Origin of the sequence: Herbidospora galbida, from assembly GCF_005233835.1 — a bacterium.
Taxonomy (GTDB): Bacteria; Actinomycetota; Actinomycetes; order Streptosporangiales; family Streptosporangiaceae; genus Herbidospora; species Herbidospora galbida.
The window spans coordinates 1-54,055 of the sequence record NZ_SZQA01000044.1 but is presented as its reverse complement, the minus strand read 5'-3'; the positions used below and the strand labels follow the sequence as shown (position 1 = coordinate 54,055).

The following is a 54,055-nucleotide window of genomic DNA, read 5'->3' as shown; positions in this document are numbered from 1 at the left end:
ACTCTCCAAAAGATGTCTTCAGAGAATTTTCCCGGCTGACATAATGTCAACCAAAGGAATCCGTCTAATAGACGGGGTTGTGCATCATGCACTGGCTTTTAGCACACTGTTGAGTTCTCAAGAAACGCACACGTCTGCCCACAGATACTTGCTGGGCGGTGATTCAACTTTACCGCAGTTCCCGATCAGATCTGACCGGAGCGGACCGCGCCGTTTCTGGCGCAACCCTTCAAGCTTACTTCATCATCTCGCCCGTGTCCACTCGCCGTTTCCGGCGGGATGTTCTCGGTGGGATGTCCCTGGGTTCCGGCGCTGCCGTGTTCCCGGGGCGAAGAGAACATTAGGCAACCCGGAACCCCGCGTCAAATCAGCGTCCACACGGCGTTTCCCCAGGTCAGGGTGGCCATTTAAGGCTCTCATGACTGTCGGGTCACACGACTGTTACCCGCGTCACATTTCAGGCGGCCCTCAGTTCGGCGGCTTTGGCCAGGTCGGCGGAGGCGTCCCCCACGGAATCGGCCGCCTGGTAGGCCTCGGCGCGCACCTCGTACACCTCGGGGGAATGCGGCGACAGCGCGGCGGCGAGGAAGCAGTCGGCCAGGGCCGCGATCGGGTCGCCGAGGGCCAGGTTGGCGCGAGCGCGCAGCAGGTGGACGCGATGCGGCTCGCCGGGCCAGAAGAAGCCGGCGGCGACGACCTCGTCGCAGGCGGCCACCGCGCGGGCCGGTTCGCCCAGGATGAGCAGGCACTCGGCGCGGTCGATCCGGGCATCGCCGTCGTAGGCCTCGGCCTTCGTGGAGATGTCGAAGTCGGCCAGCGCGTCGGCGGGGCGGCCCAGCGCGAGGAAGACCCGGCCGCGCACGGCGTGCACGCCCGTGTAGGACGGGTCGAGCAGCAGCGCGCGCTCGGTGTCGGCCCACGCGCCCTGCAGGTCGCCGCCGAGGCAGCGGGGCATCGCGCGGGCGGTGTATCCGGCCGCCGTGAGGCGGGCGGCCAGCGACTCCGTGGCGGCGATCTCCGCCTGGGCGTACTCGCCGAGGCGGCAGAGCAGGACGGCGCGGCGGCAGTGCGCGGCGGCCAGGTCCTCCTCGGAGAGGTCTCCCATGACCGCCACGGTGAGTTCCGCCAACGCGGTGCGGTGATCGCGGGCGGCTCCGTAGGCGATGCCGCGCCGCAGCCGCAGCGCCGGAGACGGGTCGCCGCCGGCGAGCAGGCGGTTACATTCGACGAGCTCGGCCATCACCGGGCCGAGCGCCGTCGCATCACGGTCGAACATGCGCTCACCTATCGTCGCTGGTGGGGAGGGGTGCAGCAACGATAGGACGGAGCACGGAGAAGTTCTGTGTACGAATTCACACAGAACTAGCCGATCTCGACGCCCCCCAGCGTCTTCTTGCCGCGCCGCAGCACCAGGAAGCGGCCGTGCAGGAGGTCGTCGGACGTCGGGACGTACTCCTCGTCGGTGACCTTGACGTTGTTGAGGTAGGCGCCGCCCTCCTTGATGGCGCGCCGGGCCTCCGACTTCGACTTGGCCAGGCCGCTCTCGGCCAGCAGGTCGACGTAGGTCGTACCGAGAGAGGCGGTCGCCTTGGGGACCTCGGCCAGTGCGGCGGCGAGCGTCGCGGCGTCGAGATCCTGGATCGAGCCCTGCCCGAACAGGGCCTTGGACGCCTCGATGGCGCGGGTCACCTCGTCGGCCCCGTGGACCATCGTGGTCAGCTCTTCGGCCAGGGCGCGCTGCGCCTCCCGGGCGAACGGGCGCTCGGCGACGGCCTGCTCCAGCTCCTCGATGCGCCCCCGCTCCAGGAAGGTGAAGACCTTGAGGAAGCGGACCACGTCGCGGTCGTCGGCGTTCAGCCAGTACTGGTAGAACGCGTAGGGCGAGGTCAGCGCCGGGTCGAGCCAGACCGCGCCGCCGGCGGTCTTGCCGAACTTGGTGCCGTCGGCCTTGGTGATCAGCTTGCCGGTGTAGGCGTGGGTGTGGACCCCCTCGACGCGCCGGATCAGGTCGACACCGGCGGTGATGTTGCCCCACTGGTCGCTGCCGCCGACCTGGAGGGTGCAGCCGTTGCGGCGGTAGAGCTCCAGGTAGTCGTTGGCCTGCAGGATCTGGTAGCTGAACTCGGTGTAGCTGAGCCCCTCACCGGCCAGGCGCGCGGAGACCGACTCGCGGGCCAGCATGCGGTTGACCGGGAAGTGCTTGCCGACGTCACGCAGGAACGTGATGGCCGACATCCCGGCGGTCCAGTCGAGGTTGGAGATCATCGTCGCCGGGTTGGGGCCCTCGAAGTCGAGGAACCGCTCCACCTGGCCCCGGATCCTGGAGACCCAGTCGGCCACGACCTCGTCGCTGTTGAGTGAGCGTTCGGTGCTCCGGCCGGAGGGGTCGCCGATCAGGCCAGTGGCACCGCCGACCAGACCGATCGCCCGGTGACCCGCCCGCTGGAAGCGGGTCAGGATGAGCAGGGTCGCCAGGTTGCCGACGTGGATCGAGGGAGCCGTCGGGTCGAACCCCGCATAGACCGTGACCGGACCGTCGGCCAGCGCCTTGCGGAGCGCTTCGATGTCGGTGGTCTGCGCGGTCACATCGCGCCATTCGAGCTCATCGAGGATGTCGGTCACGATTCCTGGCTTTCGGTGAATATCCGGTACGGAGTCGCAAGAAACCCTATCGGCCGGGGCGGGGCCTCGTCGCCACGATAAGCCGCGCGTGGCCTGTCGCCGCAGGTCAGCGTCTCGGCGTGTGGGCCCGGTAGGGCGAGACCGTGGGGTCGCCGTCGATCCAGAACCGCCACGGTACGTCGGCTCCGGTGGAAACGCCGGTCCTCGGCCCTTCCATCACCTTCTCCGGCGGGACTCGCGAACCCTCGTACACGCGGATGTTTCCGGAGACGGCGTCTTCGCCGTTGTGGTCCCGGCCGAAGCCCATGGCCACCGCCAGCCGGGCGGGACCCCGGGCCAGGTCGCGCGGCTTCGTGGCGGGGCCGCGCCGTTCCAGGGCCACGTCGGCCCCCTCGACGATCTCCCCCGCCCGCAACAGCACCCCCGAGCCCGTCCCCGGCGGCAGGCAGGTGAAGTTGGCGCAGTAGTGCATCCCGTACGTGAAGTAGACGTAGAGATGCCCCGGAGGCCCGAACATGACCGCGTTGCGGGGGGTCAGGCCCCGGTAGGTGTGCGACGCGGGGTCCTGGCCGGGCAGCCCGTAGGCCTCGGTCTCGGTGAGACGCACCGCGACCGGCCCATGGACGACCACCTTCCCCAGCAGGGAAGGGGCCACCTCATGGGCCGGCCGGTCGAAGAAGGACCGGTCGAGCGTCAGGCCCCGGTCGCCCATGCGGCCTGGGCGTCGACGAGTTCCCGGAGCGCGGCGAGCTGGTCGCGGACCCGGTCGGGCGCGGTCCCGCCGTGGGCCTTGCGGGCGGCGAGCGCGCCCGGAACGCTGAGCACGTCGCGGACGTCGGGCGTGAAGTGCGGCGAGACCTTCAGCAGCTCCTCGTCGGTCAGGTCGCCGAGGTCCTTGTCGTTGACCTGGCACCACACGACGAGATGGCCGACGGCCTCGTGCGCGTCGCGGAAGGCGACGCCCTTGCGGACCAGCAGCTCGGCCAGGTCGGTCGCCAGGGCGAAGCCGTCGGGCGCGCTCGACTCCAGCCGCGAGGTGTTGACCCGCATGGTGGAGACCAGGCCCGCCATCGCGGGCAGCACCAGATTGAGGGTGTCGACCGCGTCGAACACGGGCTCCTTGTCTTCCTGGAGGTCCCGGTTGTAGGTGAGCGGCAGGCCCTTGAGCGTGGTCAGCATCGTCATCAGCGCGCCGATGAGACGGCCCGACTTGCCGCGCGCCAGCTCGGCGACGTCGGGGTTCTTCTTCTGGGGCATGATCGACGAGCCGGTCGAGTAGGCGTCGTCCATCTCGATCCAGCGGAACTCCTGCGAGGCCCACAGGACGATCTCCTCGCCCAGCCGCGACAGGTGGATGCCGATCATCGCCGCGTCGAAGAGGAACTCGGCGGCGAAGTCGCGGTCGGCAACGGCGTCCATCGAGTTGGGGGCGGCGGAGTCGAAGCCCAGTTCGGCCGCGACGGCGACCGGGTCGAGCGGCAGCGACGAGCCGGCCAGCGCGCCCGAGCCCAGCGGGGAGACGGCGGCGCGCTTGTCCCAGTCGCGCAGCCGGTCGATGTCGCGGGTCAGTGGGTGGACGTGGGCCAGCAGCTGGTGGCCGAACGAGACCGGCTGGGCGTGCTGGAGGTGGGTCATGCCGGGGGCGGCCGTGTCGGCGTGCTCCTCGGCCTGGCTCATCAGCGCGGTCTCCAGCTCGACGACGCGCGACACGATGGTGCGCACGTGGTCGCGCAGGTAGAGGCGCAGGTCGGTGGCGATCTGGTCGTTGCGCGACCGGCCGGCGCGCAGCTTGCCGCCGAGGGTGCCGAGGCGTTCGAGCAGACCGCGTTCGAGGGCCGTGTGGACGTCTTCGTCGGCGACCGTCGGCCGGAACTCGCCGGCCTTGCAGGCGGCCTCCAGGTCGTCGATCGCGGCCAGCATCCGGCCGAGTTCGTCGTTGGTGAGCAGACCGGCCCGGTTCAGCACGCGGGCGTGGGCGCGAGACGCCATCAGGTCATAGGGCACCAAGCGCCAGTCGAAGTGAACGCTCACCGACAGGCGGGTCAGCGCGTCGGCCGGCCCCCCTTCGAAACGGCCACCCCACAGCCGCATCGGCTTCCGTTCCGAGCTCACCGCAAACGCCCACCCTTCGAATACGTGCGTGTCCAATCGGCGACCTTAGCCGATGCAGATGGTCACTGGTCTTTGTTGCGGGCGGTCAGGCGCAAGAACGCCGCCGCCAGGGCGTCGCCGCCCAGGGGATCCCGGCTGATCACCAGGATCGTGTCGTCTCCGGCGACCGTGCCGAGGACGGAGTGCCATCCGGCGTGGTCGATCGCCGAGGCGAGGAACTGCGCCGCGCCGGGGGGCGTCCGCAGGATCACCAGGTTGGCCGACGCCTCGGCCGACACCAGGAGTTCCTCGGCGTGCCGGCGCAGCCGGACCTCCGGCTGCTCGGCGGGGGTGGCGGTCCGGTAGATCGGGACCCGCTCCCCGCCTTCGCCGGGCACCGCGTAGACGAGCGTGCCGTCGTCGGTGCGCAGTTTCAGGGCGCCCAGCTCGTCGAGGTCGCGCGAGAGGGTCGCCTGGGTCACCTCGACCCCGCTCTCGGCCAGCAGGCGGGCCAGTTCGGGCTGTGACCTGACCTTGTTGCGGGTCAGCAGCTCGACGATCTTGGCGTGCCGGGCGGCCTTGGTGAGCGGAATCGTCATCGGGTTACCAGCCAGTGGAGCAGCGCCTTCTGGGCGTGCAGACGGTTCTCGGCCTCGTCCCAGACGGCGCTGCGGGGCCCGTCGAGGACGTCGGCCGAGATTTCCAGGCCACGATACGCGGGCAGGCAGTGCAGCACGATCGCCCCGGGCGCCGCGAGGGCGAGCAGGTTGGCGTTGAGCTGGTAGGGCGACAGGGCGGCGACGCGGGCGTCCTTCCCGTCGTGGCCCATGCTGATCCAGGTGTCGGTGGCCAGCACGTCGGCCGACGCGGCGGCGGCGAGCGGGTCGGTGAGGACCTCGACCGACCCTCCGGTCCCGGCGGCGATCCGCCCGGCCTTCTCGACGACCTCCGGTGCGGGGGTGTACGCCTCCGGCGTCGCGATCCGCACGTGCATCCCGGCCGTGGCCCCGCCCAGCAGGTAGGAGTGGGCCATGTTGTTGGCGCCGTCGCCGAAGTAGGCGAGCGTGACCCCCGGCAGGCCACCCCGGCGCTCCCTGACGGTCAGCAGGTCGGCGAGGACCTGGCACGGGTGGAACTCGTCGGTCAGCGCGTTCACGACGGGGACCCGGCTGGCCGAGGCCATCGCCTCGACCCGCTCCTGGCCGGCGGTCCGCCACACGATCGCCGAGCACTGCCGGTCGAGCACCCGGGCGGTGTCCTCGATCGGTTCGCCCCGGCCCATCTGGGAGGTGCCCAGGTCCATGATCAGCGGGTTGCCGCCGAGTTCGGCGACGCCGACCGCGAAGGAGATGCGGGTGCGGGTGGACGGCTTGTCGAACAGGACCGCGACGGTCTGGGGGCCCTCGAAGGGGCGGTAGCCGTACCGGTCCTTCTTCATGGCCTCGGCGAGGTCGAGGACCTCGGCCTGCTCGGCCGGCGACAGGTCGTCGTCGCGCAGGAAGTGTCTAGCCATCGGCGGCCTCATCCAGGATCGGCGGGAACGCGGCCAGGAAGGTCCGCACCTGCGCTGAGGTGATCACCAGCGGCGGTGCGAGCCGGATCGCGTCGGGTTGTACGGCGTTGACCAGGAAGCCGGCGCGCTGGGCGGCGGCCTGGACCTGGGCGGCCCTGTCTTCGGTGAGAACGGCGGCGAGCCACAGTCCCCTTCCCCGGACCCCCTTCAGCAGGGGGTGGGAGATCGCCTCGATGCCGTCGCGCAGCTCGGCGGCGACGGCCTGGACGTGGGCGAGGTCGACGTTGCCGAGCACGGCCAGCGCGGCGGCGCACGACACGGGGTTGCCGCCGAAGGTGGAGCCGTGGTCGCCCTTCTCGAAGACGGTGGCGGCCGGGCCGAAGCCGACGCAGGCGCCGATCGGGAGGCCGCCGCCCAGGCCCTTCGCCAGGGTGAGGACGTCGGGCAGGTAGCCGTCGGCCTGGTGGGCGAACCAGTGGCCGGTCCGGCCGATGGCCGACTGGATCTCGTCGGCGACCAGCAGCGCGCCGGCGGCCTTGGTGATCTCGCGGGCCCTGGCCATGTAGCCGTCGGGGGGCGGGACCACTCCGGCCTCGCCCTGGGTCGGCTCCAGGAACACGGCCGCGCAGTCGCCGTCGACGGCGTCGGCCAGGGCTTCGGCGTCGCCGTACGGGACGAACCGGACGTCGAGCGGGAACGGGCCGAACTGGTCGCGGATCGACGGCTTGCCGGTCAGCGAGAGCGCGCCCAGAGTCCGGCCGTGGAAGCCCATCTCGGCGGCCACGAAGTAGCTGCGGCCCGTGGTCTTGCCGTATTTGATGGCCAGCTTCAGCGCGGCCTCGTTGGCCTCGGTGCCCGAGTTGGCCAGGAAGACCCTGCCGGGAGCGCCCAGCAGCGAGAGCAGCTTCTCGGCGAGTTCGACCTCGCGCTCGTGCAGGAGCAGGTTCGAGGTGTGCGCCAGGGTCGCGACCTGCTTGGACACCGCCTCGACGAGCGCCGGGTGGGCGTGGCCGAGGGAGCTGACCGCGATGCCGCCGAACATGTCGAGGTATTCGGTCCCGTCGATCCCCCAGACCACCGAGCCCTCGCCGCGCGCCAGGGCGACCGGGGGCACGCCGTAGTTCGGCATGAACGCCGCCTCGAAGCGGTCGAACAGGCTGGTCATGGGGTGACTCCTTCGTCGGGCAGGACCATGGTGCCGATGCCCTCGTCGGTGAAGATCTCGCTCAGCAGGACGTGGGGCTGCCGGCCGTCGACCACGTGGGCCTGGGGCACTCCCCCCTGGACGGCGTGCAGGCAGGCCTCCATCTTCGGGACCATGCCGCTCGACAGCGTGGGCAGCATCGCCGCCAGGTCGCCCGCGGAGATGCGCCGGATGACCTTGTCGCTGGCGGGCCAGTCGGCGTACAGGCCCTCGACGTCGGTGAGGACCACGAGCTTGGCCGCGCCGAGAGCGGTCGCGAGCGCGGCGGCCGCGGTGTCGGCATTTACGTTGTAGATCTGCCCGTCGTGACCCCGGGCGATCGACGACACCACCGGTATCCGCCCGTCGGCCAGCAGGGCCCGCACCGCGCCCGGGTTGACCTCGACGATCTCGCCGACCTGGCCGATGTCGACCGGGACGCCGTCGACGATCGCGTGCTTGCGGGCGGCGGTGAACAGGTGCGCGTCCTCCCCCGACAGGCCGACCGCGAACGGGCCGTGCCGGTTGACCAGCCCGACGACGTCGCGGTTGACCTGGCCGACCAGCACCATGCGGACCACCTGCATGGCCTCGGGCGTGGTGACCCGGAGCCCGGCGGTGAAGTGGGAGGCGATGCCGTGCAGGTCGAGGGCGGCGTTGATCTGCGGGCCGCCGCCGTGCACGATCACCGGGCGCAGCCCGGCGTAGCGCAGGAACACGACGTCGTCGGCGAACTTCTCGCGCAGGTGCTCCTCGGTCATGGCGTTGCCGCCGTACTTGATCACGACGACCGCGCCCTGGAACCGGGCCAGCCACGGCAGCGCCTCGATCAGCGCCTCGGACTTCTGCAACGGGGTCATGAGCTGTACGCCGAGTTCTCGTGCACGTATTCGGCCGTCAGGTCGGTCGTGTGGATGGTGGCCGAGTGGGGCCCGGCCGACAGGTCGGCGGTGACGTGGATGTCGCGCGGGCGCAGGTCGACCTTGGAGCGGTCGTCGCCGGCCGCGCCGCCCCGGCAGATCCAGATGCCGTTGATCGCGACGTTGAGCCGGTCGGGCTCGAACTCGGCCTGGGTGGTGCCGATGGCCGACAGGACGCGGCCCCAGTTGGGGTCTTCGCCGTGCATGGCGCACTTGAACAGGTTGCTGCGGGCGATCGCCCGGCCGACCTCGACCGCGTCGGCGACGGAGGCGGCCCCGACGACCTCGATCGCGATGGCCTTGGAGGCGCCCTCGGCGTCGACGAGGAGCTGGCGGGCCAGGTCGGCGCAGACCTCGGTGAGGCGCTTGGTGAACTCGGCCAGGTCGGGTTTGACGCCGGCGGCGCCGCTGGCCAGCAGCAGGACGGTGTCGTTGGTCGACATGCAGCCGTCGGAGTCGAGGCGGTCGAAGGTGACCTCGGTGGCGGCCCGCAGCGCGGTGTCGCACTCCTCGGAGGTCAGGTCGGCGTCGGTGGTCAGCACCGACAGCATCGTGGCCAGGGCGGGGGCGAGCATGCCGGCGCCCTTGGCCATGCCGCCGACCATGTAGCCCTCGCCCCGGCGGAAGGAGATCTTGCTGACCGTGTCGGTGGTGCGGATCGCGTCGGCCGCGGCCACCCCGCCGTCGCGGGACAGTTGCCTGGCCGCGTCGGCGACGCCGCCGAGCAGCGCGTCCATGGGGAGGCGCTCGCCGATGAGGCCGGTCGAGCAGACCACGATCTCGCCGGCCGAGTCGCCGATGACCTCGGCGACCTTCTCGGCGGTGGCGTGAGTGTCCTGGAACCCGGCGGGGCCGGTGCAGGCGTTGGCGCCGCCGGAGTTGAGCACCACGGCCTTGACCCGGCCACCGCTGACGACCTGCTCCGACCAGATCACCGGGGCGGCCTTCACGCGGTTGCGGGTGAAGACGGCGGCCGCCGCGCGCGAGGGGCCGTCGTTGACGACGAGGGCGAGGTCACGGTGCTCGCCGGGCTTGATCCCGGCGTTGATCCCGGTGGCCCGGAAGCCCAGGGGGGCGGTCACGCTCATGGCGAGGTCTCCTCATCTCCAGAACCGGACATCACGGGCTCACCCCGGCGACGGGGAGGCCGAGCTCTTCGGGCAGGCCGAGCGCGAGGTTGGCGCTCTGGATCGCGCCGCCCGCGGTGCCCTTCGTGAGGTTGTCGATCGCCGCGAGCGCCACGATCCTGCCCGCCCGCCGATCGAGGGTGACCTGCAGGGCGGCGGTGTTGGCGCCCAGGGTCATCGCGGTGGACGGCCAGACGCCTTCGGGCAGCAGCGTCAGGAACGGCTCGTCCTTGACGGCCTCCTCGTAGGCCTCGCGCAGCGACTCGGCCGTGGTGCCCGGCGCGGCCGGGACGACGCAGGTGGCCAGGATGCCGCGCGGCATGGGCGCGAGGGTGGGCGTGAAGGAGACGGTCACCGGCTGCCCCGAGACGGCCGAGAGGTTCTGCTCGATCTCCGGGGTGTGCCGGTGGACGCCGCCGACGCCGTAGGCGCTGACCGCGCCCATGACCTCGCTGCCCAGCAGGTGGGACTTGGGCGACTTGCCGGCGCCGGAGGTGCCGCTCGCGGCGACCACGACGACGTCGGGCCCGGCGAGCCCGGCCGCGAAGGCGGGGAACAGGGCCAGCGTGGCGGTGGTCGGGTAGCAGCCGGGGACGGCCACCCGCTTGGTCTTGGCCAGGAGTTCGCGCTGTCCCGGCAGCTCGGGCAGGCCGTAGGGCCAGGTGCCCGCGTGGACGCCGCCGTAGAATTCGCCCCAGGCCGCCGGGTCGGTGAGCCGGAAGTCGGCGCCGCAGTCGACGATCAGGGTGTCGTCTCCGAGCTGGGCCGCCAGGGCGGCCGACTCGCCGTGGGGCAGGGCCAGGAAGACGACGTCGTGACCGGCCAGGGTCTCGCGGGTGGTCTGCTCGATGACGCGCCCGGCCAGCGGCGTGAGATGGGGCTGGTGGGCCCCGAGCCGGGTGCCCGCGCTCGACGCCGCGGTGACCGCGCCGATCTCGATCTCCGGATGCCCGAGCAGCAGCCGGAGCAGCTCGCCCCCGGCGTATCCGCTGGCGCCGGCGATGGCCGCCTTCATCCCGCCCCCCGATGGTTTTGCATGTTCATGCAGTGGTTCACATTTTCTTGCTTCCTGAAGATTATGCATCGGCCGACATGATCATGCAAGCCGGGGTTCATTGTGCGAGATGACACCGAAGGCGCCCCAACGTTGTGAGGTGGTCACTTGGATCCGTACCTACCGGTCGGTATCGTGACGTCTCGTGACGATCTCGCATGACCAGGCGCAGGCGGCGCTCACCGCCCCGGGGCAGCTGTTCGAGATGACGCGGACGCCGGACGGCGTCCGGGTCTGGAAACACGCGCCGGCGACGTTCCGGGCCATGCTGGAGACCACGGCCTTCCACGGCGACAAGACCTTCGTCGTGTACGAGGACGAGCGCCTCACCTACGCCGAGTTCTTCCGCGCCGCCGCGACGCTGGCCCACGAGCTGCGCGACTCGGGGATCGCCAAGGGCGACCGGGTGGCCATCGCGATGCGCAACTACCCCGAGTGGATCGTCGCCTTCGCGGCCACGCTGGCCATCGGGGCCATCGCGGTGCCGCTGAACGCGTGGTGGACCGCCGCCGAGCTGGAGTTCGCCCTCGGCGACTCGGGCGCCCGGCTGGCGATCACCGACGGGGAGCGCGCCGAGCGGCTGGCCGGCGTACCGCTGATCGTCACGCGGCGGGGCTCCTTCGAGGGCGGCCGCGACTGGGCCGACGTCCTCGCCGACGAGAAGACCACGCTGCCCCCGGTCGAGCTCTCCCCCGACGACCCGGCGACCATCTTCTACACCTCCGGCACCACGGGCCGGCCGAAGGGCGCCCTGGGCAGTCACCGCAACCTCGGGCAGGCGCCGATGACGGTGGCGTACGCGATGATGCGCGGCGTCGCCATGGCCGGCAAGGACCCGGCCGAGAGCGCCGGCCAGCGCCGCAACACCCTGCTCACCGTGCCGCTGTTCCACGCGACCGGCTGTTTCGCCGTGCTCATGACGACGATGTTCACCGGCGCCGGGCTGGTGCTCATGTACAAGTGGGACCCGGGACGCGCCCTGGAGCTCATCGAGCGGGAGCGCGCGACGGTGCTGAGCGGGGTGCCCACCAACGCCTGGCAGCTGCTCTCCCACCCCGCTCTCGACAAGCACGACATCTCGTCGCTGACGGCGATCTCCTACGGCGGCGCGCCCGCTCCCCCGAAGCTGCTGGAGCGCGTCACCGCGCTGCTGCCCGACCGCACCCCGTCCAACGGCTACGGCATGACCGAGACGACGGCCCTGGCGATCTACAACAGCGGCCGCGAGTACGCGGCGCACCCCGACAGCATCGGCCGCCCCCTGGCGGTGATGGACGTCAAGATCTGCGACCCCTCCGGCCGCGAACTGCCCCGGGGCGAGGTCGGCGAGCTGTGCATGCGCGGCCCGGTGGTGATCATGGGCTACTGGAACCGGCCCGACGCGACCGCCGAGGCGATCGTGGACGGCTGGCTGCACACCGGCGACCTGGCGCGGATCGACGAGGAGGGCTTCGTCTACATCGTCGACCGGGCCAAGGACATGGTCATCAGGGGCGGCGAGAACGTCTACTGCGCCGAGGTCGAGGCGGCCCTGTTCGAACACCCGGCGATCGACGACGCGGCCGTGATCGGGATCCCCGACGACGAGCTCGGCGAGCAGGTCGGCGCGGTGGTGCGGATCACCAGCCCGGTGACGGCCGGGGACCTGCGGGCGTTCCTGCGGACGCGGCTGGCCGAGTTCAAGATCCCGGTGCGGTTCTGGTTCCACGAGGAGGAACTGCCGCGCAACCCGGGCGGGAAGATCCTCAAGACGGTGCTGCGCCGGCAGGTCCTGGGCGACTGAATATGGAGTTGCGGACTACCCGCTGATTCGGCCAACCTGGCCGTTCGTGGTCAAAAGTTCCCTCGCCCTGCTGCGACGCCTGAAGATGGACGTCAGCCCGCTGCGCGCCTCCCGCGACTTCCGCCTGTTGCTGGGGTCGGCCGCGATCACCATGTTCGGGTCGTTCATCACGCTGGTCGCGGTGCCCTACCAGATGAAGGAGCTCACGGGCTCCTACGTCGCGGTGGGCCTGGTGAGCGTGGCCGAGTTCGTCCCGATGGTCGTCTGCGGCCTGTGGGGCGGCGCCATCGCCGACTCGATGGACCGCCGCAAGATCATCATTTCCACGGAGATCGGCCTCTGCCTGGCCGCCCTGATGCTGATGGTCAACGCCCTCCTCCCGAACCCCCAGGTCTGGGTTCTGTACGTCGTGGGCGCCCTCACCGCCGGGTTGTACAGCGTGCGGGGCCCCAGTGAGCAGGCCGTGATCAACCAGGTGCTCAAGCTCGACCAGATGGGCGCCGCCTTCGCCATCCAGGGCCTGGTCAGAAGCGCGGGAGGGGTCGCCGGCCCGGCCCTCGGCGGCCTGATCGTCGTCTCGTTCGGCGTGGCGCCGTCGTACGGGATCAACGTGCTGACGTTCCTGGTCTCGCTGGTCCTGCTGTTCCGGGTGGCCCCGATGGCCCGCCGCGCGGCCGTCACCCAGCCGGCGTCCCTGGCCTCGCTCGTCGAGGGGGTCAGGTACGCCGTCCGCCGCCCCGACCTGATGGGCACCTACGTCGTCGACATCGCGGCCATGTTCTTCGCCATGTCGAACGCGCTCTACCCCTTCATGGCCGAGCAGTTCGGCGGCGAACACGAGCAGATCGCCCTCGGCCTGCTCTACGCCTCGGCGGGGATCGGCTCGGTGCTGGCCTCGGTGACCTCGGGGTGGACGGCCCACGTCCACCGCCACGGCCTGGCGGTCATCGTCGCGGCCCTTCTGTGGGGCGCGGCCGTCGCGGTGGCGTCGGTGATGCCGAACATCTGGCTGATGATCGTCTTCCTGACCCTGGCGGGCGGCGCGGACATGATCAGCGGCATCTTCCGGGGCACGATCTGGAACCAGACCATCCCCGACGAGTACCGGGGCCGCCTGGCCGGCATCGAACTGCTCTCCTATTCGACCGGCCCGATGCTGGGCAACGCCCGCGCCAGCGCCATGGCCGAACTCGGCGGGACGCGCTTCTCCCTGGGCGCGGGCGGCCTGCTGTGCATGGGCGGCGTCCTGGCGATGGCCGCGACCCTGCCGAAGTTCCGCAGGTACGACGCCCGCACCGACGAACACGCCGAAGCCCAACGCGTCGCGCGGGCGACGGCGTGATTTCTTGGCCAAGATGGATGGATGCCGGACCTCCTGAGCGAGACGACCGTCGACGACCTGGCCCGCGCCGTCCACGCCCACTACCTGCGCGCCCGCCGCGCCGCCGGTGACGAGGAGACGACCAACGCGTCTCTGGTGACCTGGGACCGGCTGCCCCGCCTGCTGCGCGCCGACAGCCGCAACCACGCGCGCGACGTCCCGCGCAAACTGGCGGCCATCGGCTGCCGGCTGGCCCGGCGACGCGACGCGGCGCCCGCCGTGCTGACCGACAGGGAGGTCGAACGGCTGGCCCGGATGGAACACGTGCGCTGGATGCTGGTCCGCGTCGCGGCGGGCTGGCGCCCCGGCGCGGTCCACGACCCCCGGGCGCGGCGGCACCCCGACCTCGTGCCGTGGGAGCACCTGACCGAGGACGCCCGCGACAAGGACCGCTCGACGCTGCGCACCCTTCCGGCGGTGCTGGCGGTGGCGGACCTGCGCATCGTCCGGAGCTGACCCGCCGTCAACGGGCCGTCAGCGGGCCGTCAGACCGGCGGCCACCTCGGCCCGGAGCCCGTCGGCCACCGGGTGGCCCGGCCAGCGGCGCAGGTCCTGGCCGAACAGGCGGAGTTCCGCGAGCGTGGAGGCCGAGCCGCTGCGGCGGGCCATGGCGAGACTGGTGCGCACGGCCGCCTCGGCCTCTTCCAGGTCGCCCAGGTCGAGGTGGGCGCGGGCCAGCCGCGCGCCCAGCAGGCCGCGGGCGCGGTGGCCGTCGGGCGGGGAGCCGTCGATCGCGGCGCCGAGCCGGGCGACGGCGTCAGTGGTGCGGCCCAGGTCGAACATGGTCCAGCCGCCGGCGGCGACCGCCTCGTCGGCGAGCGTCGACGGGCCGACCGGGAAGGGGCCGGGGTCGGCGTCCGCCCGCGACAGCAGGACGACGCCCGCATCCAGGGCGGCCTCGGCCGCGCGGGCCGGGCCGGTCAGCGCCAGCGCCTTCGCCTCGGTCAGGGCGGCCAGGCCGCGGATGCGGGAGGCGACGCCCCGGTGACCGCGGATCCCGGCGGCCAGTTCGGCGGACCGGCGCGGATCGGCGAGCAGGAGCTCGGCCCGCCGGACCAGCGCGTAGGCCTGCAGGTCGCGGGCGGCGCCCCGGCGGGCCAGGGTCGCGGTGGCGGTGATCAGGTTGAGGGCTTCGGCGGAGTCGCCGGACTCCTGGGCCATCCAGCTGGCGTATTCGGTCAGGTGCGCCGCCACGCGGTCGTCGTCGAGGTCGGCGACCATGCCGCGCACCATGTTCAGCACCATCCGGGCCGAATGCCGGCGGCCGAGTTCCCGCAACCGGAGCAGCGCGTCACCGTAGGCGGCCTCGTCGACGCCCCGCCCGGGGCCGACCAGGTTCGCGGTCCGCTCACGGTCGTCCCGGGCCGCGGCCTTCAGCGCGCCGCCCGCGTTGAGCAGGAGGTCGAGGTGGCGGGCGACCTCGGGGCTCGGGCGGCGTTCACCCGATTCGAGCCGGCTCAGATAGGACTTCGAGCAGCTCGACTCCCTCGCCAGGACGTTCAGCGATTTCCCCGCGCCATGGCGGTAGCCGCGCAGTTTCTCGCCGAAGGTCATCACGCCCCCTTTGGAGGGTTGCCCGTTCGCGGGAGTCAACCTGGCAACCCGGCCCTGTTCCTGACTGGCCCGGCAAACTCAGTTCAAGCGTGACAGAAATCTTCGAGGAGAGGCCAGATGAATCTCATGCGGCTCCAGGAGAGGCACGACGTCACCGTGGGGCGCGAAGGGGAGATCTTCACCGGGGACGCACCCCCTGACCAGCCGCTCTCCCGGGTGCAGGGGGCGGGCGAGGCGTGGCACGCGGCCTCCCACATGCCGCGCAACACGGTGTTCGTCGAACGCGCGGGGGCGCCGGGGTGGATGTATTCATTTCAGACGAGCCGGGGCCGGGCGTACACGCTGTTCGCCTATTTCGACGGGTCCGATTATCAGGTGAGTGTGCTCGCACCGGAACTCGGCGGGATCACCGGCGCTCCTGTCTTTCCCGGGGTGGCGTCGCTGGAAGAGGCGTACGCGAAATCGGTCATCTGGGCGGCCGGAATGGACGCCGTACTGGCCGGCCGTCCGTCGCCCTGCTGAGCGATACCATGAACGCGAATTCCGCGTGAGGATGGCCGGTCGGCAAGGAAAGAGATGTCCGTGGGCGAAGAAAAGCGAGACTTCTTCATCTCCTACAACCAGGCGGATCTCGCCTGGGCCGAGTGGATCGCCTGGCATCTCGAAAGCGCCGATTACACCACCATCATTCAACGATGGGACTTCCGCGCCGGCGCGAACTTCGTGCTGAAAATGCAGGAGGCCACCGAGAAGGCGAAATCCGTGATCATGGTCCTCTCGCCCGACTACCTCACGTCTGATTTCACCGCCCCCGAATGGGCCGCGATGTTCGCGGCCGATCCGCGCGGCCTGAACCGGGAGATAATTCCCGTCATGGTCCGCCCGTGCGACCCCAAGGGCATGCTGGCCGCGATCATCCAGATCAGGCTGATGAACCTCGAAGAGTCCGCGGCCCTGAAGGAACTCCTCGCCGGCGTCCGGCCCGAAAGGCAGAAACCCACCTCCGCGCCGCCCTTCCCCGGCCCGCCCAGTTCCGATCCGTCTCCCGGCGTGCCCGCATTCCCCGGACGAGCGGCGTCGGCGCCTCTTCCCTGGCTGCCGCACCGGCAGTACGTGGCGGTGGGCGAGAGAGCGACCGCGATCGTCGGGGACGTCCGGGGGGTTCGGCTGGAAGCCCACCTCATCCCGGTATCGACCGAGAACGCGATCGCGACGTCTCCGAGTGCGAACCTTCCTGATCGGCTCATCGAAATCGGATGTGAGACGTCCCTTTTCACCAAGAGGCGGGGATTGAAGTCGGGACTTTCCCTGGGCGCGGCATGGGCTCTGGCCGATGACGTGAGCGCGGAAGGTCAAAGAGGTCTCACGTTCACGGCGACCGGCCACCGATTCGCCTGGACATCGATTCCTGCGGAAAAGCCGGAATACGTCTTCGATCCGGCCGATGTCCGAACCCGGTTGCGGCTTCTTTTCGACACCCTGGTCAAAATCGCGCTTCCGCCGACCAAACTGGTGCCGACCGCCGTCCTCTATTCCACCGTTGGCGGGGTACCTCGGTCCACTGCCGGTGGATCGACGCCCTTCACCACTGGCCTGGACTCCTACCTCGAATCGTCCCTCGTCATCTCTCGTACCGCCGACATCGCCGAGGAACTGACGGACGAGCTGCAGGAATTGGTTCGTAATCATTCCCGTTAGGACAGGCGTTCGCGCACCTCCTCCATCGACGCCGCGAACCCCTCCTCGAAGGCCCGCTCGTATCCCTCGTCACCCAGCACCAGCCGCGCCCGTTCCGCCGTCGCGACCCGGGGGGCGGCGAGTTCGTCCGATCCCATCGCCGTCAGGCCGAACGTCAGCCACAGCCGTTCGGCCGCGCCGTGCATCCAGGCCGCCGAGCGGGCGTCTCCCTTGGCCATCGTCACCGTCGCCAGGTGGTCGGCGCCCATCGCGACGCCGAGGACGTCGTTCAGCCGCCACTTCACCGCCAGTGACTCGCGGCCGGCGAGGTCGGCGTCGTGGACCTCGTCGCGGGCCAGCATCAGCTGCGATCGGAACAGGTCGCCGAAGGCGCGCATCCAGATCTCGCCCCTGCGCCGTGACTTCGCGTGCATGTCCTGGAGGACGCCCCAGGCGCGGGTGAGGTCGCCGAGGAAGATGAAGGCCATGGCCTGGCCGCCGTCCATCACCAGGTCGTCGATCGTGTCGGCCGCGCCCGCCGCCGCCAGGTGGGCGCGGGCCTCGTGCATGAGCTCTTCGACCTTCTGCGGGGCGCCGCTGAACAGGCGCACTCCCCCGAGCCGGACCAGCGCGTGGCCCATCGCCTCCACGTCGCCGATGCGGCGGGCCTCGGCGAGGGACTGCTGGGAGCTGCGTTCGGCCAGGCCCATGTCGCCCTGGAACAGAGTGATCCAGCCGAGTACCCACAGCGCCCGCGCGTAGGAGGAGCCTTCGCGGGGGCCGGCGGCCAGCGCCCGTTCGACGAAGTAGCGGCCCTCGCGCATCTGGCCGAGGGCGCCCCAGATGATCCAGCACGACGAGACCAGGTCGAGGCAGGCGGTGCCGCCGTGGCTGATCCCGTAGTCGAGCGCGAGGCGGAGCTCGGCCTGGTCGGCCTCCGCCCAGTCGGCCCAGGCGAGCTGGTCGGGGCCGTACCACTCGCGGTCGAGGCGGGCGGCCATCATCCGGTAGTGGGCCAGGTGGGCGGTGCGCATCACCCGTTCCTCGCCGAGTTCGCGCAGCCACTCGCGGCCGTATTCGCGGATGCCGTCGAGCAGCCGGTGCCGGTCGCCCTTCCGGACGACGATCGACTTGCGGACCAGTTCGGCCAGCACCCGCCCCACGTCGGGCAGGCGGTCGTCGGCGCAGACGGCCTGGGCGGTCTTCTCCTCGAACGAGCCGGCGAACACCGACAGGCGGGCCCAGAGCAGCCGTTCCTGCGGGGTGCACAGCTCGTGGCTCCACCCGACGGCGGTGCGGAAGCTCCGGTGCCGGGCCGGGCCGCCCCGGTATCCGGCGGTCAGCAGGTCGAAGGGGTCGGTGAGCCGGTCGGCCAGTTCCTCGGCCGAGAGGGCGTGCAGGTGGCCCGCGGCCAGCTCGATGCCGAGAGGGATGCCGTCGAGGCGGCGGCACAGGCGTCCGACCGCCATGAGCGCGCTGTCGCCCGCCTGCCAGCCGGGGACCCGGTCGCGTGCCCGTTCGACGAACAGGCGTACCGCGTCGTAGCCGAGCAGGTCGTCGGACTCGGGCTCGGGCCGGGCGAAGGGGGCGACCTCCAAGATCTTCTCTGACGGTACGTCGAGGGGAACCCTGCTGGTCGCCAGCACCTGCAGGCCTGGCGCCACGTCGAGCAGGCCGTCGACGAGGGCGGCGCAGGCGCCGACGAGGTGTTCGCAGGTGTCCAGGACGAGCAGCAGCCGCTTCCCGGCCAGGTATTCGGCCAGCACCTGTTCGTAGGGCCGGGTCGACTGCTCGCGCAGCCCCAGCGACCGGGCCACGACGCTGGCCAGCAGGTTGGCGTCCTGCTCGGGGGACAGTTCGGCGAACCAGGCCCCGTCGGGATAGCCATCGGCGCAGTCGGCGGCGGCCCGCAGCGCGATGCGGGTCTTGCCGACCCCGGGCGGCCCGGTGACCGTCACCAGGCGCGATTCGGTCATCAGCCCGGCCAGCCGGTCGAGTTCGTCCTTGCGCCCGATGAAGCTGCTGGTCTCGGCAGGCAGGTTGACGGTCATCAGGCCTCCCATCCGGTCGGCTCGTCTGCGGTCAGGGCCAGGTCGACGGCGTCGTCGAGCCCGAGGCCGGGCGCGTCGGCAGTCGCCGGGGAGCGGTCTCTGATCTCGGTCAGGACGGGTGACCGGAGCCCGTCCATCCCTGCCCACGCGAGGTCGGCCGACGCCAGCAGCGCGCCGTTCCCGGTGAGGACGCCGACCAGTTCCACCCCGGCCGCCGACGCGGCGGTGTCGCCGAACTGGCGGGCCAGCGTCAGGGCGTCGCGGGCCGAGGTCAGGGCGCCCCGGACGTCGCCCCGGAGGAGGGCGGCCTGGGCGAGCAGGTGGTCGAGGTGGGAGCGGGTCCAGATCTCGCCGGTCGTCACGCACAGCTCGCGGCCCTCGCGGAGGACCCGTACCGCGCCGGGCAGGTCGCCCATGCGCAGCAGGGCCGTGGCGATGACCGTGTAGCTCGGCAGGAAGCCCGGGAACAGGTCGGCGTCTCTGCGGTGGCCCTCGCGGGCGTCTCTGATCAGCCGCAGCGCCTCGGGGTAGGCGCCCCGCTGGGCGGCCACCCACGCCGAGACCTGGGTCAGGCGGGGCGGGCCCTGGTTCGTACAGGCGAAGAGGGCCTCTTCGGCCGCGTCGGGGTCGCCCAGCGCGGCATGCAGCCAGGCGGCGGTCCAGAGCGCCTTGTCCTGTTCCGGGCCCGGGGAACCGCCCGCCCGCCGGACGCGGGCCAGCTGCTCGGCGCCCTCCCGCTGGAGACCGCAGCAGGCCCACAGGAACCACAGGGTGCCGGCCAGGTCCTGGGCGTCGTCGGCGCCCTCGGCGTCGGTCAGCCGGGAGTCGAGGGCCTTGACGAGGTTGCCGCGTTCCAGGCGCATGCGCCGGTACCAGCGCAGCTGCCCGCCCTGCCATTCGGCCTCGGCCCGCCGGGCGAGGGCGCGATAGTGACGAAAGTGGAGGTGTTCGGTCACCTCTCGCTCACCTGCCCTCCCGAGCCACTCGGCGCCGAAGGCGCGGACGGTCGCGGGCAGGTGGAACCGCACGCCCTCGGTGGTCTCCGAGCGCACCAGGAGCGACTTGTCGACCAGCGCGGCGACGGCGGGGGTCACGTCGTCGTCGCCGCAGACGACCTGCGCGGCCTCCAGGTCGAAGCCACCGTCGAACACCGAGGCGCGGGCCCAGACGAGCCGTTCGTCGGGCGTGCAGTGCTCGTGACTCCAGCCGATCGCGGTCCGCATGGCGGCGTGGCGCAGCGGGCCGTCGTGGTCGGGGTCCCAGAGCAGGTCGAGCAGCGGACCCTCGGTCTCGCCTCGTCTCAGCGCCGCCGCCAGCAGCACCAGCGTCAGCGGCAGCCCGTCGACCTGCCGCAGGAGCTCGGGCGGCGCCGTCACGCCCAGCCGGTCGAGGAGTTCGACGCGGTGCTCGGGGGCCAGTTCGCGCAGCGCGACCACCCGCTCCCCCGGCAGCGCCAGCGACTGGCGGCAGGTCGCCAGCACCGACAGGCCCGGCTGCCGCTGCAGCATCACCCCGATGTACGGCACCAGCAGCTCCAGCTCCCGGTCGCAGCCGTCGACGACGAGGAGCCCGTCTGCCGACGCCCCGATCTCGGCCAGCGCAGAGGGCCCGGCGTCGGCGTCGACCACCCGCGCGCCGCGCCTGGCCGCGACGACCTTCGCGAGCGCGGTCTTTCCGGCACCGGGAGACCCGGTCAGGGTGACCAGGCGGGTGTGCCGGAAGGCCTCCTCGATCCCGTTGACGTCGGCGTCTCTGCCGACGAGCCCGTCTCCGGACACGACAATCACCTGCCTCCCCTTGGCCGGGACATCGTAGGCCGGTGACCTCGCGCCTACTTAGTGCTCCCTGCTATCCGGGGAGAACACCTCTTCCACGCGGGAGTTCTTTTCTTCCTCCGGGTGCCAAACGACAAGAAGGGGCGACGGGGAATCCCCCGTCGCCCCTTCGTCGTCACAGCCGGGTTCACACTCCGCGCAGGCGGGCTCCGACCTGGGCGGCGGCCAGTTCGACCGCCGCGTCACGGGCGGCGGCGATCTCGTCGGCCGTCAGGGTCCGGTCGGTGGCGCGGAAGCGCAGCGTGTAGGCCAGGGACTTGTTGCCCTCGCCGGCCTGCGCGCCCTCGTACACGTCGAAGAGGCGGACCGACTCCAGCAGGTCGCCGGCGCCGTCGCGCAGGGCGGCCTCCACCGACGACACCGGGGTGTCGGCGGGGACGATCAGCGCGACGTCCTGGGTCGCCACCGGGTAGGCGGAGATCGACGGGGTCTGCGCCGGAGCCGGGGCGGCCAGGCGGGACAGTTCGAGCTCCATCGCCGCCGTGCGCTTCGGCAGGCCGAAGGCCTCCACCACGCGCGGGTGGAGTTCGCCGGCGTGGCCGACGAGGACCTCGCCGACGTAGAGCGCGGCGCACCGGCCCGGGTGCCACGGCTCGTGCTGGTCAGCGCGGATATCCAACGTGACGCCCGCCTCGCGGGCCACCGCGCGGGCGGCCTCGATCGCGTCGGCCCAGGTCGCGGCGCGGCCCTGGCCCCACCAGCCCGACCGCTCGAACTCCCCGGCCAGGACGGCCGCGACGCGGACCGGCTGCTCGGGCAGGGCGGCGGTGAACAGCGCCAGTTCCTCGTCGGTCGGGCGGCGTTCCACCGTCAGGATCGGCGCGGTCTCCGGGGCGTCGGCGCCGGGGCGGTAGACCAGGCCGGTCTCGAACAGGGCCAGGTCGGTGAAGCCGCGCCCCACGTTGCGGACCAGCGTCTTGAGCAGGCCCGGCAGCAGCGTCGTCCGCATGAACGGCTCGTCTTCGCTGAGCGGGTTGACCAGCCGCGTCGCCCGGCGGCGGTCGTCGTCGGCGGGCAGCTGCAGGTGGTCGAGGTCGCGGGTGCCGATGAACGGGTAGGACAGCACCTCGACGTAGCCCGACAGCGCCAGCGCACGGCCGACCCGGCGGCGCAGCCGCTGGGTCTCGGTCAGGCCCGCGCCCGCCGGGGCGCCCGGCAGGATCGAGGGCAGCGTGTCGTAGCCCTCCAGCCGGATGACCTCTTCGGCCAGGTCGTTGGGGTCGGTCAGGTCGGGGCGCCAGCTCGGCGGGTAGACCGTGATCGGGTCGTCGCCGCTCACGGCCAGCTTCGCGGCCAGGTCGCCGCTGGTCACCACGCCCGTGGCGGCCACGCCGCGACCGCCCTCGGCGGCTTCGACGACGCCGTCGACGACGCGGCAGCCGATCTGCTCCAGGCGGGTGACCACGGTCTCGCGGGTGTAGGGCACGCCCGCGACCCGCGCCGGGTGGCCCGACGGGATGGTGATCGCCACGGGGGCCACGTCGGCCTGCGCATGGGTCACCCCGGGCTCGGCCACGCCGTCGCCCAGCTCGGTGAGGAGCTGCACCGCGCGCCACGACGCCGCGAGCGGCAGCTCGCGGTCGACGCCGCGCTCGAAGCGCTTGGACGCCTCGGACACCAGGTTGTGCCGCCGCGACATGCGGGCCACGCCGGTGGCCGAGAAGTGGGCCGCCTCGATGACGATGTCGGTCGTCGAGTCGGAGATCTCGGTCGACAGGCCGCCCATGGTGCCGGCCAGGCCGATCGCGCCCGAGTCGTCGGTGATCAGGATGTCGTCTTCGGCCAGGTCACGGGTGACGTGGTCGAGGGTCTCCAGGCGCTCGCCCGGCAGGGCGCGGCGCACCACGATGCCGCCCTGGATAGTGTTCCTGTCGAACGCGTGGAGCGGCTGGCCGAGCTCCAGCATCACGTAGTTGGTGACGTCGACGGCCAGCGAGACCGGCCGCATGCCGGCCCGCGTGAGCCGCACCCGCATCCACAGCGGCGACTCGGCGGACGGGTCGAACCCCGACACCGCGCGCAGCACGAACCGGTCGCAGGCCGTCGGGTCGCCGATCTCGGCGGGGTGGGTGACCCCGTCGGTGGCCGGGAGCTCCAGCGCGGCCGGGTCGCGGAACGGCACGCCGAACGCGGTCGCCGCCTCGCGGGCCACGCCACGGATCGACAGCGCGTAGCCGCAGTCGGGGGTGATCTCCAGTTCCAGTACGTCGTCACGCAGGCCCAGCAGCTCCACGACGTCGGCCCCAAGGGGGGTGTCGGCGGGCAGCAGCAGGATGCCGGGCGAGGACTCGGCGATGCCGAGCTCGGCCTCGGAGCAGATCATGCCGTCGGACAGGCGGCCGTAGGTCTTGCGTGAGGCGATCTCGAAGCCGCCCGGCAGGACCGCGCCGGGCAGCGCGACCGGGACGACCGCGCCGACGGCGAAGTTGGTCGCGCCGCAGACGATCTCACGTGGCTCGGCCTCGCCGACGTCGACCAGGCAGTGGCGGATCGGCTTCTTGAAGCCGGTCAGCTCCTCGATCTCGATGACCTGGCCCACGACGACGTTCTTCAGGTCGTGACCGTGGGAGGCGATGGCCTCCAGCTTGAGACCGGCGGCGGTGAGCTTGTCGGCGATCTCGTGCGCGGTGACGGGCGGGAGATCGACGTACTCCCGCAGCCACGAAAGCGGGACCTTCATCAGACCTCCATTCCGAACGGCAGGGTGAAGCGGATGTCGCCTTCGACCATGTCGCGCATGTCTTCTGCGTTGTGACGGAACATCAGGGTGCGCTCGATGCCCATGCCGAACGCGAACCCCGAGTAGACCGAGGGGTCGACGCCGCAGGCGATCAGCACCCGCGGGTTGACCATGCCGCAGCCGCCCCACTCGATCCAGCCCTCGGACTTGCAGGTCCGGCACGGCGGGTTGCCCGGCACGGACGACGCGCCGCGGCAGACGAAGCAGCGCAGGTCCATCTCGGCCGACGGCTCGGTGAACGGGAAGTAGTTGGGCCGGAACCGGGTCGAGATGCCCTCGCCGAACATGACCTCGGCGAACCGGTCGAGCGTGCCCTTCAGGTGGGCCATCGTCAGGCCCTTGTCGATCGCGAGGCCCTCGACCTGGTGGAACACCGGGGTGTGGGTGGCGTCGAGCTCGTCGGTGCGGAACACCTTGCCGGGCGAGATGACGTAGACCGGCAGCGGGCGCTCCAGCAGGGCGCGGATCTGGACCGGCGAGGTCTGGGTGCGCAGCACCTTGCCCGACTTGACCGACTCGACGAAGAAGGTGTCGTGGTCGGAGCGGGCCGGGTGGTCGGGCGCGATGTTCAGCGCGTCGAAGTTGAACCACTCGGCCTCCAGCTCGGGGCCCTCGGCGACCTCGTAGCCCATGGCCACGAAGCAGTCGGCGATCCGCTCCTGGAGCGTGGTCAGCGGGTGGCGGGCCCCGCGCGGCGCACGGTCCCACGGGAGGGTGACGTCGACGGTCTCCTCAACCAGCACCCGGGCGTCGCGCTCGGCCTCGAGCTCGGTCTGGCGGACGGCCAGCGCCTCGCCGACGGCCTTGCGGGCGGCGCCGATCCGCTTGCCGGCCTCGGCACGGGCGGCAGGCGGCAGCGCGCCGATCTCCCGGTTGGCCAGCGCGATCGGGGACCGGTCACCGGCGTGGGCCAGCCTGACCTGCTTCAGTTCGTCGAGATCCGCGGCCGAGGAGATGGCGGCGAGGGCATCGGCCTCCGCGCGCGCCAGCTCGTCGGCGTGCAGCGGTGTCACCTCGACCGGGTCGTAATCAGACAAGGGAACTCCGTATCCAGGGCCGGAATGGCGGCCCCTGATTGTATTAGCTGTGTTCAATGGCCGCGCCTCCGGCGCGGCGGGCCAAGCGCTCTGGACCCGGCGGGCTCCTTCGTCGCCCACCGGCGCGCTTGGCCGCAGGTCTGGCCACATTTCGCCGTTGGGCGGGGTTATCCCATGTCGGGCCACATTCGGGAGTAGACGGAATGAGCGCCCATAGGGCTCTCAGCCGGGGAAGCCCACCGGGCGGCCTCGCCGTTTATGCGAAGTCGGGTTGCCCGGTGGGCATGATAAATCGGAATTCCGCGCCGCCGCCGGGGGCGCGTTCGACGGTGATGGTGCCGCCGTGGGCCTCCACGAGGCCCTTCACGATGAAGAGGCCGAGGCCGGTGCCGCCGCGGCGGCGGTCGTTGCCGCGCCAGAACTGGCGGAAGACGCGCGAGGCCAGCTCGGGTTTGACACCCTCACCCTGGTCACGCACGGACACGGCCACTCCCCATTCGACGGGCTCTACGACGATTGTCACCTTACCGCCGCCGTGTCGCACCGCGTTTTCGACCAGGTTGCCGAGGATTTGATCCATCTTGTCCTGGTCGAGCCACATCTCCGGGAGGTCGCCCGTCACCGTGAGGGAGAACCGGTCTTCGGACTCACCGGCGGCCACGCGGCCGGCGATGATGCGCCGCGCGCGGGCGGGGATGTCGACGACCTGCCGCCGGATCTCCAGCCGCCCCGACTCGATGCGGGAGACGTCGAGCAGTTCGGTGATCAGCCGGGTCACCCGGTCGGCGTCGGAGTTGACCGTCTGGAGCATGACGAGCTTCTGGGCGTCGTTGAACCGGTCCCACTTGGCCAGCAGCGTGGCGGTGAAGCCCTTCACGCTGGTCAGCGGCGAGCGCAGCTCGTGGGCCACGGTCGAGACGAGGTCGGCCCGGCTGCGCTCCAGGCGGCGGCGCGCCGCGGCGTCGCGCAGGGTGATCACCACGCGGATCACCCGGCCGGCTCGCGCGGGCATGCGCACGAAGGCCGCCGTGACCAGCAGGTCGCGGCCGTCGAGCTGAAGCGGGAGTTCGACCTGGCGGGACCGGATGGACAGGCCGCCCCGGGGGTCGAGCCACTTCCACCAGTCGCGCCCCTCGGCGTCGCGCAACGGGAGCACGTCGCCCACGTGACGCCCGGGGGACGTCTTGCGGTGCAGCCCGGTCAGGCGTTCGGCCGCCTTGTTCACGGCCACCACGACGCCGTCGCCGTCGACCACGACGACGCCGTCGGGAAGGGCGTCGATGGCGATCACACTCGACGGGTCGGCGACCCGTCCATGGGTGTTCTCGCCGCGCAAAGGACCCCTCCAGCCGTGCTCCGCGAGCCGTCTCCGCCGACAATAGCGGGTTTCCAGAGCCCTTCGGCAGCCCGTCACCGACCGGGTACGCACCTATTACACGGAATGTCAGATCTGCCGGAGAACTCGCGCGCTGGCGTACAGACACACCGCGGCGGCGGTGGCCAGGTTCAGGCTCTCGGCGCGGCCGTAGATCGGCACCCGGACGACCTCGTCGGCCAGGGCCAGCACCTCGGGCGGCAGGCCCCACGCCTCGTTGCCGAACACCCAGGCCGTGGGGGCCGCGAGGTCGACGTCGTCGAGGGTGGCCTTGCCGGTGCCGTCGGCGGCCAGGATCCGCAGGCCGCGGTCCTTCAACGCGGCGACGGCCTTGTCGACCGGCAGCCCCGTCACGACGGGCAGGTGGAAGAGGCTGCCCGCGCTGGCCCGTACGCACTTGCCGTTGTAGGGGTCGACGGACGCGTCGGTGAACACCACCGCGTCGGCTCCGGCGGCGTCGGCCGTGCGCAGCACGGTGCCGGCGTTGCCGGGATCGCGGACGTGCGCCAGCACCGCCACCAGCCGGGTCTCCCCGACCGAAGAGAGGGGCACGTGGACGAACCTGCACACCGCCATCAGCCCCTGCGGGGTGACCGTCTGGGCGAGCTCGGCCATCACCTCGCCGCTGGCCCGGAACACCGGCACCCCGGCGCTCACGGCCGCGCCGACGATGTCGGCGTGCCGGGTCTCGGCCTCGGCGGTGGCGAACAGCTCCACCGTGACGCCGGGCAGCGCCAGCGCCTCCCGCACCGCCTGCGGCCCCTCGGCGAGGAAGGCCCGGTCGCGGTCGCGGAAAGCCCGCTTGGTCAGCCTTCGAGCGGCTTTGACCCGCGGAGACTTGGGATTGGTCAGCTCGGTCACTCGGTCACGTTCCCCTCCGACATGAGAAGAAGGGCCCACCAGGACGGTGAGCCCTTCCGAAAGCAGACGATCGCTTAGGCGACCGGAGCGTTCACGTCGGACGGGAGCGCCTTCTTGGCGGCCTCGACCAGCGTGGCGAAGGTCTGCGAGTCGTTCACCGCGAGATCGGCGAGGATCTTGCGGTCGACCTCGATGCCGGCCAGGCGCAGACCCTGGATGAGCCGGTTGTAGGTCATGCCGTTCTGCCGCGCAGCGGCGTTGATCCGCTGGATCCAGAGGCGGCGGAACGCGCCCTTCTTGTCCTTGCGGTGGGCGTACGCATAGGTCATCGAGTGGAGCATCTGCTCCTTGGCCTTGCGGTACAGACGCGACCGCTGACCCCGGTAACCGCTCGCCCGCTCGAGGACGACCCTGCGCTTCTTCTTGGCGTTGAGCGCCCGCTTCACGCGTGCCATGTTGTTCTTCTCCCCGGGGGTCGTTACTTAGCGAGCAGCTTCTTGATCTTCTTGGTGTCCGCGTCGGACATGACCACGTCGTTCTCAAGCCTGCGCGTGCGGGTGGACGGCTTGTGCTCGAAAAGGTGCTTGCGGTTGGCCCGGCGGCGAACGATCTTGCCGGAGCCGGTGACCCGGAAGCGCTTCTTCGCACCACTGTGCGTCTTCATCTTCGGCATCTCAGCCGTCTCTCCCTCGTTGTTCCAAGCCGATCTCCCGACCCCGCGAGGGGGCCGGGTAACCGGCGTTCCTGACTCGCAAGAGCCGCGAAAAACGGGCTCCCAGTCTCTGCGTCCGCGCAGCGCCTTTTATTCCTCGGCGGCGACCGTGTCGGCCACCGAGTCGTCGTCGCGGGTCGCCCGGGCCGCCGCCTTTTCGGCCTTGGCCTCGGCTTTCTTCTTGTGCGGGCCGATCACCATGATCATGTTTCGGCCGTCCTGCTTGGGCTGAGACTCCACGAAGCCCAGCTCGGTGACATCCTCAGCGAGCCGCTGCAGGAGCCGGAAGCCCAGTTCGGGACGGGACTGCTCACGTCCACGGAACATGATCGTGACCTTGACCTTGTCCCCCGCCTTGAGGAAGCGCACGACGTGACCCTTCTTGGTCTCGTAGTCGTGCGGGTCGATCTTCGGCCGGAGCTTGATCTCCTTGATGATCGTGTGTGCCTGGTTGCGGCGGGCTTCGCGCGCCTTCATGGCCGACTCGTACTTGAACTTGCCGTAGTCCATGAGCTTGCAGACGGGCGGGCGTGCCGTCGCCGCGACCTCGACGAGGTCGAGGTCGGCCTCCTGGGCGAGCTTCAGAGCATCGTGGATGGAGACGATGCCGACCTGCTCGCCGTTCGGGCCGACGAGGCGGACCTCGGGGACACGAATACGATCGTTGATGCGGGGCTCGGTGCTGATGGGACCTCCAAGGGACCTTCGCCTGTGTGCTCGACCGTGCCGGAAACACGAATAGACCCCGGCACGTCACGCATGCGGGGCCACTGAGTCCGAAAACTCGATTGTGATCCTTGAACCCGTCTGCCTCGCGGCTGATCAGGTGGGAGGAGGACCTCCGCTTGCGCGTCCGGCACGTGCCGGACCGATCGGTTCATGAGTTTAGCACGTTTACAACGCCGACTCACCCGCGGATCGCATGGCCTCCACCGGCGCCGGCGACCGTCCGGTCATCAGCTCGACCTGCCGCACCGCCTGGTGCAGCAGCATCGAGAACCCCCCGACGATCGTCCCGCCCTCCTTCCGCACGGCCTGCGCCAGCGCGGTCGGCCACGGCGAGTAGACGACGTCGAAGACCGCCCGTGCCCGCGCGGCCTCGCCGGCGACGTCGTCGGCGGCGCCCGAGGGCAGTGTGGAGATCAGCAGATCCACGTCTGCGTCGACTTCATGGAACGCCCGGGTGGCCACCGACATTCCCAGCCGGTCGGCCACCTCCAGGGTCTCCCCCGCCCGGCGGGGGTCGCGGACCACCAGGGTCGCCTCGCGCAGGCCCAGTTCGCGCAGGGCGGCCAGCGCGGAGGCGGCGGTGGCGCCGCCGCCGAGGACGACCGCGCTGGAGGGCGCCGGGACCCCGGCCTCGGCCAGGGCCGCGACGATGCCGTGCACGTCGGTGTTGGCGCCGTGCCGGGCGCCGTCCCGGAAGATCACCGTGTTGGCCGCGCCGACCTCGACCGCCAGCGGCGTGACCGTGTCGAGCAGCGGGAACACCACCCGCTTGAGCGGCATGGTCAGCGACAGCCCGGCCCACTCGGGGCCGAGGCCGCCGACGAACCCGGCCAGTTCCTCTTCCCGGCACTCGATCGCGTCGTAGCGCCAGCCGGTCAGGCCCAGTTCGGCGTAGGCCGCCCGGTGGAGGTAGGGCGACAGCGAGTGGACGACCGGGAAGCCGAGGACGGCTGCTCTCTTGTTCACGGGGTCAATTCTGGGTGGCGTTGAACTTGGCCCGCAGCCGCTCGAACTCGGTCGCGCTGGCGGTGAACTCGGTGATGCCGTTCTTCGGGTCGGTGGTCACGAAGAAGAGCCAGTCGCCCTTGGTCGGCTTCAGCGCGGCCTCGATGGCGTGGTCGCCGGGGTTGGCGATCGGGCCGGGCGGCAGGCCGTCGACGTAGTAGGTGTTGTACGGCGACTTGCTCTTGATCTCCTCGAACGTGGCCGCGATGCCGTACTTGTTGAGGGCGTACATGGTCGTGGAGTCCATCTGGAGCTTCATCGGCGGGTTGAGCGCCAGCCGGTTGTAGATGACCCGGGCCACCTTGCCCATGTCGTCGGGCGTGCCCGACTCGGCCTGCACGATGCTCGCGATGGTCATGATCTGCATCGGGGTGAAGCCCAGCCGCCTGGCCTCGGCGTTCAGGTCGAACTTCTCGGCGGTCTCGTTGAAGCGGTCGGTCATCCGGGTCAGGATCTCGCCGGCGGTGATGTTCGGCGGCAGCTCGTAGGTGGCCGGGAACAGGAAGCCCTCGGCCTTGCCCTTGGCGTAGGACGGCAGGCCGATGTCGCCCTTGGCCGCGTTGGCGAACTCCTTGGCGGGGATGCCGGTCGCCTCGGCGAGGGTGTCGTAGACGCGGGTGGCGCGGTAGCCCTCGGGGATGGTCAGGCTGTCACGCAGGCGCTTCTCGGGGTCGAGCAGCCCGACGGCGGCCGCGGCCGACATCTGCTTCTTCATCGCGTAGTGGCCGGGCTGGAGCGAACCACCCTTGCCGGCCGCGTCGACGGCCTGGATGAAGGCGCGGGCGCTGGCCACGACGTCCTCCTTCTCCAGTTCGGCGGCGACGTCTCCGGCGGTGGCGCCCTCTTCGATCTCGATGACCACTTCACCCGTGCCCGAGCCGGTGTAGTCGTCGGCCGTCACGGCGTCGCTGACCCACTTGTAGCCCAGATAGCCGCCGCCGCCCAGGATGCCAACGATGATCACTATCGCGATCACGGACGCGGCGGCGCCCTTGCGCCTGGTGCGCCGCCTGCGGCGCCGGCTGCGGCTCTGCTGTTTACGGGAACGCCGCGACCCCCCCTCGTCGGAGGCGCCGAGCAAAGAGTCCATGTCGAGGTCGTTCATAGTGCGGTGGCCAATCTCTCGGTAGGACTGGCCTCGCGTCAAGCGATGCGCCAAACCGAGGGGGGATCAAGCTTCGGTATGGATCTCGGCCCGACACGCGGACCGTCGGTCATCGTTCGGCCTAGTTCGTCCCGAGGTACCTGTTCAGCTCTTCCCGATATTTCACGAACTCGCCTTCGTTGTCAGTGAATTTGGTGATTCTACGGCCTGGATCTGTCGTGACAAACCAGTACCAATCACCCTTCGCTGGCTTCAAGGCCGCCCGAAGTGCCTGCTCACCGGGGTTTCCGATCGGGCCGGGCGGTAGACCATCGATCCGATAGGTGTTGTATGGGGACTCGTCGCGGGTCTCGTCGATGGTCGCGGCGATGCCGTACTTGCCGAGGCCGTACATGGTCGTCGAGTCCATTTCCAGGCGCCCGCCCTTTTTGAGGCGGTTGTAGATCACTCTAGCGATCTTGGGATAGTCGTCGTCACGCCCGCCCTCGGCCTGCACGATGCTGGCCGTGGTCACCACGTCGAGCGGCGTCATACCCTCGCGCGACTCCAGCCCGAGGCGGTCGGCGACCCGGCCGAACTGGGCGGCCATGTCGCGCAGCAGGCTCTTGGCGGTGCTCGTCGGCTCGACCTCGTAGGTCGCCGGGAACAGGAAGCCCTCGACCGACTTGGCATAGGCCGGCAGGCCGAGCGTGGCCGGCTGCGCCGCCGCCTTCTCGAACTCGGCGACCGGGAAGCCGGAGGCGGCCGAGAGGCGGACGTACACCTCCCTGGCGCGCAGCCCTTCGGGGATGGTCACCCGCCGGGACACCCGCGAGTCGCGGTCGAGCAGCCGGTCGAGCGCGATCGAGGCGGCCATGCCCTTGTTCAGCCGGTAGTCCCCCGGACGGAGGCTGCCCGACTTGGCGCGGGCCTCCACCTCGCGGACGAACGCCCCCGAACTGGCCACCACGCCCGCCTTGGCCAGCGTCTCGGCGATCTGGACCGCGCTCTCCCCGGCGCTGATGCGGACCACGACCGGGCCGGTCCCGGCGCCCTCGAAGTCGTCGGGCACCAGGAACGGGCGGACCAGCGTGTAGAGGCCGACGATCCCGGCGGTCGCCACGGCGGCCAGCCCGGCGTAGACGATCTTCCGGGTGCGGTTGCGGCGGACCTCGTGGTCGACGGGTTCGGCCTCACCGGCAAGCAGGAACGTGTCCCACTCCTGCGGGCTCACCGGTCGGTCCCGGGACTCGTTTCTCCACCGGGGGGTGGGTCGAGGGGATGACCTGGTGGTTTGCCTGACGCGCGCTCGCCGTCGAGGGCGGCCTGGAGCAGCACCACGGCCGCCGCCTGGTCGATGACGTCGCGCTGGTTCTTGGCCTTGCGGCCGCTCTGGCGCAGGTTGGCCTGCGCGGTCACGGTGGTCAGGCGCTCGTCGTAGAGGCGGACCGGGACCGGCGCGACCCGGGCGGCCAGCGCCGCCGCGAACTCGCGGGCGGCTCCGGCCGCGTGGGACTCCCGGCCCGACAGGGAGGTGGGGAGGCCGACGACGACCTCGACGACCTCGTGTTCGGCGACGAGCGCGGCGAGGCGGTCGAGATCGCCCTTGCCGCGCTTCACCGTCTCGACCGGCGTGGCCAGCAGCCCCGAAGGGTCGCTGCGGGCCACGCCGATGCGGACCGACCCGGCGTCGACGCCGAGTCGCGTGCCACGTCTCACGTCGTCACAGGCTGGAGTTGATCGCCTCGATGACCGCACGCAGCGCGTCGTCGACAGCGCCCGCGTTCGTCCCCCCGCCCTGCGCGACATCGTCCTTGCCGCCACCGCCACCCCCAAGTGCCTTGGCGGCGACTCCTACCAGACGGCCCGCCTTCAGCCCTCGGTCGCGTCCCGCCTCGTTGACAGCGGCGACCACGACGGGACGGTCCGAGGGGACACCGGCGACGACGACCACCGCGGCGCGATCACCGGGGAACCGGCCGCGCACATCGAGAGCGAGTTTACGCAGGTCATCGGGGGTGGTTCCAGCAGGCGCGCGGTGCGTTACGACGGAAACGCCCTGGATGTCCGAGGCCCCGGAGGCGAGCTCACCGGCCACCGCGAGCACCTGCGCCGACCGGAGTTTCTCCAGCTCCTTCTCGGCGTTGCGCAGCCGGGTGACGATGCCGTCGACCCGCTCGGGCAGCTCCTCGGGACGCGCCTTGAGCGCCCCGCTGAGCTGGGAGACCAGCACGCTCTCCCGGGCCAGGTGGCGGAACGCGTCGAGACCCACCAGGGCCTCCACGCGGCGCACCCCGGCGCCGATGGACGACTCGCCGAGCACCTTGATCAGGCCGAGCTGGCCCGAACTGGCGACGTGGGTGCCGCCGCAGAGCTCGCGCGAGTAGTCGCCGACCTCGACGATGCGCACGACGTCGCCGTACTTCTCGCCGAACAGGGCCAGGGCGCCCATCTTGCGCGCCTCGGCCTGCGAGGTGTGCAGGACGTTGACCTTGAGGTCGTCGATCAGGGTCGCGTTGACCTCGTCTTCGACGTCGCGCAGCACGCTGACGGGCACCGCGCCGGCCGAGGTGAAGTCGAACCGGAAGCGGCCCGGCGAGTTCTCCGAACCGGCCTGCGCGGCAGTCTCTCCGAGCGCGTTGCGGAAGCCGCGGTGGACCAGGTGGGTCGCGGTGTGGCTGCGCGAGATCGACCGGCGGCGGTCGATGTCGATCGCCGCGTGGGCGGCGTCGCCGACCGTGACCTCGCCGGAGGTGACCTTGCCGCGGTGGACGACCAGGCCCGCGATCGGCGACTGCACGTCGACGACCTCGATCTCGCCGTTCTCGACCTTGATGACGCCCTGGTCGGCGAGCTGGCCGCCGCCCTCGGCGTAGAACGGGGTGCGCAGCAGCACGACCTCGACGGTGGTGCCCGCACCCGCGACCGGAACCGGCGAGCCGTCGACGATGATGCCGGCGATCTCGGTGTCGGTGGTCAGGTGGTCGTAGCCGAGGAACTCGACCTTGCCGGCCTTCTCCAGCAGCTCACCGAAGACGGAGATGTCGGCGTTGCCGGTCTTCTTCGCCTTCGCGTCGGCCTTGGCGTTGGCCTTCTGCTCGGCCATGAGGCGCTTGAAGCCCTCTTCGTCGACCTGGAGGCCCTGCTCGGCCGCCATCTCCAGGGTCAGGTCGATGGGGAAGCCGTAGGTGTCGTGGAGCTGGAAGGCCTTGTCGCCCGCCAGCACTCTCGCGCCGGCCTTCTTCGTCGCGCTGACCGCGGTGTCGAAGATCGTCGTGCCGGTGCGCAGGGTGCCCAGGAAGGAGGCCTCCTCGGCGTCGATCACGCCGTGGATCTGCGCCGCGTCGGCGATCAGGTCGTGGTACTGCTCGCCCATCGTGCCGATGGTGGTGGCGGTGAGCTCGTGCATGTAGCGCTCCTCGCCCGAGCCCAGCAGGCGCAGGTTGCGGATCGCGCGGCGGAGCATGCGGCGCAGCACGTAGCCCCGGCCCTCGTTGGAGGGCAGCACGCCGTCGCCGACGAGCATGACGCCCGCCCGCAGGTGGTCGGCGATGACGCGGAGCGACACGTCGTTGCGGCCGTCGGCGCCGTAGCGGGTGCCGGTCAGCTCGGCCGCGCGGCTGAGGATCTTGTATGTGGTGTCGATCTCGTAGATGTTGTCGACGCCCTGCAGGATCGCCGCCATGCGCTCCAGGCCCATGCCCGTGTCGACGCTCTTGGCGGGCAGCTCGCCGACCACGTCGAAGTCGATCTTCGAGCGGACCGTGCCGAGCGTGTACTGCATGAAGACGTTGTTCCACACCTCGAGATAGCGGGTCTCGTCGGCGACGGGACCGCCCTCGCGGCCGTATTCGGGACCCCGGTCGAAGTAGATCTCCGAGCAGGGGCCGCCGGGGCCGGGGACGCCCATGTGCCAGTAGTTGTCGGCCAGGTCGCGGCGCTGGATGCGCTCGGCCGGGACGCCGGCCCGCTTCCAGATCTCGATCGCCTCGTCGTCGTCGAGGTAGACCGTGACCCACATCTTCTCTTCGGGGAACCCGAAGCCGCCCGCGGCGACCGGGTTGGTGAGCAGCTCCCACGCGAAGGGGATCGCCTGCTCCTTGAAGTAGTCGCCGAACGAGAAGTTGCCGAGCATCTGGAAGAAGCTGGCGTGCCGCGTGGTCTTGCCGACCTCGTCGATGTCGAGGGTGCGGATGACCTTCTGCGCGCTGGCGGCCCGCTTGTAGGGCGGCTTCTGCTGCCCGAGGAAGTAGGGCTTGAACGGGACCATGCCCGCGTTGACCAGCAGCAGCGTCGGGTCCTCTGCGACCAGGCTGGCCGAGGGCACGACGGTGTGCCCGCGCTCTTCGAAGAAGCGCAGGAAGCGGCGTACGATCTCTGCCGACTCCATTTCAGCGGCCGTCCTTTACGTCGTTGGTGATATGTCCGACTGTTCCGAGCCCGTGCTGGGCTCGCAACTCGTTTTCCCTGTTCGCCGCCATGGCGCGCACGTCGTCGGCGAAGTCGCGCACCTGGTGGGCGGTGCGCCTGGCGACGTGCTCGGGCCTCAGTGACTCCAGTTTGCGCATGACCCAGACCGCCAGCGAGGCGCCCAGCGTCATGTAGAAGAGGCGGCGGATCACGGCCGGCGCTCCACGGCCCGGCGCCGGCCGCGCCGCGACAGGGCGTGGCGGAGGCCGTGGGCGAACGAGGAGACCTTGATGATCGGGCCGGTCACGACCGTAGAGGCGAGCCCGGTGATCTTCGCGACGTCGTCGCTGACCTCTTTCACGTTGGAGGCGATGGCCTCCACCGCGACGAGCTGCCGGTTCGTCTCGCTGACGGTGTAGCTGACCTCGTTCAGGAGGGGCACCACCTTGTCGCCCAGCTCGTTGACGACCTTGGTGGTGGCGGTCAGCAGCCGCGCCAGCTTGATCAGCACGTAGGCCAGGAAGCAGACGAGGATCGCCCAGAACGTGGCGACGATCAGGCCTGCGACCTCTCCGGCGGTGAGCATGGGCGAACCCTCCTCATGGGGCAGATCCACAGCGCGAGCCACAGCCTGCCTTCGGCAGTCCGCGTCTCGCTCCGCGGGGCCCCTGCGTTGAATGGCAGAAACCCTATCGCGGTTTCGAGGTCAGCCCTCTTTCCCTCCACGGAGGAAGGTACGCAGCCGGGCCCAGCGTTCGGCCACCGGGGCCTCGGCGCCGTGGGTGGTGGGCTCGTAGTAGCGCCGGTCGCGCAGCTCCTCGGGCGCGTAGTCCTGGCGCACCACGCCGTGGTCGAAGTCGTGGGGGTAGCGGTACGCCTCCCCGTGCCCCAATTTCTTCGCGCCCGGGTAGTGGGCGTCGCGCAGGTGGGCCGGGACCTGCCCGATGTGCCCGGCCCTGACGTCGGCCTGGGCGGCGCCGATGGCCTTCACGACGGCGTTCGACTTGGGCGCCAGAGCGCAGTGGATGACCGCCTGGGCCAGGTTGATGCGGCCCTCGGGCAGGCCGATGAAGTCGACGGCCTGGGCGGCGGCCACGGCCACCTGGAGGGCGGTCGGGTCGGCCATGCCGACGTCCTCGGAGGCGAAGATCACGATCCGGCGGGCGATGAAGCGGGGGTCCTCCCCCGCCTCGACCATGCGGGCCAGGTAGTGGAGGGCGGCGTCGGCGTCGGAGCCGCGCATGCTCTTGATGAAGGCGCTGATGACGTCGTAGTGCTGGTCGCCCTGGCGGTCGTAGCGGACGGCGGCCTTGTCGACGGCCTTCTCGACCACCTCGACGGTGACGTCGTCGGCCAGGAGGGCGGCGGCCTCCAGGTAGGTCAGCGACCGCCGGGCGTCTCCCCCGGCCAGCCTGACCAGCTGCTCCCTGGCCTCCGGCCGGAGCGTCACCGTGCCGTTCAGGCCGCGTTCGTCGGCCGCGGCGCGGTCGAGGACGGCGCCGACGTCGTCGTCGGTGAGCGACTCGAGGGTCAGCAGCAGCGAGCGGGACAGCAGCGGCGAGATGACGGAGAAGAAGGGGTTCTCGGTGGTGGCGCCGATGAAGGTGACCCAGCGGTTCTCCACCGCCGGGAGCAGCGCGTCCTGCTGGGCCTTGTTGAACCGGTGGACCTCGTCGACGAACAGGACGGTCTGCCGCCCGCTCATGCCCAGTTCGCGGCGGGCGTTCTCGATGGCCGTACGGACGTCCTTGACCCCCGCCGAGACGGCCGAGACCTCGACGAACCGCCGTTTGGTGACGTTGGACACGACGTAGGCCAGCGTGGTCTTGCCGGTGCCGGGCGGCCCCCACAGGAACAGCGACATGGGGGCCTCGCTCTCGACCAGCCGCCGCAGGGGGGTGCCGGAGCCGAGCAGGTGGCGCTGGCCGATGACCTCGTCGAGGGTGCGCGGGCGCATGCGCACGGCGAGGGGTTCGGGCGTATTGTCCCGTGCGGCCGAATCGAACAGGCTCTCCACAAACCCCTAGCCTAGGCCCCAGACGGCGGTGGCCCCGGTGTGCCCGGCGCGCACGACGTAGAAGGTGACGGCGAGCGCGCCCGCCACGGCCAGGACCGAGAGCACGGTGGTCAGCGTCCGGCCCCGACCCTTGGAGACCGCCCAGACCAGCGCCAGCGCGACGACCGCGAGGGCGATCGAGGTCAGCAGCAGCGGGAGGGCGAACGACTCGTGCTCGGCGACCGGCGCGGGCGCCTGGCCGCCGTAGCGCGACTCCTTCAGCGCCTCCCCGCTCATCCGGGCGACGAACACGCTGATCGGCGCCGCGACGGCCAGCAGCACCAGGGCCCAGTCGAGGCGGGCCCGGAACCGGGGCAGCACGGCGTAGGCGACCGCGACGGCGGCCAGGAGCGGGGTGAAGACCACTGCGGCGTGCACGACCAGCGGATGCAGGGGAAGGCCGAAAACGGAATCGAACATGCGGGGGACATCTCCTTCGTCATCCACTCATACCCGAGCGATCACGCGCAGGTTCCCAGATGGATCTGAGAACGGGATGAGAGCCGTCAGCTCCTGACCCGGCCCCGGAAGGGGCGGGTGGCCGGGTCGGGCGGCACGCTGACCGGGCGGCCCTCCATCGCCCGCAGGGCGTGCCGCACCGCGGCGTCGAGCTGCGGGTCGGCACCGCGGGCCCAGTCGGCGGGGGTGATCAGCACCTCCTCGTCGGGCGTCGCGCCCCGGTTCTCCAGCTCCCAGCCGTAGTTCTCGCTCCAGTGGGCGAATCCCGGCACCCGCATCCGGGTGCCGTCGGCCAGCCGGTAGACGCCCCTGATGCCGATGACGCCGCCCCACGTCCGGGTCCCGATGACGGGGCCGAGGCCGAGGGCCTGGACGGCGGCGGTGATGATGTCGCCGTCGGAGGAGGTCTCCTCGTCGCACAGCACCACGACGGGCCCGCGCGGGGCGTCCATGGGGTAGCTCCTCGGCTCCTCCCGGCGCGACAGCTTCCAGCCGACGATGCGGCGGGAGAGCTTCTCCACCACCAGCTGGGAGGTGTTGCCGCCCTGGTTGGCGCGCACGTCGACGATCACGGCGTCCTTGGCGAGCTCGTGGGACAGGTCGCGGTGCAGCTGCGCCCAGCCCGCCCGGTCCATGTCGGGCACGTGCAGGTAGCCGATCCGCCCGTCCGACAGGCGGCGGACCAGCCGGCGGCGGTCGGCCACCCAGGAGTGGTAGCGCAGCCGCCGGTCGTTGACCAGCGGCACCACGGCGACGCGGAAGACGCGGGCGCCCGACTCCACGGTCAGCTCGACGGGGTGCCCGTAGGCGGCCCAGAGCAGCGGCGCGGGCCCGGTCACCGGGTCGACCGGCACGCCGTCGACGGCCAGGATCGCGTCGCCGGCCCGCACCCCGGATCCCTGGAGCGGCGAGCGGGCGGCGGTGTCGGAGAGCTCGGCGGGGAAGATCCGCCGGACCCGCCACAGGCCGTCGGTGTCGGGCCCGATGTCGGCGCCCAGCTGGCCGGTGGGGCTGCGCCAGTGGTGCCGGGCGGCGTGCACGTAGGCGTGGGAGGCGCCGAGCTCCCCGACGACCTCCCTGACCAGGTCGGCGAAGTCCTCCGGGCCGCCGACCCGGTCGAGCCAGGGCCGGTAGGTCTCCAGCACCTCCGGCCAGTCGACCCCCGCCATGTCGCTCACCCAGAAGTGGTCGCGCATGATGCGCCCGGCCTCGGCGTAGGCCTGCCGCCAGCGCCGGCCGGGGTCGATCCGCACCCTGACGCGTTCGAGGTCGACGGTCACGCCGTCGCCGTTCTTGCTCGTCGCCGAGATCACCCGTAGCTCCGAGGCGTCGCGGACCACGATCCGCGAGCCGTCTCCGCTGACGGAGAAGAAGTGGACGTCGGTGGCGAGCTCCTCGGTCTTGCGCTTGTCCAGGTCGAACCGTTCGAGCACGGTCGGCTCGCCGGTCGCGCCGCGGCACCAGACCAGCCCGCCCTTGACCGGACGCAGCGCCCAGTAGTGGGCGTCCGGCACGGGCAGCGGCACGATCCGCCCGTCGAGCCCGGCCAGGTCGACGGTGACGGGCCCGTCGCCGCCGTCGCCGCCGTCGGCCGACTTGCCCTCCACCGAGGGGGCGAACGGCGAGGGCGCGCCCGCCGCGAGCGGCAGCAGGTAGGGGCGGGTGCCGTGGGTGATCACCAGGTCGAAGCTGTGGGAGTCGCGGATCATCTCGAACCCGCGCAGCGACAGGAAGACCAGGTTGCGGCCGTCGCCGGTGAAGGCGGGCGACATGTCGGTGAACCGGCCGTCGGTGACGTGCACGATCTCGGTCGCCGGGGTCTCCGGGGCGGGGGTCTCGGTCACCTCCGCGCCCGAGTCGGGGTCGTCCTCCGGCGTGCCGGGCCGCTGGAGCCGGGCCATCCGGATGGCGTAGCCGCGCGACACCGGGTGGCACCACACGAGCCACTGGGAGCGCGGGTCGAACCCGAGGTCGCTGATCACGCCGTGGTCGGTCCGGGTGAGCTCGGTGACGGTGCCGGTCTCCGGGTCGACCAGGAGCAGGCGGCCGTCGTGGGAGGCGACCGCGATCACCGAGCCGTCGGGGGCGGCCTCCATCTCCTCGACCTGGCCCAGCTCGCCGGCGGCGACGGTCCGGGTGGGGCTGCCGGGCATGCCCAGCTCGATGGCGTCCTCCCCGTCGGCGTCGGTCACCCACGCGGCCGGGCCGTTCACCCGTTTGCCCAGGTCGTCGGGCTCGGCGTCGTCGGCGCGTTCGAACCGGCCCAGCACGATGGGCAGCCGGGCCCGGCCGCGCCCGGACAGGAGCCGGACCGGCCCGTCTTCGTGGGTCACCCAGTGGACGGCGCCGCCCACCTCGACGGCGCTGGCCCGGCCGGTGGTGTCGCAGGCGGCGTCTTCGGGGTGGGGGCTGGCCCAGAAGGGCTGGCGTCCCCGCCCCGCGCCGCCGAGGCGCACCTCCAGCGGCTGCGGCTCGGCGTCGAGGCCGGGCAGCAGCCACAGGCTGCCCGCCCGGGCGTAGACGATCCGGGTTCCGTCGGTGGCCGCCTGGCGGGCGTAGAAGTCCTGGTGGTCGGTGTGCTTGCGGAGGTCGCCTCCGTCGTACCGGACCGAATAGAGGTTGCCGGTCCCCTCGTGGTCGGAGAGGAACACGATCCGGCCGCCGACCAGCATCGGCGCGGCGAGCTGGCCCTCGTGGCCGGCCAGCAGGCGGCGGCCGTCGAGCCACAGGCGGCCCATGCCGCCGCCTCGGTAGCGCTTCCAGTGGGCGGGGTCGTGCCCGGCCGAGGCGGTCAGCAGCAGGGTCCGCCCGTCGCGCAGGTCGAGGTCGCTGACCGGGCCGTAGGGCAGCCGCTCCCCCGGTCCGCCGTCGAGCGGCACCGTGCGCGCCCACGTCCAGTGCGCGAAGGGCTGGTCGTGGGAGCTGCCGGCGATCACGGTGCGGGCGTCGAGCCAGCCGTGCACCCGCGCGCCGTTGCCGCCCCAGTGGGTGAGCTGCTCGATCCCGCCGCCGTCGACCGGCGCGACGTGGACGTCGGCGGGGATCCGCCCGCCCTGCCAGGCCACCATGGCGCCGTCGGGCGACAGCCGGGGATGGGCGGCGCCCACCTGCTCGACCGTCAGACGCCAGGCCCGCCCGCCGTCGAGCGGAGCGATCCACACGTCGTCCTCCGCGACGAACGTCAGAAGATCACGATGGATGTGCGGAAACCGGAGGTATGACCTGCTAGGCACCCCCACAATGCTAATCCCAGCCCTCACGAAGGCAAGATCGTTACGTATGGGGCCCGTGGGACTGGGCTTACGCGAAGCAAACACGATCACGGATAGAGTGACGCGAAACTTCAGCAATGGACGAATAAAGGGAAGGCAACGCAGTGACCCACACGAATCGGCAGAAACCCCTGGCCCTGGGCCAGGCCCGTCGCGTCCGGTTGGGGGTCGGTGCAGTGATCCTCTCGCTCTTCGCGGTGACGGGCTGCAGCAGCGCGGACAGCAACACGGCCGCTCAAGGCGAGGAGACGCCTCCTCCGTCGGCCGCGCCGTCGATCACGTCGATCCCCTCCACGCTGCCCGACCAGCCGACCGCTCCCCCGACGCCGGTCGACCCGAGAACCGTCAAGTGCGAATACCGCAAGGACGACTCCGGCGCCCCCGCCAAGTTCGTGGGCATGCCCCCGGCCAAGCCGGTGAAGGCGGCGCTGAACGCCAAGAACATGACGATCAAGACCAACCAGGGCGACATCGTCATCGAGCTGGTCCCCGCGTCGACCCCGTGCACGGTCAACTCGTTCTACTTCCTGGCGCAGAAGAACTACTTCGACAACACGGTCTGCCACCGGCTCACCAACCTCGAGAGCAACGGTCTCGACCTGCTGCAGTGCGGTGACCCGCAGGCCAAGGGCGACGGCAAGAACAAGAGCGACGGCACCGGCGGCCCCGGCTACCTGTTCCCCGACGAGAACCTCGGCCCGGCCTACACGCGCGGCGTGGTCTTCATGGCCCAGGGCGGCGACGCGGCCAACTCCAACGGCAGCCAGTTCGCCATCTCCTACAGCGACGAGGCGGCCCAGCTCCCGGCGGCGTACACGCCGTTCGGCGTGGTGACCAAGGGCATGGAAGTGGTCGACAAGATCGCCAAGGAGGGTGTCATCAAGAACGAGGACGACATCCTGGCCGACGACGGCGGCTCCAACGCGCCGAAGATGCGCGTGGAGATCAAGAACGTCGTGATCAGGTAGACGCTTCAGTCGAAGGGCGGGTCCATCAGGACCCGCCCTTCGGTGTTTCTGGAGACATGAATCCCATCAGAACCTCTAGAATCTCGCGAAAGGCGATCCTTTACCCAGATTCCGGACACGTCTCGTGTCCACTTGAGCATCCCCTGACCGGAGGCGACACGTTGTCCGAGCACGAGCCGGCACCGTCGTGGGTCATCGACCCGCACAAGCCCAGCGTTGCCCGGATGTACGACTACTACCTCGGCGGCAAGGACAACTTCGCCGCCGACCGGGAAGCCGCCGACGAGATCCTCGCCCGCATGCCCTACGTCCGCGACTTCACCCGGGAGAACCGCGCGTTCCTGTCCCGGGTCGTCCGCCTGCTGGCGGCGCAGGGCATCCGGCAGTTCCTCGACATCGGCTCCGGTCTGCCGACCCGTGAGAACACCCACCAGGTCGCCCAGGCGGTCGCCCCCGACGCCCGCGTCGTCTACGTCGACAACGACCCCATCGTGCTGGCCCACGGGCGGGCCCTGCTGGCCAAGAACCGCAACACCGCCGTCGTCCGGGCCGACCTGCACGACCCCAAGGGCATCCTCGACCACCCCGAGGTCCGGGCCCTGATCGACTTCTCCCAGCCGGTGGCGATCATGCTGCTGGCCATCGTCCACTTCGTGCCCGACGACGACGAGGCGTCCCGGATCGTGCGGGAACTGCGGGTGCCGATGGTGCCGGGCAGCTATCTGGTCATGTCGCACGGGCACATGGGCGAGGTCGACGACGACCTGCAGGAGGTCGTGTACAAGACGTACCGGCAGACCAGCAGCGGGAACATCACGGCCCGCACCTCCTCGCAGGTCGCGGCCTACTTCGAGGGCATGGAACTGCTCGAGCCCGGAATCGTCCAAGTGGGGGTCTGGCGACCGGAGATCCGCGGTCTGGCCGACGCCGACCCCCGCAAGGCCGGCTTCTTCGGCGCCGTCGGACGCGTGCGGTAAAGCGCGCGGGCACGAAAAAGGCCGGTCCGTTGCGGACCGGCCTCTTCCTTTGTCAGGCCTTGGGCGTGGCGTCGACGCCCGCCTCCTTGCGCTGCGCCGGGGTGATCGGCGTCGGCGCGGCGGTCAGCGGGTCGAAGCCGGAGGCCGTCTTCGGGAACGCGATGACGTCGCGGATCGAGTCACCGCCGGCCAGCAGCATGCAGACCCGGTCCCAGCCGTAGGCGATGCCGCCGTGCGGCGGCGGGCCGTACTTGAACGCCTCCAGCAGGAAGCCGAACTTGCTCTCGGCCTCCTCCTTGGAGATGCCCAGCACGTCGAAGACCCGCTGCTGCATCTCGGCGCGGTGGATTCGGATCGAGCCGCCGCCGATCTCCATGCCGTTGCAGACCATGTCGTAGGCGTAGGCCAGGGCCTCGCCCGGGTGGTCTTGGAAGTTGTCGTTCCACTCGGGCTTGGGGCCGGTGAAGGGGTGGTGGACGGCCGTCCAGCCGCCCTCGCCGTCGTCTTCGAACATCGGCGCGTCGACGACCCACAGGAACGACCACTGCGACTCGTCGATCAGCTCCTTGCGGCGGCCGATCTCCAGCCGGGCCGCGCCGAGCAGCTCACGCGAGGCGTGCCGGGCGCCGGCCGCGAAGAAGATCGCGTCACCGACCTCGGCGCCGGTCGCCGCGCGCAGCCCGGCGGTCTCGGTCTCGGACAGGTTCTTGGCCACCGGGCCGCCGAACCCGTCTTCCTGGACGAGCACGTAGGCGAGCCCGCGCGCGCCCCGCGACTTGGCCCATTCCTGCCAGCCGTCGAGCTCCTTGCGGGTCTGCGACGCGCCGCCCGGCATGACCACCGCGCCGACGTACTCGTTCTGGAACACCCGGAAGGTGGTGTCCTTGAAGTAGTCGGTCAGGTCGACCAGCTCGCAGCCGAACCGCAGGTCGGGCTTGTCGGAGCCGAAGCGGGCCATGGCGTCGGCGTAGGTCATGTGGGGCAGCGGGGAGGGCAGCTCGTAACCGAGCGTCTCCTTCCACACCCGGCCGATGATCGCCTCGCCGAGCTCCATGACGTCGTCCTGGTCGACGAACGACATCTCGATGTCGATCTGGGTGAACTCCGGCTGCCGGTCGGCCCGCAGGTCCTCGTCGCGGAAGCACTTGGTCAGCTGGTAGTAGCGCTCCAGGCCGGCCACCATGAGGAGCTGCTTGAACAGCTGGGGCGACTGCGGCAGGGCGTACCAGTTGCCCGGCTGGAGCCGTACCGGCACCAGGAAGTCGCGGGCGCCCTCGGGGGTCGAACGGGTCAGGTTCGGCGTCTCGACGTAGACGAACCCGCGCTCGTTCATCACCTCGTTGACCAGGTAGGTCGCCTTCGACCGGATGCGCAGCGCGTCGCCGAGCTGCTGGCGGCGGATGTCGAGGTAGCGGTACTTGAGCCGGGCCTCCTCGGAGACGCCCGAGGCGCCCTCGATCGGGAACGGCAGCGGGGCCGCCTCGCTCAGCACCTCGACCTCGGTGGCCACGACCTCGATCCCGCCGGTGGGGATGTCGGGATTCTCGTTGCCCTCGGGCCGCACCCGGACCTCTCCGACGACCTTCACGCAGTATTCGGAGCGCAGGCCGTGGGCGTCGTCCTCCTCGCGGAAGACGACCTGGGCGGAGCCGGAGGAGTCGCGCAGGTCGATGAAGACCACGCCGCCGTGGTCACGTCGCCGGGCGACCCATCCGGCCAGCGTCACCTGTTGGCCGGCGTGCTCGGGGCGCAACGTCCCGGCCTGGTGGGTGCGGATCACAAGAGTTTCCCTTTCAGGGTGTCGACGATCGAGGCGAGGGACACCTCGGTCTGTTCAGCGGTTTCCAGGTCCTTCAGCTGTACGGCCCCCGCCTCCAGGTCGCGCTCACCGATGATCAGCGCGAACCTGGCCCCCGACTTCGACGCCGCCTTCATGGACCCCTTGAGCCCCCGGGAGCCGTAGGCCATGTCGGCCGCGAGCCCCGCCCGGCGCAGCTCGGCGAGCAGCGCGAACGCGCGCCGCCGGGCTTCCTCGCCCAGGGGAACGGCGTAGACGTCGACCGTCGAGACGGCGGCCGCGGCGACCTGCTCGGCCTCCATGGCCAGCACGGTGCGGTCGAGGCCGAGCCCGAAGCCGATGCCGGGCAGCGGCGGCCCGCCGATGGACTCGGAGAGCCCGTCGTAGCGGCCGCCCCCGCCGACGGCCGACTGGGCCCCCAGCAGCGGGTGGTCGAACTCGAAGGTGGTGCGGGTGTAGTAGTCGAGGCCGCGCACCAGACGCGGGTTGTCGGTCCACGGGATCGACAGATCGGCCAGCGCGGTGCGCACCTGGTCGTGGTGGGCCTTGCAGGCGGCGCACAGGTGGTCGGTGACCAGCGGCGCCCCTTCGAGCTGGGCCTTCACCTCGGGCCGCTTGTCGTCGAGGACGCGCAGCGGGTTGATCTCGACGCGGGCGCGGGTGGCCTCGTCGAGGTCGAGGGCGCGCAGGAAGTCCTGCAGCGCGGCCCGGTAGATGGGGCGGCACTCGGCGCAGCCGAGCGTGTTCAGCAGCAGCGTCAGCCGCTGGAGGCCCAGCTGCCGGTACCAGTCCCACGCGATGGCGATCGTCTCGGCGTCGACCAGCGGGTCGTCGCTGCCGATCGCCTCAAGGTCGACCTGGTAGAACTGCCGGTAGCGCCCGGCCTGGGGCCGCTCGTAGCGGAAGGCGGGGCCGACGGCCCAGACCTTCGCGGGCAGCTGGCCGTGGTGCAGGCCGTTTTCCAGCACCGATCGCAGGACGCCCGCCGTGAACTCGGGCCGCAGGGTGACCGATCGGCCGCCCCGGTCCTCGAAGGTGTACATCTCCTTGGTCACGACGTCGGTCGACTCGCCGACGCCGCGCGCGTAGAGCTGGGTGTCCTCGAACACCGGGAGTTCGAGGTAGCCGTAACCGGCCTTGGTCACCGCGGCGGCGAAGGTGTCGATCGCCCGCCGGAACGCCGCCGAACGGGGCGGCGCGTATTCGCTAACGCCCTTGGGCGCCTGGAAGGTCATCACAGTCCTCGGTTCGGGCCGGGCGCCCCATGCTCCAGATCTTTCAGGAACGGGTTGCTGGCGCGCTCGCGGCCGATGGTCGTCTGGGGTCCGTGACCGGGGAGAACCACCGTTTCGTCCGGCAGTGTCAACGTCTTGGCGAGACTGCCGAGCATGGCCTGGTGGTCGCCGCCGGGCAGATCGGTGCGGCCGATGGAGTCTCTGAACAACAGGTCGCCGCTGAACAACACGTGTTCGTCGTCGAGCCTGAAGGTCACAGACCCCCCGGTATGGCCCGGCCGGTGGTCGACGACCAGCTCGAGGCCGGCCAGCTCCAGGACGGCGCCGTCGGCGAGCTCGCGGACGTCGTCGGGCTCGCTGAACTCCAGCCCCCCGAACAACTGTTTGCTCATCGCGCCGAATCCACGGCCCGGATCGCTCAGCAGAACCCGATCATCGGGATGAATCCAGGCAGGAATTTCACGAGCTCCGCAAACCGGACCGACCGACCACATGTGGTCGATGTGCCCGTGGGTCAGGACCACCGCGACCGGCTTCAGCCGGTGCTCGCGGATCAGCTCGTCGAGGCCGTCTTCAGCGTTCTGACCTGGGTCGACGACCACGCACTCTTCGCCCGCGGCGGGCGCGACGACGTAGCAGTTGGTCTGGAACGACCCGGCTGGGAACCCTGCGATCAACAACGGAGCGGCCTCGATGTCTCAAAGGATTGAGCGAGCGAATGTAACCGAAGGGTACCGGTGCGGGTCGGCGGGCTGCGAACCAATACCCGTGTGCCGATACGATTCGCCCACCTCAATAGTCATTCTTGGACAGTCGGGAGGACGAAGTGGTCACCGGGAAGGACCGGCAGAAGCAACTCGCGCGCGAACACCACGAGCGCCAGCAGGCCGCGCGTATCCAACGTGAGCGTGTCGCGAAGCGCAACGCCGCCATCGGGACCACCGCCGGTGTCGTGGTCGTCATCGCGGGCATCGTGGCGGCGGCGATCTTCCTGACGGGCGGCGGCGACGACGCCGACCCGGCCACCGCGGCGGCGTCGGCCTCGGCCAATCCGGCCGAGAGCGCGGCGGCGGCCCCCGCGGAGCCCCTGCCCTTCGACAAGGGCACCGGCAGGTGCGACTACGTGAGCGACCCGGCGGGCGGGGCCAAGGACGTCGGCAAGCCCGATCCCAAGGTCGCGGCGGCGCCGGCGGTCATGAAGATCGACACCAACCTGGGCGTCATCGAGGCCGACCTCGACGGCGCGAAGGCGCCGTGCACGGTCGGCTCGTTCACCCACCTGGCGAGCAAGGGCTACTTCGACAACACGAAGTGCCACCGCCTCACCACCGAGGGCATCAAGGTGCTCCAGTGCGGCGACCCGACGGCCTCGGGCAGCGGCGGCCCCGGCTACCGCTTCGTCGACGAGAACCTCGAGGGCGCCAGCTACAAGCGGGGCGTGCTGGCCATGGCCAACAGCGGCCCGAACACCAACGGCAGCCAGTTCTTCATCGTCTACGGCGACGAGACCGACACCCTGCCCGACTCGTACACGCCCTTCGGCACGATCACCAAGGGCCTGGACCTCGTCGACAAGGTGGCCAAGGCGGGCGTCGAGGGCGGCGGCGGCGACGGTACGCCGAAGCAGGCTGTCGAAATCAAAGACGTGACAATTACCGGCAAGAGCTGACGTAATACAACCAAGGGCTAAACGCCCTGGAGGCTGATTCGAGTGCGGGAGGACACGGTGACCACCGACCCGTGGGGCCGGGTAGACGACGACGGCACCGTCTACGTGCGTACGGCTGAGGGAGAACGGGCCGTCGGGTCCTGGCAGGCCGGGGAACCGGAAGAGGCGCTGGCCTACTTCCACCGCAAGTTCGACGAGCTGGCCGGTCAGGTCCAGCTGCTCGAACAGCGGGTGAAGGGCACCGACCTGCCGCCCGCCCAGGCGGAGGCCGGCATCCTGAAGCTGCGCGAGGCGATCACCGGTGCGAACGCGGTCGGTGACCTCGACTCTCTGAACAACCGGCTCCAGGCCCTCTCCGAGATGGTCGGCAAGCGCCGCGAGGAAGTGAAGGCGGCCCGCGAGGTCGCCCGCGGCCAGGCCAAGGAGATCAAGGAGCGGATCGTCGGCGAGGCCGAGCGCATCGCCGAGGACGCCACTCACTGGAAGTCCGGCGGCGAGCGGCTGCGCCAGCTCGTCGAGGAGTGGAAGGCCGCCGAGCGGATCGACCGCGCGACCGAGGCGGCGCTGTGGAAGCGCCTGTCCACGGCCCGCACGGCCTTCGCCAAGCGCCGCAAGGCCTACTTCTCCTCGCTCGACGAGCAGCGCGACCAGGTGCGTTCCGCCAAGGAGCGCATCGTGACCGAGGCCGAGGAACTGTCGGCCTCGACCGACTGGAACGCCACGGCCGCGGCCTACCGCGAGCTGATGCGTCGCTGGAAGGCGGCCGGCCGGGCCTCCCGCGAGGTCGAAGACGAGCTCTGGAACCGCTTCAAGGGCGCCCAGGACCAGTTCTTCCAGGCCCGCTCGACGGTGTTCGCCGAGCGCGACGCGTCGTTCGCGGCCAACGCCGACGCCAAGGAGCTGCTGCTCGTCGAGGCGGAGAAGATCCTCCCGGTGACCGACGTCCGCGCGGCGCGCGGTCAGCTCCGGGCCCTGGTCGAGCGGTGGGAGACCGTCGGCCCGGTGCCGCGCGAGCAGCGCGACCGGCTCGAGGGCGGCCTGCGGAAGATCGACGACGCGGTCCGCAAGGCCGAAGAGGCGGAGTGGAAGCGCTCCAACCCCGAGGCCCGCGCGCGTGCGCAGGACACGGTGAACCAGCTCCGCCGCTCGATCGAGCAGCTGGAGACCCGGCTGGCCAAGGCCCAGCCGGGCAGCAAGCAGGCCAAGGAGGCCGAGGAGGGCATCGCCGCCCGCCGCTCCTGGCTCGAAGAGGCCGAGCGTACGCTCGCCGAGTTCTCCTGAGGTGGCGCCGGCGGCGCCTGACCCTTCCGGTCAGGCGCCGCTGGTCACCCGGTAGACGTCGTAGACGCCCGGGATGTTGCGCACGGCCTTGAGCACGTGGCCCAGGTGCTTGGGGTCGCCCATCTCGAAGGTGAACTTGCTGACCGCCACCCGGTCGCGTGAGGTCGTCACCGACGCCGACAGGATGTTGACGTGGTGGTCGGACAGCGTCCGGGTCACGTCGGACAGCAGCCGGGGCCGGTCGAGCGCCTCGACCTGGATGGCCACCAGGAACACCGAGTCGTCGCCGGGCGACCAGGCCACCTCGACGAGCCGCTCGGGCTGCTCCTGGAGCTGGCCCACGTTGGCGCAGTCGACCCGGTGCACCGAGACGCCGTGGCCGCGGGTCACGAAGCCGGTGATGTCGTCGCCCGGGACGGGCGTGCAGCACCGCGACAGCCGTACCCACACGTCGGGGTCCCCCGCCACCATGACACCGGCGTTGGTGCCGGCCCTGGGACGCCCCTTGAGCTGCGTGGGCAGCGCCGCCTCGGCGATGTCCTCCTCGGCCCCCTCGACCCCTCCCAGGGCCTGTACGAGCTTCTGGACGACCGACTGGGCCGCGATGTGGCCCTCGCCCACCGCCGCGTAGAGCGCCGAGACGTCGGGATAGTGGAGATCGCGGGCCAGGGCCAGCAGCGCCTCCCCCGACATGAGCCGCTGGAGCGGCAGGCCCTGCTTGCGCATCGCCCGCCCGATGGCCTCCTTGCCGGCCTCGATCGCGGTCTCGCGGCGCTCCTTGGAGAACCACTGGCGGATCTTGTTGCGGGCCCGGCCCGACTTGACGAACTTCAGCCAGTCGCGCGAGGGCCCCGCGTCGGGCGACTTCGAGGTGAAGATCTCGACGGTGTCGCCGTTGCCCAGGCGCGACTCCAGCGGCACCAGCCGCCCGTTGACCCGGGCCCCGATGCAGCGGTGGCCGACCTCGGTGTGGACGGCGTAGGCGAAGTCGACCGGGGTGGCGCCGTCGGGCAGCGCGATGACCTGGCCGCGCGGGGTGAAGACGAACACCTCGGAGACCGACAGGTCGAACCGCAGCGACTCGAGGAACTCGCCCGGGTCGGAGGTCTCCTTCTGCCAGTCGAGCAGCTGGCGCAGCCACGCCATGTCGTTGACGTCCTTGACCTTGCCACCCGGGTTGGAGGCGACCATCTCCTCCTTGTACTTCCAGTGGGCGGCGACGCCGTATTCGGCGCGGTGGTGCATCGCGCGGGTGCGGATCTGCAGCTCGACCGGCTTGCCCTCGGGCCCGATGACCGTCGTGTGCAACGACTGGTACATGTTGAACTTGGGCATCGCTATGTAGTCTTTGAACCGGCCGGGCACCGGGTTCCACCGGGCGTGGATCGTTCCGAGCGCGGCGTAGCAGTCGCGGACCGTGTCGACCAGCACCCGGATGCCCACCAGGTCGTAGATGTCGTCGAAGGCGACACCCTTGGCGATCATCTTCTGGTAGATCGAGTAGTAGTGCTTCGGGCGGCCCTTCACGGTCGCCCGGATCTTCTGCTCCCGCAGGTCGGAGTGGACGTTCTCGATCACTTCCTGCAGGAACAGGTCGCGCCGGGGGGCCCGCTCGGAGACCATGCGGGCGATCTCGTCGTAGCGCTTGGGGAAGAGCATGGTGAACGCGAGGTCCTCCAGCTCCCACTTGATCGTGTTCATGCCCAGGCGGTGGGCCAGCGGCGCGAAGATCTCCAGCGTCTCGCGGGACTTCTGCTGCCGCTTGTGCTCGGGCATGTAGCGCATGGTGCGCATGTTGTGGAGCCGGTCGGCCAGCTTGATGACCAGCACGCGGATGTCGCGGCTCATCGCCACGACCATCTTGCGGACCGTCTCGGCCTGCGCGGCGTCGCCGAACTTGACCTTGTCGAGCTTGGTCACGCCGTCGACGAGCAGCGCGATGTTCTCGCCGAAGTCGGCGCGCAGCTCGTCGAGGCCGTAGGCGGTGTCCTCAACGGTGTCGTGGAGGAGCGCCGCGCAGAGGGTCTCGTCGTCGGTGCCCAGCTCGGCCAGGATGGTCGCCACGGCCAGCGGATGGGTGATGTAGGGGTCGCCGCTCTTCCGCTTCTGGTCGCGGTGGTGGTAGGCCGCCGTCTCGTAGGCGCGCTCGATCAGCCGGAGATCGGCCTTGGGGTGCGTGGCCCGGACCGTCTTGAACAGGGGCTCGAGGACGGGGTTCATCGCACCCCACTGCCCCCCGAACCGGCCCAGCCTGCGTCGGACGGCCGTCCCCTTCTCCGGGGGCGCCGCCTCGGCGGGCACATCGGGAACCGGCGCGCCAGGCGATTCGACGGGCGCGTTGCCGGAGGCCACATCACGGGGCACTCAGACTCCTCACATTCGAGTCCAGATCACTCAGTGTAGGTCAAACGGTAACCAAAGCTCTGACGTCGAGACCGGGCAGCCTCTCCCTACCGGGGAGGAAGGACAGCTCCATCAGAAAGGTCACGGCCACCACTTCGGCGCCCGCGCGCCGCACCAGGTCGACCGCGGCGGCCGCGGTGCCGCCGGTGGCCAGGACGTCGTCGACCACCAGGACCCGCTCGCCGGGGGCGAACGCGTCGGCGTGGACCTCGATCGTCGCAGAGCCGTATTCCAGATCGTAGGACGCCTCAAGCGTCTCGGCGGGCAGTTTGCCCTTCTTGCGTACCGGAACGAAACCCGCGCCCCTTCTGAGGGCCACGGGAGCGGCCAGGATGAAACCCCTGGCCTCGATGCCGACCACCTTGTCGAAGGAGAACCCCTCAGCCAGGTCGTCGACGACCGCGGTGAACGCGGCCGGGTCGGCCAGCAGGGGGGTGATGTCCTTGAACAGGATGCCAGGCTGCGGATAGTCGGGAATGTCCCTGATCAGCGAGATCCACTCGGTCACCTGCCAACTTTAATGGCTACTCAAAGCGAGACGCGGACGGCCGAAGGCCGGCTGCGTCTCGCGCCCGGAACCTGCCCAATAGACACCGAGACGCGGACGGCCGAAGGCCGGCTGCGTCTCGCGCCCGGAACCTGCCCAATAGACACCGAGACGCGGACGGCCGAAGGCCGGCTGCGTCTCGCGCCCGGAACCTGCCTACACAAACGAACGCCCCGCGGGCTCCCGATCTTCCCGGGTGCCCGCGGGGCGTCTTCACGCTTTTGCTACTTCTTGGCGTGCTCCTTCTTCTCCTTCGCGGAGGCCTGCTTGGCCTCGGAGGCCTCGCGCTGGGCCACCCGCTTGGCGAGGGCGATCCACTGCGGTTCGCGCTCCTTGAGGGACACCAGGATCGGCGTCGCCACGCACAGGGAGGAGTAGGTTCCGACGAGCATTCCGACGAAGAGGGCCAGCGACAGGTCCTTCAGCACACCCGCGCCGAGCAGCGTGGTCCCGATGAACAGGATCGCCGCCACCGGCAGGATCGCCACCAGCGAGGTGTTCAGCGACCGGATCAGGGTGTGGCTGAGGGCGTTGTTGGCCGCCTGGGTGTAGGTCATCTTCGCCGACGTCTTCAGCGGGGTCGTGACCTCCTTGATCATGTCGAACACGACGACCGCGTCGTAGAGCGAATAACCGAGGATGGTCAGGAAGCCCAGCATGGTCGCCGGGGTGACCTCGAAGCCCGACCAGGCGTAGACGCCCGCCGTGATCACGAGGTCGTGGATCAGCGCGACGATCGCCGCCAGCGCCATCCGCCACTCGAACGCCATGCTCAGGTAGAGCATGATCGCGACCATGAAGACGATCAGGCCGATCCAGGCCTTGGTCGAGACCTCACCACCCCACGTCGCCCCGATGACCTGGGTGCTGACGTCGTTGGGCTCGATCTTGTACTCACTGGCGACCGTCTCCTGGACCTTGGTGACCTCGGAGCCCTCCAGGCTCTCGGTGGTCACCCGCCAGTTGGGCCCGGCCTCCTGGACGATCACCTGGTGCGGACCGGCCGAGCCGACCACCTCACGCACCTGCTCGATGGACGAGCCGGGCGTGCGGGTGAAGTCGAAGACCGAACCGCCGGTGAACTCGACGCCCAGGTTGAGCGGCTTGATGAACAGACCCGCGATCGAGATGATCAGCAGCGCGAGCGACAGGCCGTACCAGAGCTTGCGCTTACCGACGAAGTCGATGTCGATGTCGCCGCGGTAGAGGCGGCGCGCGAGGCCGGCGGCCATCACGCCTCCTGGAGGGTCGAGGTGGACGACGACTCGGTGCGCGCCATGCGCTCGGCGTCGAGTCCGGACAGCGGGTGGCCCTTGGCGAAGAACTGCATGCGCGCCACCAGCGACATGAGCGGCTTGGTGAAGAGGAACACCACCACGATGTCGATGACGGTCGTCAGGCCCATCGCGAACGCGAAGCCGGCGACGTCACCCACGGCCAGGAAGTAGAGCACCAGGGCCGCGATGAACATGACCGCGTCGGCCACGAGGATCGTGCGGCGGGCCCGCTTCCAGGCCACCTCGACGGCCGTGCGCAGGCTGCGCCGGCCCTCCTTCATCTCGTCTCGGATGCGTTCGAAGTAGACGATGAAGGAGTCGGCGGTGATGCCGATCGAGACCACCAGGCCGATGATGTGCGGCAGCGACAGGCGGAAGCCCGCGTTGGCGCTGAGCACCACCACCGACAGGTAGGTGACGATCGTCGCGACCACGAGGCTGGCGATGCCGACCACGCCGAGGCCGCGGTAGTAGAGCAGCAGGTAGAGCATGACGATCACGAGGCCGATGCCGCCCGCGATCAGACCGCCGCGCAGCTGGTCGGCGCCGAGGGTCGAGGAGACCGACACGGTCGAGCTGACCTTGAACTTCAGCGGCAGCGCGCCGTACTTGAGCTGGTCGGCCAGTTCGGTCGCCGTCTGCGAGGTGAAGCTGCCCGAGATCTCGGTCTTGCCGCCGGTGATGCGGCCGTTGGAGACCGGGGCCGTGACGACCACGCCGTCGAGCACCGCGCCGATCTGGTTGCGCGGCGGCTGGCTGTTGAAGGTCTTGTTGGTGAGCTCGGACCACTTCGTGGCGCCGGCGCTCTTGAAGTCGAGGTTGACGACCCACTCGCCGGTGTCCTGGCGCACGCCGGACGAGGCGGTGCTGATCTCCGAACCCTGGACCGCGGCCACGTCGAGGATGTACTTCGCGGTCCCGCTCTCGTCACACGCGGCGAACTGCTTGTTCGGGTCGTCGAGGACGCCCGCGCCCTTGTTGTTGGCCGAGCACTTGAGGTCCTTGAACTGCTGCAGGACCGCCGGGTCGATGCCCGACAGGTCCTGGCCCGCCAGCGGGTCGGCGGCGGCGTTCGGGTCGGCCGAGGGCTGCGTCGTCACGAGCGGCGAGGCGGCCGGGCTGGGCTCGGCGTTCTTCTTCTTGCCGTTGCCCTGCTGGTTGCCCTGCTGCTGGTCACCCTGCTGCTGGTTCCCCTGGCCCGCCTCGGCGCTCGCAGTCGGCGAGGGCGCCTGGAGGGCCTTGGAGACCGCCCGGCCCGCCGGGCTGGCGGCCGGAGAGGCGGCGGCCGGAGAGGCGGCGGCCGAGGGCGTCACGGCCGGAAGCGTGCCCGACGGGGCCGGCGAGGCCGCGTCGCTGGGCAGCGCGGCCG

The 54,055-nt window shown here is 70.7% G+C and carries 46 protein-coding genes; 9 read left to right on the top strand and 37 right to left on the bottom strand.

The annotated features are described in order from the left end of the window. Window positions 1-457 precede the first annotated feature (457 nt). The 10 genes from FDA94_RS33255 to argC form a co-directional block, all read right to left on the bottom strand. A complete protein-coding gene (locus tag FDA94_RS33255) occupies window positions 458-1,276 on the bottom strand; it encodes a tetratricopeptide repeat protein (protein ID WP_137251030.1) in 819 nt (272 codons plus the stop codon). 86 nt (window positions 1,277-1,362) lie between these two features. Then, window positions 1,363-2,622, bottom strand: coding sequence for a tyrosine--tRNA ligase (tyrS, locus tag FDA94_RS33250; protein WP_137251029.1), 1,260 nt, complete (start codon window positions 2,620-2,622; stop codon window positions 1,363-1,365). Between the two features lie 106 nt (window positions 2,623-2,728). After that, entirely contained in the window at window positions 2,729-3,334 is a 606-nt protein-coding gene (locus tag FDA94_RS33245) for a DNA-3-methyladenine glycosylase (protein WP_137251028.1), read from the bottom strand. Further along, window positions 3,316-4,713, bottom strand: a complete 1,398-nt coding sequence (gene argH / locus FDA94_RS33240; RefSeq protein ID WP_062339895.1) for an argininosuccinate lyase — start codon at window positions 4,711-4,713, stop codon at window positions 3,316-3,318. The genes FDA94_RS33245 and argH overlap by 19 nt, the downstream gene beginning before the upstream one ends. A gap of 83 nt (window positions 4,714-4,796) precedes the next feature. After that, entirely contained in the window at window positions 4,797-5,312 is a 516-nt protein-coding gene (locus FDA94_RS33235) for an arginine repressor (protein WP_083950252.1), read from the bottom strand. Next, window positions 5,309-6,226 carry an ornithine carbamoyltransferase gene (gene argF, locus FDA94_RS33230; protein ID WP_137251027.1) on the bottom strand — a complete coding sequence of 306 codons (918 nt, stop codon included), beginning with the start codon at window positions 6,224-6,226 and terminating at the stop codon, window positions 5,309-5,311. The genes FDA94_RS33235 and argF overlap by 4 nt, the downstream gene beginning before the upstream one ends. Next, window positions 6,219-7,391, bottom strand: a complete 1,173-nt coding sequence (locus FDA94_RS33225) for an acetylornithine transaminase (RefSeq protein WP_137251026.1) — start codon at window positions 7,389-7,391, stop codon at window positions 6,219-6,221. Before FDA94_RS33225 ends, argF begins: the two co-directional genes overlap by 8 nt. After that, the gene (argB, locus tag FDA94_RS33220; RefSeq protein ID WP_137251025.1) at window positions 7,388-8,269 is read right to left on the bottom strand and encodes an acetylglutamate kinase; all 882 of its coding nucleotides are present in this window, start codon (window positions 8,267-8,269) and stop codon (window positions 7,388-7,390) included. The genes FDA94_RS33225 and argB overlap by 4 nt, the downstream gene beginning before the upstream one ends. Beyond that, a complete protein-coding gene (gene argJ / locus FDA94_RS33215; RefSeq protein ID WP_137251024.1) occupies window positions 8,266-9,417 on the bottom strand; it encodes a bifunctional glutamate N-acetyltransferase/amino-acid acetyltransferase ArgJ in 1,152 nt (383 codons plus the stop codon). The genes argB and argJ overlap by 4 nt, the downstream gene beginning before the upstream one ends. A 31-nt stretch (window positions 9,418-9,448) precedes the next feature. Next, window positions 9,449-10,471, bottom strand: coding sequence for an N-acetyl-gamma-glutamyl-phosphate reductase (argC, locus tag FDA94_RS33210; RefSeq protein ID WP_137251023.1), 1,023 nt, complete (start codon window positions 10,469-10,471; stop codon window positions 9,449-9,451). Between the two features lie 184 nt (window positions 10,472-10,655). Here argC and FDA94_RS33205 point away from each other — a divergent pair, with 184 nt between their 5' ends. The 3 genes from FDA94_RS33205 to FDA94_RS33195 are packed head-to-tail and all read left to right on the top strand — an operon-like array spanning window position 10,656 to window position 14,130. After that, entirely contained in the window at window positions 10,656-12,293 is a 1,638-nt protein-coding gene (locus FDA94_RS33205; protein WP_137251022.1) for a class I adenylate-forming enzyme family protein, read from the top strand. 46 nt (window positions 12,294-12,339) lie between these two features. Next, window positions 12,340-13,635: an MFS transporter gene (locus FDA94_RS33200; protein WP_246060286.1), complete on the top strand. Its 1,296-nt coding sequence runs from the start codon at window positions 12,340-12,342 to the stop codon at window positions 13,633-13,635. A gap of 21 nt (window positions 13,636-13,656) precedes the next feature. Continuing rightward, window positions 13,657-14,130: a RyR domain-containing protein gene (locus tag FDA94_RS33195; protein WP_137251021.1), complete on the top strand. Its 474-nt coding sequence runs from the start codon at window positions 13,657-13,659 to the stop codon at window positions 14,128-14,130. An 18-nt stretch (window positions 14,131-14,148) separates the two neighbouring features. On the opposite strand, the gene FDA94_RS33190 is transcribed toward FDA94_RS33195, so the two are convergent. Next, window positions 14,149-15,228, bottom strand: coding sequence for a helix-turn-helix domain-containing protein (locus FDA94_RS33190; protein ID WP_137251020.1), 1,080 nt, complete (start codon window positions 15,226-15,228; stop codon window positions 14,149-14,151). Window positions 15,229-15,345: 117 nt separating this feature from the next. On the opposite strand from FDA94_RS33190, the gene FDA94_RS33185 reads away from it, so the two are divergent. Together FDA94_RS33185 and FDA94_RS33180 are read left to right on the top strand one after the other, a co-directional pair. Continuing rightward, entirely contained in the window at window positions 15,346-15,750 is a 405-nt protein-coding gene (locus tag FDA94_RS33185) for a hypothetical protein (RefSeq protein ID WP_137251019.1), read from the top strand. Window positions 15,751-15,810: 60 nt separating this feature from the next. Continuing rightward, window positions 15,811-16,926 carry a toll/interleukin-1 receptor domain-containing protein gene (locus FDA94_RS33180; protein WP_170991236.1) on the top strand — a complete coding sequence of 372 codons (1,116 nt, stop codon included), beginning with the start codon at window positions 15,811-15,813 and terminating at the stop codon, window positions 16,924-16,926. Here FDA94_RS33180 and FDA94_RS33175 read toward each other — a convergent pair. The 19 genes from FDA94_RS33175 to FDA94_RS33085 form a co-directional block, all read right to left on the bottom strand. Continuing rightward, the gene (locus FDA94_RS33175) at window positions 16,923-18,956 is read right to left on the bottom strand and encodes an ATP-binding protein (RefSeq protein ID WP_137251017.1); all 2,034 of its coding nucleotides are present in this window, start codon (window positions 18,954-18,956) and stop codon (window positions 16,923-16,925) included. The two genes, FDA94_RS33180 and FDA94_RS33175, sit on opposite strands and share 4 nt — an antisense overlap. Then, window positions 18,956-20,743 carry an ATP-binding protein gene (locus tag FDA94_RS33170; RefSeq protein ID WP_170991235.1) on the bottom strand — a complete coding sequence of 596 codons (1,788 nt, stop codon included), beginning with the start codon at window positions 20,741-20,743 and terminating at the stop codon, window positions 18,956-18,958. Before FDA94_RS33170 ends, FDA94_RS33175 begins: the two co-directional genes overlap by 1 nt. Window positions 20,744-20,918: 175 nt before the next feature. Then, the gene (locus tag FDA94_RS33165) at window positions 20,919-23,471 is read right to left on the bottom strand and encodes a phenylalanine--tRNA ligase subunit beta (RefSeq protein ID WP_137251015.1); all 2,553 of its coding nucleotides are present in this window, start codon (window positions 23,469-23,471) and stop codon (window positions 20,919-20,921) included. After that, the gene (gene pheS, locus FDA94_RS33160) at window positions 23,471-24,607 is read right to left on the bottom strand and encodes a phenylalanine--tRNA ligase subunit alpha (protein WP_439648650.1); all 1,137 of its coding nucleotides are present in this window, start codon (window positions 24,605-24,607) and stop codon (window positions 23,471-23,473) included. Before pheS ends, FDA94_RS33165 begins: the two co-directional genes overlap by 1 nt. A 217-nt stretch (window positions 24,608-24,824) precedes the next feature. Further along, window positions 24,825-25,904, bottom strand: a complete 1,080-nt coding sequence (locus tag FDA94_RS33155; protein WP_137251014.1) for a PAS domain-containing sensor histidine kinase — start codon at window positions 25,902-25,904, stop codon at window positions 24,825-24,827. A gap of 108 nt (window positions 25,905-26,012) precedes the next feature. Continuing rightward, complete coding sequence (locus tag FDA94_RS33150; RefSeq protein ID WP_137251013.1) at window positions 26,013-26,804, bottom strand: TrmH family RNA methyltransferase; 792 nt, start codon at window positions 26,802-26,804, stop codon at window positions 26,013-26,015. Between the two features lie 74 nt (window positions 26,805-26,878). Then, window positions 26,879-27,259, bottom strand: coding sequence for a 50S ribosomal protein L20 (rplT, locus tag FDA94_RS33145; protein ID WP_030456929.1), 381 nt, complete (start codon window positions 27,257-27,259; stop codon window positions 26,879-26,881). Between the two features lie 23 nt (window positions 27,260-27,282). Then, entirely contained in the window at window positions 27,283-27,477 is a 195-nt protein-coding gene (gene rpmI / locus FDA94_RS33140) for a 50S ribosomal protein L35 (RefSeq protein ID WP_030456928.1), read from the bottom strand. Between the two features lie 129 nt (window positions 27,478-27,606). After that, window positions 27,607-28,185, bottom strand: a complete 579-nt coding sequence (gene infC, locus FDA94_RS33135; protein ID WP_269750281.1) for a translation initiation factor IF-3 — start codon at window positions 28,183-28,185, stop codon at window positions 27,607-27,609. Window positions 28,186-28,410: 225 nt separating this feature from the next. After that, window positions 28,411-29,211: a shikimate dehydrogenase gene (locus tag FDA94_RS33130; protein ID WP_425460190.1), complete on the bottom strand. Its 801-nt coding sequence runs from the start codon at window positions 29,209-29,211 to the stop codon at window positions 28,411-28,413. Between the two features lie 4 nt (window positions 29,212-29,215). Beyond that, entirely contained in the window at window positions 29,216-30,340 is a 1,125-nt protein-coding gene (gene mltG / locus FDA94_RS33125) for an endolytic transglycosylase MltG (RefSeq protein WP_246060285.1), read from the bottom strand. A gap of 136 nt (window positions 30,341-30,476) precedes the next feature. Then, window positions 30,477-31,568 (bottom strand): endolytic transglycosylase MltG, encoded by a 1,092-nt coding sequence (gene mltG / locus FDA94_RS33120; RefSeq protein WP_246060284.1) that lies wholly within the window; start codon window positions 31,566-31,568, stop codon window positions 30,477-30,479. Continuing rightward, the gene (gene ruvX / locus FDA94_RS33115) at window positions 31,565-32,053 is read right to left on the bottom strand and encodes a Holliday junction resolvase RuvX (RefSeq protein ID WP_137251010.1); all 489 of its coding nucleotides are present in this window, start codon (window positions 32,051-32,053) and stop codon (window positions 31,565-31,567) included. The genes mltG (FDA94_RS33120) and ruvX overlap by 4 nt, the downstream gene beginning before the upstream one ends. Window positions 32,054-32,057: 4 nt before the next feature. After that, entirely contained in the window at window positions 32,058-34,724 is a 2,667-nt protein-coding gene (gene alaS, locus FDA94_RS33110) for an alanine--tRNA ligase (RefSeq protein ID WP_137251009.1), read from the bottom strand. Between the two features lies 1 nt (window position 34,725). After that, entirely contained in the window at window positions 34,726-34,956 is a 231-nt protein-coding gene (locus FDA94_RS33105) for a hypothetical protein (protein WP_137251008.1), read from the bottom strand. Further along, window positions 34,953-35,330 (bottom strand): DUF948 domain-containing protein, encoded by a 378-nt coding sequence (locus tag FDA94_RS33100; protein ID WP_137251007.1) that lies wholly within the window; start codon window positions 35,328-35,330, stop codon window positions 34,953-34,955. The genes FDA94_RS33105 and FDA94_RS33100 overlap by 4 nt, the downstream gene beginning before the upstream one ends. A gap of 120 nt (window positions 35,331-35,450) precedes the next feature. Beyond that, window positions 35,451-36,701 (bottom strand): replication-associated recombination protein A, encoded by a 1,251-nt coding sequence (locus tag FDA94_RS33095; protein ID WP_137251033.1) that lies wholly within the window; start codon window positions 36,699-36,701, stop codon window positions 35,451-35,453. A 66-nt stretch (window positions 36,702-36,767) separates the two neighbouring features. Further along, on the bottom strand, window positions 36,768-37,220 hold the full coding sequence (locus tag FDA94_RS33090) for a DUF2231 domain-containing protein (protein ID WP_137251006.1): 453 nt from the start codon (window positions 37,218-37,220) through the stop codon (window positions 36,768-36,770). An 86-nt stretch (window positions 37,221-37,306) separates the two neighbouring features. After that, on the bottom strand, window positions 37,307-40,492 hold the full coding sequence (locus FDA94_RS33085) for a S41 family peptidase (RefSeq protein WP_137251005.1): 3,186 nt from the start codon (window positions 40,490-40,492) through the stop codon (window positions 37,307-37,309). Between the two features lie 143 nt (window positions 40,493-40,635). On the opposite strand from FDA94_RS33085, the gene FDA94_RS33080 reads away from it, so the two are divergent. After that, window positions 40,636-41,499: a peptidylprolyl isomerase gene (locus FDA94_RS33080; protein WP_137251004.1), complete on the top strand. Its 864-nt coding sequence runs from the start codon at window positions 40,636-40,638 to the stop codon at window positions 41,497-41,499. Between the two features lie 161 nt (window positions 41,500-41,660). Further along, on the top strand, window positions 41,661-42,476 hold the full coding sequence (locus FDA94_RS33075; RefSeq protein WP_246060283.1) for an SAM-dependent methyltransferase: 816 nt from the start codon (window positions 41,661-41,663) through the stop codon (window positions 42,474-42,476). A gap of 52 nt (window positions 42,477-42,528) precedes the next feature. Here the strand turns inward: FDA94_RS33075 and aspS are convergent, their stop codons facing one another. Genes aspS through FDA94_RS33060 form a run of 3 tightly spaced genes read right to left on the bottom strand, consistent with a single transcriptional unit; the run spans window position 42,529 to window position 46,189 of the window. Further along, a complete protein-coding gene (gene aspS, locus FDA94_RS33070; RefSeq protein WP_137251002.1) occupies window positions 42,529-44,256 on the bottom strand; it encodes an aspartate--tRNA ligase in 1,728 nt (575 codons plus the stop codon). Further along, on the bottom strand, window positions 44,253-45,509 hold the full coding sequence (hisS, locus tag FDA94_RS33065; protein ID WP_137251001.1) for a histidine--tRNA ligase: 1,257 nt from the start codon (window positions 45,507-45,509) through the stop codon (window positions 44,253-44,255). Before hisS ends, aspS begins: the two co-directional genes overlap by 4 nt. Continuing rightward, a complete protein-coding gene (locus tag FDA94_RS33060) occupies window positions 45,509-46,189 on the bottom strand; it encodes an MBL fold metallo-hydrolase (RefSeq protein ID WP_137251000.1) in 681 nt (226 codons plus the stop codon). The genes hisS and FDA94_RS33060 overlap by 1 nt, the downstream gene beginning before the upstream one ends. 146 nt (window positions 46,190-46,335) lie before the next feature. On the opposite strand from FDA94_RS33060, the gene FDA94_RS33055 reads away from it, so the two are divergent. Both FDA94_RS33055 and FDA94_RS33050 read left to right on the top strand, forming a co-directional pair. Next, complete coding sequence (locus tag FDA94_RS33055) at window positions 46,336-47,178, top strand: peptidylprolyl isomerase (RefSeq protein ID WP_137250999.1); 843 nt, start codon at window positions 46,336-46,338, stop codon at window positions 47,176-47,178. Between the two features lie 42 nt (window positions 47,179-47,220). Further along, a complete protein-coding gene (locus FDA94_RS33050) occupies window positions 47,221-48,459 on the top strand; it encodes a DUF349 domain-containing protein (RefSeq protein ID WP_246060282.1) in 1,239 nt (412 codons plus the stop codon). A gap of 30 nt (window positions 48,460-48,489) precedes the next feature. Here the strand turns inward: FDA94_RS33050 and FDA94_RS33045 are convergent, their stop codons facing one another. The 4 genes from FDA94_RS33045 to secD form a co-directional block, all read right to left on the bottom strand. Further along, window positions 48,490-50,679, bottom strand: a complete 2,190-nt coding sequence (locus FDA94_RS33045; protein WP_137251031.1) for a RelA/SpoT family protein — start codon at window positions 50,677-50,679, stop codon at window positions 48,490-48,492. Window positions 50,680-50,863: 184 nt separating this feature from the next. Beyond that, window positions 50,864-51,370, bottom strand: coding sequence for an adenine phosphoribosyltransferase (locus FDA94_RS33040; protein ID WP_137250998.1), 507 nt, complete (start codon window positions 51,368-51,370; stop codon window positions 50,864-50,866). Between the two features lie 263 nt (window positions 51,371-51,633). Next, window positions 51,634-52,641: a protein translocase subunit SecF gene (gene secF / locus FDA94_RS33035; protein WP_137250997.1), complete on the bottom strand. Its 1,008-nt coding sequence runs from the start codon at window positions 52,639-52,641 to the stop codon at window positions 51,634-51,636. Beyond that, a partial coding sequence (secD, locus tag FDA94_RS33030; RefSeq protein WP_137250996.1) for a protein translocase subunit SecD occupies window positions 52,641-54,055 on the bottom strand: 1,415 nt, incomplete at its 5' end. The genes secD and secF, both read right to left, overlap by 1 nt.

What these genes read in the sequence shown, in the direction of transcription:
- FDA94_RS33225 (WP_137251026.1), bottom strand. Translation starts at nt 7,391, where the DNA reads ATGACCAGCCTGTTCGACCGCTTCGAGGCGGCGTTCATGCCGAACTAC.
- FDA94_RS33175 (WP_137251017.1), bottom strand. Translation starts at nt 18,956, where the DNA reads ATGACCGTCAACCTGCCTGCCGAGACCAGCAGCTTCATCGGGCGCAAG.
- argH (WP_062339895.1), bottom strand. Translation starts at nt 4,713, where the DNA reads ATGCGGCTGTGGGGTGGCCGTTTCGAAGGGGGGCCGGCCGACGCGCTG.
- FDA94_RS33165 (WP_137251015.1), bottom strand. Translation starts at nt 23,471, where the DNA reads ATGAAGGTCCCGCTTTCGTGGCTGCGGGAGTACGTCGATCTCCCGCCC.
- FDA94_RS33255 (WP_137251030.1), bottom strand. Translation starts at nt 1,276, where the DNA reads ATGTTCGACCGTGATGCGACGGCGCTCGGCCCGGTGATGGCCGAGCTC.
- FDA94_RS33045 (WP_137251031.1), bottom strand. Translation starts at nt 50,679, where the DNA reads ATGAACCCCGTCCTCGAGCCCCTGTTCAAGACGGTCCGGGCCACGCAC.
- rpmI (WP_030456928.1), bottom strand. Translation starts at nt 27,477, where the DNA reads ATGCCGAAGATGAAGACGCACAGTGGTGCGAAGAAGCGCTTCCGGGTC.
- FDA94_RS33090 (WP_137251006.1), bottom strand. Translation starts at nt 37,220, where the DNA reads ATGTTCGATTCCGTTTTCGGCCTTCCCCTGCATCCGCTGGTCGTGCAC.
- FDA94_RS33100 (WP_137251007.1), bottom strand. Translation starts at nt 35,330, where the DNA reads ATGCTCACCGCCGGAGAGGTCGCAGGCCTGATCGTCGCCACGTTCTGG.
- FDA94_RS33195 (WP_137251021.1), top strand. Translation starts at nt 13,657, where the DNA reads ATGCCGGACCTCCTGAGCGAGACGACCGTCGACGACCTGGCCCGCGCC.
- FDA94_RS33235 (WP_083950252.1), bottom strand. Translation starts at nt 5,312, where the DNA reads ATGACGATTCCGCTCACCAAGGCCGCCCGGCACGCCAAGATCGTCGAG.
- mltG (WP_246060285.1), bottom strand. Translation starts at nt 30,340, where the DNA reads ATGGACTCTTTGCTCGGCGCCTCCGACGAGGGGGGGTCGCGGCGTTCC.
- argF (WP_137251027.1), bottom strand. Translation starts at nt 6,226, where the DNA reads ATGGCTAGACACTTCCTGCGCGACGACGACCTGTCGCCGGCCGAGCAG.
- FDA94_RS33095 (WP_137251033.1), bottom strand. Translation starts at nt 36,701, where the DNA reads ATGCGCCCGCGCACCCTCGACGAGGTCATCGGCCAGCGCCACCTGCTC.
- FDA94_RS33185 (WP_137251019.1), top strand. Translation starts at nt 15,346, where the DNA reads ATGAATCTCATGCGGCTCCAGGAGAGGCACGACGTCACCGTGGGGCGC.
- alaS (WP_137251009.1), bottom strand. Translation starts at nt 34,724, where the DNA reads ATGGAGTCGGCAGAGATCGTACGCCGCTTCCTGCGCTTCTTCGAAGAG.
- secF (WP_137250997.1), bottom strand. Translation starts at nt 52,641, where the DNA reads ATGGCCGCCGGCCTCGCGCGCCGCCTCTACCGCGGCGACATCGACATC.
- argB (WP_137251025.1), bottom strand. Translation starts at nt 8,269, where the DNA reads ATGACCCCGTTGCAGAAGTCCGAGGCGCTGATCGAGGCGCTGCCGTGG.
- rplT (WP_030456929.1), bottom strand. Translation starts at nt 27,259, where the DNA reads ATGGCACGCGTGAAGCGGGCGCTCAACGCCAAGAAGAAGCGCAGGGTC.
- FDA94_RS33245 (WP_137251028.1), bottom strand. Translation starts at nt 3,334, where the DNA reads ATGGGCGACCGGGGCCTGACGCTCGACCGGTCCTTCTTCGACCGGCCG.
- hisS (WP_137251001.1), bottom strand. Translation starts at nt 45,509, where the DNA reads ATGACCTTCCAGGCGCCCAAGGGCGTTAGCGAATACGCGCCGCCCCGT.
- FDA94_RS33190 (WP_137251020.1), bottom strand. Translation starts at nt 15,228, where the DNA reads ATGACCTTCGGCGAGAAACTGCGCGGCTACCGCCATGGCGCGGGGAAA.
- argJ (WP_137251024.1), bottom strand. Translation starts at nt 9,417, where the DNA reads ATGAGCGTGACCGCCCCCCTGGGCTTCCGGGCCACCGGGATCAACGCC.
- argC (WP_137251023.1), bottom strand. Translation starts at nt 10,471, where the DNA reads ATGAAGGCGGCCATCGCCGGCGCCAGCGGATACGCCGGGGGCGAGCTG.